The following is a 57671-nucleotide window of genomic DNA, read 5'->3' as shown; positions in this document are numbered from 1 at the left end:
TAGACAGGCCAACAATACCTGCTAGCACGATACCAATCGCAAGTACTGCAAATACATTTAGACCAGATACCGCAAGCACAAGGATCGTCAGGTAAGGTAGAACCTTTAGCCACTCGATATTAGTCGTTGCTGGTGCTTCACTTGGTTTACTCAGGAACGCAAACAGAACCAGTGATACGATAGCCGCTGGTAGAGCAATCGAGATGTTCTCTTTAAACTTATCTTTCATCTCACAGCCTTGAGAGCGAGTTGCTGCAATGGTGGTATCCGAGATGATCGAAAGGTTGTCACCAAACATTGCGCCGCTTAACACCGCACCCGCTGCAATTGCGTGATCGATACCTGTTGCGTCCGCTACACCGAGTGCCACTGGAGCAAGGGCTGCGATCGTGCCCATTGATGTGCCCATTGCAGTAGCAATAAACGCAGCAATCAAAAACATGCCCGGCAGAATAAGGCTAGGTGGTAGCAGGGATAGACCAAGGTTAACGGTCGCATCAACACCACCCGTCGCTTTAGCCACCGCAGCAAAAGCCCCAGCCAGCAGATAGATGATGCACATTGCGATGATATCGCCATGCCCAACACCTTGGATAAACTGTTCAATCGCTTTATTGAGCTTCTCTTTACTTAGCAAGATCGCTAGAACGATCGCAGGCAGTGCTGCCACTGGGGCTGGCAGTTGATAGAAAGCAAACTCCACCCCTTGCATGGTTAAATAGCTACCGACACCAATAAATAGTGTCAGAAAGAGCGCAAGAGGTAATAAGGCTTTCGCCGACGGCGTTACAGTCATTACAAAATTCTCAATAAGCTGAAATTGGCGCTAAGGGTACGCATGACCACTAGACGTGTCAACATCTAGACGTCTAAACGGCTTTTGTGTTTTGTAAATTTTGTTCTTTTAACAAATGTAGTTGATGAGATATCAGAGTGGGAAAGACAGATCCTCCCCCTTTTCAAGCGGCCGGCGCTGTTTCTTATACACAAGTCCAAAAGAGTTCGAAAAATAGCTCTCCCCCTTGTTCGATGGGGCTAATTGATCGAAGAAGTTTATAAAAGGGGGAGTGGGAGGGGCACGCCTAGTGGGGGTTGGTAACTCCGAAGCTATGTCCAACGCATTAACTATGCATCATCACAGCAACCCCTCCCAGCCTCCCCTTGGCGGATAATTCATCGAAAATACAAACATTTCCGATCAAGGGGAGGAGAATTCTTTGCCAAGCTGACTTGTGTATAAAAGACAGGAGTAAGAGGGGGGTTAAAAGATCTAACCAGTTATGTATAAGGTCTAAGTAGAGCGAAGCTCCTTATGAGAATATATAAAGACTTATACTTTTCAAAAAGTTGAAAGTCATAGTTTAACCCCCTCCAGCTCCCCCCGGGACGCCGGCCGCTTGAAAAGGGGGAGGGCTAGATCGAGCATCCTGCTTGAACCCTTGAACCCTTGAACCCTTGAACCCTTGAACCCTTGAACCCTTGAACCCGTTTACCGTAAGCGAAGCGCCCGCTTACCGTTCTCCGTATGCCGTAAACACAAAAAAACCCGCTACAAGAGCGGGCTTCATAATCATTTATCTTCTGCGATTAACGAATTAGTTAAACATCGCCGAGATAGATTCTTCGTTGCTAATGCGACGGATCGCTTCAGCTAGCATGCTAGATAGAGTAAGTTGAGTCACTTTACCCGTCGCTTCCATCTCTTTAGACAGTTCGATTGAGTCAGTGATTATTACTTGGTCTAGAACAGAGCTTGCGATGTTTTTCGCAGCGTTGCCAGAGAATACAGCGTGAGTTGCGTAAGCGAATACACGCTTAGCGCCGCGCTCTTTAAGCGCTTCAGCTGCTTTACATAGCGTACCGCCTGTGTCGATCATGTCATCAACGATAACACAGTCGCGACCTTCAACGTCACCGATTAGGTTCATTACTTCTGAAACGTTCGCACGTGGGCGACGCTTATCAACGATAGCAATGTCAGTGTCGTCTAGCGCTTTAGCTGTTGCACGAGCACGTACAACGCCGCCTAGGTCAGGAGATACAACAACAGGATCTTCTAGGCCACGAGCGCGCATGTCTTCAAGAAGAACAGGCGTACCGAAGATGTTGTCTACAGGAACATCGAAGAAGCCCTGGATTTGCTCAGCGTGCAGGTCAATTGTTAGAACGCGGTCTACACCAACGTTAGAAAGGAAGTCTGCAACAACTTTAGCAGTAATTGGCACACGAGCAGAACGTACACGACGGTCTTGGCGAGCGTAACCAAAGTAAGGGATCACAGCAGTAATACGGCCAGCTGAAGCACGGCGCATTGCATCGATCATTACCACCAACTCCATTAGGTTGTCGTTGGTTGGTGCACAAGTAGATTGGATGATGAATACATCGCTACCACGAACGTTTTCGTTGATTTGAACAGCAACTTCGCCATCAGAAAAACGAGAAACAGTTGCATCTCCAAGAGAGATGTAAAGACGATCAGCAATACGTTGGGCTAGTTCAGGTGTTGCGTTACCAGCAAATAGCTTCATATCAGGCACGGTGGAAACTCCGGTTGCGTCCAGTTTTAGGTAGATTGTGAGTAGGCTGTTTGGTATTCAGCCAATCTTTGTTTTAGAGGCGAAAGATTTACGCCTTCAGCGACAAATGCTTGAGTATCATCTGGCAACTGAGAGAGCACAGAATCTGCTTCGTTTTTGCTCGAAAACTCAGCAAAAACGCAAGATCCGGTGCCCGTCAATCTTGACGGCGCATATTGTAGCAGCCATGAAAGTTGCTTATCAACCTCCGGATAGAGGTTACGCACGATTTTTTCGCAATCGTTTTCGTATGGCAGGCTTAAAAGCGTTGTCAGCTCTCGCTTTGGTGTGTTTCTTGTCAATTGAGGGTGAGTGAAAATTTCTTGGGTCGAAATTGCCACATCTGGTCGTACGACAAGAAACCAAGGCATTTTAGGCGTTGCTTCGATGAGTTTTTCGCCAACGCCTTCGGCAAATGCAGCAAAGCCACGGACAAAAACTGGGACGTCTGCGCCGAGCTTAAGTCCGATCTCAGCCAGTTCATCATCACTTAAATGAGTTTGCCATAAAAAGTTAAGCGCCACTAATGTGCTTGCGGCGTTGGATGAGCCACCACCGATGCCACCACCCATAGGGAGAACTTTATCCAGCTCGATATGGGCACCAAGAGGGCAGTTGGTTTTTTGCTGCAATGCTGTTGCTGCTTTCCAAATCAAATTGTCTTCAAGTGGCACACCTTCGATAGCAGGTGACAGGGTGATTTCTCCGCTGTGGTTGGCTTGTATATGCAGCTCATCTCCATAATCAATAAATTGAAATAGCGTTTGCAGGTCGTGATAGCCGTTATCTCGACGCCCTGTAATGTAGAGAAATAAGTTCAGTTTGGCAGGAGAAGGCCAATGAGTCAGTTGCTCAATCATGGGTTGAGTGTCCACTTTGAAATAGATAGTTTGATGGTTTGATCGCCGCTAATCATGGTAATTCGGGCTGGCAGCAGTAGGTCATCCACTTGTTGATAACGCTCGAACTGTAGAGTCCAAGGTTGCCCAGAAACCACCGTATTAAGTTCTGATAGCGTATTAAGTTCAGAGACTTGATAGTCATAGGTGCCCGCAGGGACCCCTTTAACCCACTCGGTAAGCTCTTGCACAGGAATGCTCATCCCAGATAAGCGCTTTATAAGCAGATTGATATCAGGGTGCTCAAAGGTTCTGCCGTCATGCACTTCGACTTTTGCGTGCATGGGGGTGAAATCCATATTCAGTGCAGTTTGGCCAAGAAACGTTGATAAGCGTAAGTCACTTTTGGCTGGGGTTTGTTTCCAATACAGATTCAGGCTTTGGCGCTCGTCGGGGGAGATATAGGCCATTTTCCCTTGAAGAGTGTAACGAGTAATCGCTTGAACTTGAGTTTGATGAAGTTTCCACTCAACCCCATGATCAGGCTCTGGGGGTAACGAGCTACAGCCCGCAAAAATAAACAGGGTAAGTAGGATCGCAATGAGACGAAGTGGCGATCTTTTTTTAATCAATTCGAATAAGGTTTGCACTGCCTGTGCTCCTTTGGGCGAAAATATTGGCGCTACTATAGCATTGAAGTCACACCCTCAGGAAATCTCCCCTTTAAATAGGCGTTGCCATAAAGTAAAATTCTGCGTTCATTTGGAATTTTCAAGCTGAGATACCCCCAATCCATGTCGTTGCTTGCTCTAGGAATCAATCACAATACTGCCTCGGTAGAGTTGCGTGAAAAAGTTGCGTTTTCACCTGATAAAATGTCTCAGGCGTTGCAGCAGCTCTCTCAACACGACAACGTGCACGGCGGGGTGATCGTTTCTACTTGTAACCGCACCGAACTCTATTGCAACGTGCAAGGTGAAGGCAAAGCCGCTTTGATTGATTGGCTAACGCAGTTTCACTCCGTCAATGCCGAAGAGCTGATGGCCAGTCTGTATATCCATGAAGAACAAGCGGCAGTGCGTCATTTGATGCGGGTTGCTTGTGGATTGGACTCTTTGGTACTAGGTGAGCCGCAAATATTGGGGCAAGTAAAACAGAGCTTTGGTGACGCACGTTTGGGCGATGCGGTCGACCCTGCGCTAGAAAAGCTATTTCAAAAATCGTTTTCCGTTGCCAAGCGTGTGCGTACTGAGACGGATATCGGTGGCAGTGCTGTGTCTGTTGCGTATGCCGCTTGCACATTGGCAAAACAGATCTTTGAGTCGATGGAAGAGGTCACGGTGTTGTTAGTCGGGGCGGGCGAAACCATCGAGTTGGTGGCCAAACACTTGGATGGACACGGTTGTAAAGAAATGATCGTGGCTAACCGAACTGTTGAGCGAGCAATGCCGCTTGCCGAGCAATTTGGCGCAAGTATCATCAGCCTGCCAGAAATTCCAGAACATCTGCCAAGAGCAGATATTGTTATCAGTTCTACTGCCAGCCCATTGCCGATTATTGGTAAAGGGATGGTAGAAACAGCCATTAAGGCTCGTAAACACCAGCCGATGTTGCTGGTGGATATCGCCGTTCCAAGGGATGTGGAAGCGCAGGTAGGTGAGCTAAATGACGCCTATCTATACTCTGTGGACGACCTACAATCCATTGTTGAGCAAAATATCGAGCAGCGAAAAGTGGAAGCGATCCAAGCGGAAGCGATTGTCTCTGAAGAGAGCGCTAGTTTTATGACTTGGCTACGTTCATTGCAGGCAGTTGATAGTATTCGCGACTATCGTCACTCTGCTAATGAAGTGCGTGAGGAGCTTTTGTCTCGAAGCTTACAAGCGTTGGAAAGTGGGGCCGATCCAAGCAAAGTATTGGTTGAGCTTAGTAATAAGCTGACCAACAAACTTATCCACGCTCCGACCCGAGCATTGCAAAGTGCAGCGGAACAGGGCGAACCTGCTAAATTGACTATAATACGTCAGAGTCTTGGTCTCGAAGACTCCTAACCAAATAAGAAAATTATGAAACCATCTATCATGACCAAACTTCAGACGCTGGTTGAGCGTTATGAAGAAGTGCAGCATCTTCTGGGCGATCCAGAAATCATTGGCGACCAAAATAAGTTCCGTGCGCTATCAAAAGAGTACTCTCAGCTTGAAGAAGTGACTAAGTGCTTCCAAGCATACGAGCAAGCACAGGAAGATCTTGAAGCTGCACAAGAGATGGCAAAAGAAGATGATCCTGAAATGCGTGAAATGGCGCAAGAAGAGATCAAAGAAGCGAAAGTAAATATCGAAAAACTAGCAGACGAGCTACAAGTTCTGTTGCTACCAAAAGATCCTAATGATGACCGTAACTGTTTCCTAGAGATCCGTGCCGGTGCTGGTGGTGATGAAGCGGGCATCTTCGCAGGTGATCTATTCCGCATGTACAGCAAGTATGCTGAGAAGCGTGGCTGGCGTATCGAAGTAATGAGCTCGAACGAAGCGGAACATGGCGGTTATAAAGAGATGATCGCTAAAGTGTCTGGTGATGGCGCATACGGCGTGCTGAAGTTTGAGTCAGGCGGTCACCGTGTTCAACGTGTGCCTGAAACAGAGTCTCAAGGTCGTGTTCACACCTCGGCATGTACGGTTGCTGTAATGGCAGAGATCCCTGAAGCTGAAATCCCAGAGATCAAAGCGGCAGATCTAAAAATTGATACCTTCCGTGCATCGGGCGCTGGTGGTCAGCACGTTAACACCACGGATTCTGCAATCCGTATTACCCACTTGCCAACAGGCACTGTGGTTGAGTGTCAGGACGAGCGTTCACAGCACAAAAACAAAGCCAAAGCGATGGCAGTGCTAGCGGCACGTATTATTCAAGCAGAAGAAGCAAAACGTGCGGCGGAAGTGTCTGATACTCGTCGTAACCTGTTAGGCTCAGGCGACCGTAGTGACCGTATTCGTACTTACAACTACCCACAAGGTCGTGTTTCTGATCACCGCATCAACCTGACGCTTTACCGTCTAAACGAGGTAATGGAAGGGGATGTGCAGTCACTGATCGACCCTATCGTTGCAGAACACCAAGCAGACCAGCTGGCAGCACTTGCTGACCAGAACTAATTCATGTCTGTTACGATTGAAGCAAAGCTAAAGCTTGCGGCAGCGCAATTGGTACAAAGCGGCAGTGATTCGCCGTCGCTTGATGCCGCTGTGCTGCTTTGTCACGCTTTGGATAAGCCTCGCAGCTATCTTCTGACCTGGCCTGATAAGGTCCTAGAACCTGAACAGTTAGAGAAAATCGATGCTTTGATGGCTCGCCGTCTGACGGGAGAGCCAGTGGCTTATATCTTAGGCGAGCGAGAGTTTTGGTCCTTACCGCTTAAAGTGTCGAAGGCAACACTGATCCCTCGTCCCGATACTGAACGTTTGGTGGAGCTTGCGCTTGAGAAAGTGCCAAGTGAGCCATGCCAGGTGCTGGATCTTGGAACAGGCACGGGGGCTATCGCTTTAGCACTGGCGTCTGAGTTACCAAAGCATACGATTACTGGTGTCGATTTACGCATTGAGGCAGTAGAGCTAGCGACTGAAAATTCACAGCGATTGAGCCTAACCAACAGTCAGTTTAAACAAGGCAGTTGGTTTGAACCGATTGAACAAGGTACAAAGTTTGCATGTATCGTCAGTAACCCTCCTTATATCGAAAAAGATGACCCTCATTTGACTCAAGGGGATGTTCGATTCGAACCTCTTTCTGCCTTAGTAGCAGAAGAGAAAGGGATGGCAGATCTGACCCACATTGCACAAGAGGCAAGGCATCATCTCGTCGATGATGGCTGGCTATTAATGGAGCATGGTTTTGAGCAAGGACTTCCAACTCGTGAGATGATGGAAGCGTTAGGGTATACCCAAGTCGAAACAGCTCAAGATTATGCAGGGAACGATCGAGTAACCTTTGGTTGCTGGAGCGCAAAATAAGAAAGCGGAAGCTATGTACACAGCACTAAAACATATACATCTGATCTCCATCGCCATCAGCGCAATTTTGCTGATTGTTCGTTACAGCTTAATGATGGGTAAGGAGCCTTCTCCGTGGTTACAACACGGTTTACTCAAGCGACTTCCTCACATTGTTGACTCGATTTTGTTATTAACAGGCTTGGGTCTGATTTATCTGACAGGGTTTATTCCGTATACCCCTGAAGGCGCATGGCTGACAGAAAAGCTGACGTGTGTAATGGCTTATTTTGCACTGGCATTTTTCACCTTGAAGCTGGCCAAGAATGGCTTGCTTCGCACCTTTGGATTCCTTGGCGCACTGGGCTGGCTGATTATGGCGGGCAACATGGCGACGACTAAGGTTCCGTCTTTACTGGGGTAACACATGCTGAATTTGTTTGATGAAGACTTTGATAACATGGAGTTGGTTGAAGGGGCGCTAGCGCTTAATGCCGCGATTAATCCTGAGACCCAAACCAGTTGGTCACAAGCTGAGCTTGAACGCCTTTATCAAGAAGCAGAGATGAAACTGGCGCATGAAGGGGATGAGCGACAACGCTTTGAGGCATTCTTGCGTCTATTTTATTACGACTGGCAGTTTGAAGGCGATGCAGATGAGTATTTCTGCTCTGATAACGGCTTTATGGATAAGGTGCTTGAGCGCCGTAAAGGGATCCCGGTGAGCCTAGGTGCTTTGCTGCTCTATTTTGGGCGTAAGCTAGGTTTCCCGATTGAAGGTGTCGCATTCCCGACACAATTCTTGGTTAAAGTGATTTGGTATGGTGAAGCGCCACTGTTTATCAATCCTTTTAACGGTGAGTACGTCAACGAGAAAACCATGACAGCGTGGTTGGTCGGTCATGATGGTCCATTGGCAAAACTTGAGCCTGAACATCTAGCTACCACGGATCACCCAACGATTATTGGTCGTTGGTTAGCCCTGTTAAAAGGTGCATTGTTGCGTGAAGAGCGTTTTACATTGGCACTTAACTGTACCGATCTCGCATTAACTTTCGTACCCGATGATCCGTATGAAGTGCGTGACCGAGGCTTTATCTACCAACAACTTGACTGCCACCAAGTGGCGGCAACAGACTTTCAGTTCTTCATCGATCAGTGTCCAGATGACCCTTCTGCCGAGATGCTAAAGGCCCAGGTTAAAAAGATGAATGAACACCACATTACCATCCACTAAGAGAGATAATCATGGAACAGAAAACGGTTCACGTTGGTGACATTCCAGTAGGCAATGACAAACCGTTCACGCTATTTGCTGGTATGAACGTGCTTGAGTCACGAGATCTAGCCATGCAGATCTGTGAGCATTATGTGAAGGTTACTGACAAGCTGGGTATCCCATACGTATTCAAAGCGTCTTTTGACAAAGCGAACCGCTCTTCGATTAACTCTTACCGTGGCCCAGGTATGGAAGAAGGTCTTAAAATCTTCCAAGAGCTAAAAGATACTTTTGGCGTGAAGATCATCACTGATATTCACACCGAAGCTCAAGCTCAACCGGTGGCTGATGTAGTGGACGTCATTCAGTTGCCAGCTTTCTTGGCTCGTCAGACCGATCTTGTCGAAGCGATGGCAAAAACAGGCTCAGTGATCAACGTTAAGAAACCGCAGTTCATGAGCCCAGGTCAAGTGGGTAACATCGTAGACAAATTCGCAGAGTGCGGTAATGACAACGTGATCCTATGTGAGCGCGGTGCTTGTCACGGTTACGATAACTTAGTGGTGGATATGCTTGGTTTCGGCGTAATGAAAAAAGCATCTAACGGCAGCCCAATCATCTTTGATGTGACGCACGCACTTCAGTGCCGCGATCCACTTGGTGAAGCATCTGGTGGACGTCGTGAGCAAACGGTTGAACTGGCAAAAGCCGGTCTTGCAACGGGTATTGCGGGCCTATTTATTGAGGCGCATCCAAACCCAGACCAAGCTCTATGTGATGGTCCATCGGCTCTTCCATTAGACAAGCTAGAACCTTTCCTAGTGCAAATGAAAGCGCTAGATGATCTGATCAAAGGGTTTGAGGCGATTGATATTCGTTAATCTTTTCGAATAGTGTAATTTGGTAGAAAAGCGGATTCGAGAGGGTTCGCTTTTTTGGTTTTGGGGAAGCGGTAAACGGTAAACGGAAAGCGGTAAACGGTTTAAGGGAGAAAGGGTTGAAGGGATTAAGTCCCCACTCTTTTTGTCAGATACAAAAAAAAGCGGGCTCGAATTGAGCCCGCTTTTATATTCAGATTTCTTTATGGCTTACAACTTGAAGCGTGATACTTCGTTGTATAGTTGGCCTGAAATTTCACGTAGTTCTTCTGCTTGATTGCTTGCAAGCTGTGCTTGTGACGCTAGGTCATCAGAAACATCTTTAACTTCGTTAGTGTTGCGAGTAATTTCCGCAGTCACTAGCGACTGCTCTTCGGCCGCTGCTGCAATCTGGCTTGCCATGTCATTGATCATGTTGGCTGATTGCGTGATACGCTGTAGGCTCTCAGAGGCGGTACGTGCGTCATCAACAGCTTTCTCAGCGTTAGATTGGCTGGTTTGCATAGATTGAACCGCACGGTTCGTGGTGCTTTGTAGCGTCTCGATGTTTTTGTGGATCTCTCCAGTTGCATCATGAGTACGCTGGCTAAGCACACGAACTTCATCGGCAACTACAGCAAACCCGCGACCTTGCTCGCCAGCGCGAGCGGCTTCAATCGCTGCGTTAAGTGCAAGGAGGTTGGTTTGTTCTGCAATGTCTTGGATAGTGCCAAGAATGCCGCTGATCTCATTGGTACGCTGCTCTAGCTCTTGGATAACCGTTGTTGCATCACTAATGTCAGACGCTAGAGACAAAATAGAATCTTGGCTGTTAAGCACTTCACGCTCACCAATGTTCGACACCTCAACCGTTGAAGCCCCTTCTTTAGCTGTGTTCTCTGCATTGTTGGCAATTTCTTGGGTCGCACTCGACATTTCTGTTACTGCCGTAGCAACCATATTGATCTCTTGCATCTGGTGATCAATGCGTTGAGAGTTATTGCTAGCGTGCTCAGCAGTTACATCCGCCTGTGAAGATAGCTGAGTTGAGAAACCATGGATGTTGCTCACTAGCGAGTGCATCTTACCAACAAAGTCATTGAAGCTCTGTGACAACTGACCCACTTCATCTTTGCTATTAACTTCAATACGTTGTGTTAGATCACCATCGCCTTGAGAAATCGCTTCTAGCGCTTGGGTAACTTGAGTTAGGCCGCCTAGTAGGAATGATACTAACCAGAAGATAAAGATAATCATCACCGCAGCAATACCGACAGCAACCATGATGAGTTGTGATAGCAGGGCTCTGTGGTTTGCCTCTTCAGTGTCACGGTCCATCTCGATGGCAAAAATCCAATCAGAGTTCGGCACGGACATGAAGTAAAGCAGTTTTTCTTTACCGTGGCGCATTACATCTTCAATACGGTTTTGGTCAATAGCAGTGCGAATCTTAGTCACCGTCATGCCTGGCTCAACTTCGCTGATGGTTTTCATCAACATGTTGTTGTCAGGGTGAGCAAGCACGGTGCCTTTGTCATTCAACATCATCGCAAAAGCGTTTGTGCCAACATCGTAATCATTGATGGTGCGTTGAAGTGATTTGAGAGTTAGGTCGGCACCCATTACACCAATCACATTGCCGTTTTTGACCACAGGTGTCGAGATGGTGATAAGTGTTTCACCATTTTGAGCACCCGCATAAGGCTGTGAAACATAGGTAGAACGGGTTTGAACCGCCGTGCGGAACCACTCGCGCGAGTTAGCATCGAAACCTGGGTGAGGTTGAGTTTGCCCGCTTGGGTATAGATCACCGCTAAGCTCTGCATAGAAAACTTCATCGAAGTTTCCTGCTTGCTTAAGCATCGGCATAACACTGATGGCTTGTTCTAGACCACTGACCTCAGTCCCTGACTCTAAAACACGCTTGTGGCTATTTAACCAGTAATCTAGCGATTCCGTCGCTGCATTAGAAGTACTGATTGCACGGCTATAAACACCATAGCGGGTTTGATCAAAAAGAGTCGTTGAGGCTTGCCAAGTTAGGGCGGTCGCTAAAACCGAAATACATACCAGTACGCAGACGGTAATTTTGGCTTTTAGAGACCAGTTTTTAAATTGCAGCAACATTTGTTAATCCACGGTAAATTGAGGAAGAAAAGGACGGTGTAAAAATATGTGATATTCGTCAAATTTTCAAGGTAATTGATGATATTTTGGTCATTATTTTGTCAATTATAGGTAAACGTTTGCCTGTGATCTAAATTATATAAATGGCCAGTGTGACTGGTTGCATTACATACAGAAAGTTGTGTTTTAGTGATCTATTCATCATAAATATGAAAACGCAATAGTGGTAAACGCACATTAATTTAAACTTGTTCATGTTTTTAGGTCATACACATCTTCGACCTCCTCCCTAACTGCATACAAAAAAAGGTAAAAACATGATGGAACGCCTTAACCTCAAATTGGCTATTAGCGCTGCATTACTGGCAACAGTAACGGGTTGTGCCTCTCAAGCTCCAAACTGGGAACAAGATAAAACTTATAAGCTGACCGTTTTGCACACGAATGACCATCACGGTCGCTTTTGGCAAAACAAATACGGCGAGTACGGTATGGCCGCTCGTAAGACCCTAATTGATCAGCTACGTGAAGACGTGCGAGCAGATGGTGGTAGTGTACTACTGTTATCGGGTGGTGATATCAACACAGGTGTTCCGGAGTCAGACCTCCAAGATGCTGAGCCAGATTTTAAAGGCATGAAGATGCTTGGTTATGACGCGATGGCGCTAGGTAACCACGAATTTGACAACCCACTAGATGTGCTTGAAAAGCAAATTGCATGGGGTGGCTTCCCAATGCTGTCTGCCAATATTTATGACAAAGCAACGGGCGAGCGCAAATATGACGCCTATCATATCTTCGAAAAGCAAGGCTTGAAGATTGCGGTGATCGGTTTGACGACGGAAGATACCGCAAAAATCGGTAACCCAGAATACATCAGCGAACTGGACTTCCGTGATCCAAAGACAGAAGCAAAAAAACTGATTGCGGAGCTGGAAAAATCTGAAAAACCAGACCTTATTTTTGCTGTAACACACATGGGCCACTACGAAGATGGTAACCGTGGTGTTAATGCACCAGGTGATGTTGCACTCGCGCGTTACCTAGATGAAGGCTCATTAGACATGATTGTCGGTGGTCACTCGCAAGAGCCTGTTTGTATGGAAGGTCCAAACCTAGTTAAGAAAAACTTTAAGCCTTCTGATGAGTGTAAGCCGGATCAACAAAACGGTACTTGGATCGTGCAAGCACACGAGTGGGGCAAATACGTAGGTAAGGCGGATTTCGAATTCAAGAATGGCGAGCTTGAGATGGTAAGCTATGACCTGATCCCTGTGAACTTGAAGAAAAAAGTGAAAGTGAACGGTGAGAAGAAGCGTGTCTTTATTGAAGATGAGATCCCACAAAACCCAGAAGTGCTAGCCTTCCTAAAACCGTTCCAAGAAAAAGGACAGGCAGAACTTGGGGTTAAGATTGCCGAAACTAACGGCAAGCTAGAAGGTGATCGTAACGTCGTTCGCTTTAACCAAACTAACCTAGGTCGTTTGATTGCTACCGCTCATATGCAACGTGCAAAAGCAGATTTTGCCGTAATGAACTCGGGTGGTGTGCGTGATTCTATCGAAGGTGGTGATGTTACTTACAAAGACGTACTGAAAGTTCAGCCTTTTGCCAATATCCTTACTTACAATGATATGACGGGTGCTGAAGTACTTGATTACCTAAATGTTGTTGCAACCAAGCCTGTTGATTCAGGTGCGTACGCACAGTTTGCGGGTATTTCAATGACCGTGGCTGATGGCAAAGTGAGTGATGTAGTTATCGGTGGTGAGCCGCTAGATATGGCGAAGACATATCGTTTCACCGTTCCTAGCTACAACGCTGCTGGTGGTGACGGTTACCCTAAAGTGGTTAATCACCCTGGTCACGTAAACACTGGCTTTGTTGACGCTGAAGTATTGAAAGAGTACTTAGAAGCAAACAGCCCAATTGATGTAAATGCTTATGCGCCGAAAGGTGAGATGGTTTATAAGTAATGGTATCTTAGGGAAAAGGTAAAGGGTAAAGGGTAAAAGGGAAATGGAAGAGCTTCGTTGAGCCATCCTTTCCCTTTAGCGACAGCGTCCTTTTCCCGTTTACCCGACATGAGCCTCGTCTTATGGCGGGGCTTTTCTATGTCTAGAACTCTCAGGAATACCCATGACACCAGCGATTAACCTTGCCAAGAAGAAAAAGATTGCGCATACCATTCACCAATATCAACATGATCCAAAAACCGACAGCTATGGCTTAGAGGCTGTGCATGCTCTGGGGCAAGACCCAAAGTCTGTTTTTAAGACGTTGTTATTCTGTCTGAATGGTGAAGCGAAAAATCTGGCCGTCGCTGTTATCCCGGTAGAGGAGAAGCTGAATCTAAAGCTTGCCGCTAAGGCAGCAGGCGCTAAGAAAGCTGAGATGGCAAATCCTGATATAGCACAAAAGACGACAGGGTACGTTGTTGGGGGTATAAGCCCATTGGGGCAGAAAAAGGCATTGCCGACATTTATTCATCAAAGTGCTAAAGAGTTAACAACCATGTGTGTGAGTGCGGGCAGGAGAGGATTGGAGATCGAACTTGCCCCAGCGGATCTAGCTCTGCTTACTCGTGGAACACTCATCAACCTTTGCGACGTTTAGGCAACCTAAACAAGGTTGTTGATTTCAGGTGTAGCAATGCACCGCTCTATCTACCACCTCATCCTCTAACTAAATCATCGTCATTATAAGAGTAAAAACTCTAATAACCTCAGTGATTTACGAACAGAGCGAAAATGGTTTAACATCTAACTGGTCCGATTTCTTGTTTATAAACATATCACTAGAATGCCGCCGTTTAATTTATATAACGTGCAAACTAAAAGATATTTTCAATGAATAAGAAGCGTCTGTTAAATCAAGCTATCGTTGCTGCGATCGCTCTCTCTTCCACCCATGCAATGGCTGCTGGGTTCCAACTTAATGGTCAATCAGCAACTGGCCTTGGCCGAGCATTCGCTGGCGATGCTGTGATTGCCGACAACGCTTCAGCAATGGCACGCAACCCTGCTGCAATGGCCTTGTTCAAGAAAAGCAGCCTGTCTGTTGGCTTTAATGTGATTGATACGGATGTGCGTATTAAAGAAGGGACCTATTTTGATGGTTGGGGTGGAGAAGAGTCGATATCAAACACCAATGGTATCGGTGGTACTTCATTTGTGCCTAATTTCTTCTTCGTAAACCCTGTAAATGAAAAGTTTGCTTGGGGTGTGGCTGCTTACTCTAATTTTGGCACAGCAACCCAGTTTAAAGATGACTTTGCCGCTGCTACATTTGGTGGAACAACAAGCGTAAAAAGCGCTAATTTAGGCGCTTCTCTTTCTTACCGAATCAATGAGCAGTTTAGTGTAGGTGCTGGTTTAGATCTTATCTATGGTGTAGGCGAGCTAAAACGTGGAGCGCCTTCTGGCTCTGCGCTTTCAGTGGAAGCTGATGGCAGTGCAATTGGTTGGAACATCGGTACTACCTATGAAGTAAATCCAAATCACCGCTTCGGTCTAAGCTACCGAATGAGCCCAGAGCTTGAAGCAAGTGGTAAGGTGTCTACAGCGATTACTGCGGGGTCTGATGACGTACTATATATGCCTCTACCAGATATGGTTGAGTTTTCCGGTTATCACCGCCTAGCGGAAAAGTTTGCAATGCACTACAGCATTCAATGGGTCGGTTGGGCTGAATTTGATAAAATCAAAACTAAAGAGCTTGGTACCTTGAAGCAATACGATTGGAAAGACGCTGGTCACGTTTCTATCGGCGGTACCTACGATCTAAATAGCGATTGGACACTGCGTGCTGGCTATATGTACGACGTAGCTGCTACGGACAAGAAAAAGTCTATCTCAATCCCAGATTCAGATCGTCAATGGTTGTCAGCAGGTGCTGGTTACAGCCTATCTGAGAACTCAGTGATTGATTTTGGCTTCACGTACCTAATCGGCCAAGATGTTAAGCTGAAAGAAGCAAGTGATGTGAGCTTTGCTTATGTAGAAGCGACAACACGAGCTGATGCAATCCTATTCGGTCTTCAGTACAGCCATTCGTTCTAATTAAAACGATAAGCGATCTATTTCCAAGCCCTCCATTGAGAGGGCTTTGTTGTACCTAAGGTATAGTTATGTAGGGCGATACGGCGAGCTCGATCTGCTCTCCCCCTTTTCAAGGGGGAGTTGGTGGGGGTTAAAAGTGACTTAAAGATGTTGAGAGAGTCACTTAAGAGCGTAGCTCCTTGTGGGAGATTTGATTGAAGTAGTAGATACTTAATCAATAGCTGTTGATTCGAGATGTAACCCCCTCTAGCTCCCCCTGGATCGCCAGCCGCTTGAAAAGGGGGAGGACTGGTAATCACTAGTTGTAAGAGTGACAAATCATTGGCACTTATTGGGGAGTAATCTTCCCCCCCAAAAAAATACAGCAAAGTGCCCGTCTTTGACGTGAGGTTTTTTTTTGCATTTGAGGCTATGGAAGTTTTAAAGGTAATTTCCAAACCCCATATAGGCCGCGATTACCATCGGTAGGACAGCCCTTTCCCGTTAGCGAAGCGTCCGTTAGCGCAAGCGTCCCTTTTCCCGAATACGAATAAGCCCCGTCACATGACAGGGCTTATAAAAACAAAAAAGCCCCGTCTTTCGACGAGGCTTAATAATATGGTCGGTGAAGAGGGATTCGAACCCCCGACCCTCTGGTCCCAAACCAGATGCGCTACCAAGCTGCGCTATTCACCGAGATTGTTCTCTTTGCGATTCATCTTTATCGCTGGAACGAGGCGTATGATACGGATTCTCCGTTGATGCGCAAGCATTTTTCCAGAAAAAATCGATAAAACTGATTGAACGTTGAATAAATGCTCGAATGCGTTTGAAATGTGACCAGATACACAAGATTTCATGTTCACTAATTAATCAAAAGGTCAAATTGATCTGGATCAGTACCGGACATCGAACTCAGAAATAAAGTGGATCAGGTCATTTACCACCAAGAGAGGCACTATTATGGACTTCTGGCTTGATCTCCTATTCGGTAACGCTGTTGGATTATCATCAATGATTGTTATTTTTGGTGCTCTAGCACTGATGTTGTTCTTTGGTGGCTTCTTCATCTATCAGGTGGTAAACGACAAATCTCCTCACTAGATCGCTTAGCAATGAAAATTTTGCACCGGGGAAGGTTACCTGCTTTCTCCGGTTTTCTCGTATTTGTTCCTAGATAATTCCTTTCACCCGAGAGTTTTTGATTACTTCTGTTGATAGATTGCTATAATCCACGCTAATCACCACCAACCGACTTGCTGCTATGAATCAAAACGACGATCTTGATTTATTTCAACAGATGATGGGGGATGTGACACCGCTTAAGCAAGATACCGCGGTGCACGAGACTAAGCATGTGGCCACTGATGCGCAAATTGCTCGTCAATTAGCTGCCGTGAGCTTGTCAGAAGACGACCCCGAATATCTATCTTTAGATAACGCCCCTATGGTTAAACCAGATGACATGTTGGAGTTTAAACGCTCTGGTGTGCAAGATGGTGTGTTTAGAAAGCTCAGATTAGGCAAGTATCCCATTCAAGCCAAATTGGACCTTCATCGCCGAACGCTGAAAGAAGCGAGAGATGAAGTGGTTAATTTCCTGCGTCAGTGCCAAAGAATGGATATTCGCACTGTTATCATTGTGCACGGCAAAGGGGAGCGCTCTAATCCTCCTGCGTTGATGAAAAGCTACGTGGCAGCTTGGCTTGAACAGATAACCGAAGTGATGTGTTTTCACAGTGCTCAGCGCCAGCATGGTGGCTTTGGTTCTGTTTATGTCATGCTTAAGAAAAGTGCCGAGAAAAAGCTGGAAAATCGTGAACGCCACCAAAAGCGTATGAGTTAATTTGAGGATCGACAATGCTGTCGGTTCATTTCAACAAGGCCGTTGAGAAACGTTAAAGAGTAATAAAATATGAGTGATGTTAAAGCTGTTCGTCTAAACAAGTTTATCAGTGACACGGGCTTTTGTTCTCGTCGTGAAGCTGACAAGTTGATCGAGCAAGGCCGGGTAACGATAAACGGCAGCCTTCCAGAGATGGGTGTAAAAGTGACAGATACTGACGAGGTGTTGGTTGATGGAAAACCGCTACGTGGCAAAGAAAAACCTATCTATATCGCTTTAAATAAGCCAGTTGGCATTACCTGTACCACAGAGCGCCATGTTGAAGGCAATATTGTCGACTTTGTTGGCCATCGAAAGCGAATTTTCCCGATTGGTCGTTTGGACAAGCCATCCGATGGCTTGATTTTCCTTACCAATGATGGTGACATCGTGAACAAAATCCTTCGTGCTGGCAACTCCCATGAAAAGGAGTATGTGGTACGTGTGGATAAGCCGATTACCGATGAGTTTATTGACAAAATGGCGTCAGGTGTCGAGATCCTAGATACTGTGACTTTGCCTTGTCAGGTGACAAAAGAGACCAAGTTTTCTTTTCGAATCGTGCTAACCCAAGGTCTTAACCGACAGATCCGTCGCATGTGTGAGGCGCTTGGTTACGATGTGTTTAAGCTGCGTCGTGTGCGTATTATGAATATCTCAATTGATGGGATTCAAAACGGTAAGTGGCGTTATTTAACCGATGCTGAAGTGGCGGAAATTCACCGTATGTGTGAAAGCTCGTCAGGCACTCAAGAAGCATCGAGTAAAGATGGTAAAGGCAACACCATTGTCAAAGCGACAGACGCAAAGTTGTTTGACGCTCGCAAACAAAAACGTGCTGAAGAAGATCGATCTACCTCTAAAGGAAGTGGCAATCGTGGTAAATCACGCCATGATTTCAATAGACCAAAGGGTGGTAAGCCTGGAGCTAAGTCATCGAACCGTCGAGGTAAATCTGACTCACAAGGGTCAAGCTCGAATACTGGTGGCTTTAAGATCAGAAAGCCCAGCGGAAAAACACTGGGCTGATCACTCTGATTTAATTGATATCACATTGAGCAAGTGTCGAGGTCGATACTTGCTCAACTTGCCAGCCTCTGTTTTTAAGCAGCAGGGGTAGGTTGTCCTCTCCAATCAAATGCAGGGCACCGACGACGACAAGAAATCTCCCTTGTTCAGGTAACCAGTCACTTTCTAACATGTCTGCCCAGTTCTTATTGCGATCCATAAGCAAAGGGGCGAGCGTGGTTTTGTCGTAATACTCACCTTCAAGCATGCTCAACAGCCGTTTCTTATCTCCAGATTTCCAACTGGCGACTTGGCATTCAAGCTGAGCATCGACCTGTTCCCATTCTTGGATTAACTCTAGCAGCAATGCCGCTCCGTTATTTGGTAGGTCATTTAATACATTGAGCTGAGACTCTGCAGTTTCAAACCCGTAATTTGGCAGGCCAATTTCTTTCGCCTTGGTCTCGTAGTATCGGTCGATACCATCTTCTGCGGAATAGCCTAGTTGAGAGAATTTTGCCATTTGCAAGGTGACTGCACTCAGCCAAGGCGGTGCATTGACCAGTTGGGATGGCAGACCAAACTGCTTAAGTCGTGATTTTAGTTCTCGCTGCTCTTCTATTTCCAACACATCAAGTGCCGAAAATTCGGCTTGAGGAAACTGAGGAGATTGGACGCTGTTAGGGTCGATTTCTGTAATGAGGCCATCGCTCATGTTCAAATAGTCGTTGACGTACTCCGGCATTGGATACATATCCGCACGGCCAACATGAATACTTCCCATTAAAAGTAAATCTCGACCATCTTTTCTTGCTGACCAGTACAAGGGTTCAGCAATGGCGATCGACGTTGTAGACAGTAGAAGCAGGGTAAGAGTGAAATTTTTAAGTGACATGAGGAAGACCTTTGGCAAAGGAGAGATATTAAAGTAGCGTTTTTTATGCTCAGAAGCGAATGGCTTGTGGTTTGGGTATCTCATCTAATGATTGAGTCAATCTGTTGTGCTGATTCTAGTAGTAATGCAAATGTGACTAGAGTCACGTTCTGTAGCTAAAAAAGCCTAAAATTATGGTTTGATGGCAAATACATTACCGTGAAGTGACTCGAAAAAGGCATCTATAAAGTGCCTTGTAATGTGATATGGATCGGTTTTGATAGTTTTCTATATCCTTTTATATCTTTTGTATCTTAATTAACTGATTGTTTTTAATGATTTTATATTTTTTCCTTTCATGTGATGTGAAGGTGATCACCTTCTATAATCAATTTTTTTTCACCGCGAAAAATATCTGCAAATATTCGTCTCAAGCTAGGACGGCGAAATAAAACATTCGAGCTGCAGTGTTCCCCTCATGGGCAAGGTAAGCCCCACACATTGCGGCCTTAGATAAGATAGAAAGGTATTTATAATGAAAAAAGTATTCGCTTTGACTGCACTAGCAGCCGTATGTTCTTCAAGCGCTTTTGCGGGTTCTTCTTACGTGACTGGTAACGTCCAGTTCCACAGTGAGAACAAGAACCCTAACGTGACATCGACTCTAGAAGCTGGTCACACATTCAGCACTGGTACAACGCTTTTGACTGAGTTTGACGGTATTTCTCTAGGCAGCTACGAAGATCCGACTGTAAAATCAACAGAAGGTGTTACTCCTCACATCACACTGGGTGTTGAGCAGAGCTATGCATTCAATGACAACCTATGGGTTGCTGCGGGTTACCACCACCTGATGAACAACGGTGAAACGGTTCAGCATCGTCCACTAGTGAAGATTGGCTATAACTTTGATAACGGTATCGCAATCAGCAACCGTACTCGTTACCACGACATCAAAGAAGGTGATAACAACCAGTGGCGTTTTGATAACCGCATTGGTTATGCACTGCCTGATGCAGACGTAGCGCTTGCGTACAACAACGTTTACGTGATTAACACTGAAGCAAATTCAAAAGACACTATGGATCACGAGCTACGTGCAACTTGGACACGTGAAGGCGTACAACCATACTTTGAGCTGCGTAGCCAAGGCCACGGTGGTGACAACAACGTGAACACTGCATTTGTATTCGGTGCTTCATACGGCTTCTAAGTCAATTTAAATAGTCCTAAGTCCGTTTAAGCCACAGCGTTTGCTGTGGCTTTTTTTGGTTTTCAATCTTCGTAACTTGCAAAGGTGAAAGTCTGCCCTTGCTCGTTAAAGGCGTATACTTTGTAGGGATGTTTTTGGTCACCATATTCCATGCCTGGTGAGCCTAAAGGCATGCCCGGTACTGCAAGTCCTAATGCTTGTTTAGGTGGGTTAGCCAAAAATGCTTTGATGTCTTTGGCTGGGATGTGACCTTCAAAAACATAGCCATCGATTACTGCAGTATGGCAAGAAGCTAGTTGAGGCGTTACCCCAAGTTTTTGCTTGATTGGGCTCATGTTGTCATGGTTTTTCACCGTTACTTCAAAACCAGCATCTTGCATGTGCGTAACCCAATCGTCACAGCAGCCGCACGTGGGAGATTTGTGAGTGATCATAGGTGCTGCAAATGCGGAACTCATGGTTAGCATTCCGAGCGTAAATAGGGTTGATTTCATGATTCACCTTTGTATTTGGTTGGTTGAAACAGTCGCAGTCGATTAGCATTCGATACGACGGTAATAGAAGAAAGTGCCATTGCTGCACCAGCGACAACTGGGCTTAGTAAAAAACCGAAGGCTGGGTACAACACACCTGCTGCAATAGGGATTCCTAAACTGTTGTAGACAAAAGCACCGAGTAAGTTCTGTTTCATGTTTCTTACCGTTGCTTTTGAAAGTTCGATGGCATTTGCCACTGCCAGTGGTGAGCTATTGAGCAGTGTCAGTTGCGCACTTTCAATCGCAACATCAGAGCCACTGCCCATAGCGATACCAACATCGGAACAGGCAAGGGCAGGGGCGTCATTAATACCATCACCTACCATGGCGACTTTGCGACCTTGCGCTTTTAGGTTTTCAATATGTTGCGCTTTTTCCTCTGGCAGTACTTGAGCGAAGACTTGTGAAATGCCCAACTGCTCAGCGACATGGGTGGCGACGACTTGATGGTCACCAGACAGCAGCACAACGTCGATGTTGAACTGACGCAATTGCTCAACCGCCTGCTTTGCTTCGCTTTTGATGGTGTCTGCTATCGCAAATAAGGCTTGAACTTTACCATCGACAGCCACATAAACCGCAGTGGCACCTTGATGGTGGAACTTGCTTTCTTCGGTCGAGAACTCTTGGGTCGTTATGCCATGGTCGCTAAGCAATCTAGCACTACCAATAAGCAGTTTTTCATCATTTAAAAAGGCACTGACGCCTTTACCTTGAACGGCCTTAAACTGTTCTACTTTAGGTTTGTTTTGCTCGCTCTCATGGCAAAAATCTGTCATGGCTTTGGCAAGCGGGTGTTCGGATAAAGCTTGCACCGCGTGCACTTTAGATTTCAGTTCGGGTGAGTGCTGTGGTTCGACAAATATTGCATTGATAACTTTTGGTTTGCCCTCGGTTAGCGTGCCTGTCTTATCAAACACTACAGTATCGATGCTACTTGCCGATTGAAGCACTTCAGCATCACGAATCAAAATGCCCAGTTGCGCTGCTTTACCGACACCTGTAGTGACTGAGAGTGGCGTGGCGAGCCCTAAAGCACAGGGACACGCAATAATTAATACTGTGGTTGCCACCACTAACATGTAGCTTGCTTTAGGCTCTGGCCCCCAAAGCCCCCAAATGATAGCGGCAATGATGGCAATGGCGACTACAACAGGGACAAACACCGAAGAAATCTTATCGGCCAATTTGGCTATTTGAGGTTTGGAGCTTTGTGCTTGGCGAACCATCTTGATGATCCTTGCCAGCACGGTATTTTGCCCAGCGGAGGTTGTTTCAATCACGAGCTGTCCGTCACCATTGATGGTACCTGCTGTCACTTTGTCACCGACTTTTTTGTAGGCAGGGATAGGTTCGCCTGTGAGCATCGCCTCATCAACAAAGCTTTCACCGGAGAGAGTCACACCATCCACTGGGATTTTATCTCCAGGCATGACTTGTACTTTAGTGCCTATGGTAGCTGTGTGCAGCGGGCGTTGCTCAATCTTTCCATCGACCAACACCTTGATGGTTTGTGGTTGCAGGTCAATCAGTGATTGAAGTGACTGGCTAGTTTTAGCTTTGGCTTTGGCTTCAATGTAGTGGCCTAATGAGATAAGGCCGATGATCATCGCACTGGCTTCAAAGTAAACGTGGCGAGAAGCCGCTGGCAGCCAGTGAGGGGCAATAACGACCAGCATAGAGTAAGCCCAAGCCGCGCCTGTCCCCAATGCAACTAAGGTGTCCATGGTCGCTCGGCGGTGCTGTAGCGATTGCCATGCAGAGCTGAAAAAGCCTTTGCCAGCGGTGGATAGCAGCCAAAGCGTGAGCAAACCAACGATGCCCCAAATCCATTGATCATTGGTGTTTCGGATCATCATATTGCCACCTAATACACCCCAAGCCATTAGCGGGGCGCCGATAGCCAATGCGGTGATTGTGCTGCTGCGATGCTTTTTTAGCTCTTGTTGGTATGCCTGCTGCTGCTTTTCTCTGAGCTTCGCTTCATCCTCAACGATTTCTGCTGGGTAACCCGCAGCTTTGCTGGTGGCCAAAAGTTGATCAAATTGAATTTCATCGCTGTGCCAGACCAACGCAGAGTGCTCTGCCAGGTTGACTTGTACCTGCTCAACCCCTGCCACAGAGAGCAGCGCTTTTTCTACCGATGCGACACAACTGGCACAGGTCATCTTCTGAATAAGGAGCTGCTTAGGCTCAGATTGTGGAACAAATTGGGTGGGTGAAGAAGGCATATCATCGCTGGCCGTTTGGGTTGTTTGCTTCGATACTTCATGACACGTTGGCTCATCAGTATGGGCTTGGTAGCCGAGGGCTTCGATAAGGCTTATGAGCGATTGCTGGTCGATGGAACCAAGCAGTGATAACTCAGTCTTGCTGACATCAAATCGAGCGATATCTTGACGTTGTTCGAGGGCATTTCTTACTTTGCTAACGCATTTACCGCAATTGAGCCCACTCAAATGCAGTTGGTGCCAGATACCGGCTTGGTAATCTAGTGCCTCAATTTCAGAGATCACTTGACTGAGCGACGCTACAGTGTTGAGCGTCACTTGTTGCGGGGATATCTGTTCGACACTGGTCTCGGGGAGGGTATCCAGTCGGTTTTTGACTTTATTAGCACATCCCATGCAGTTGAGGCCACGCAGCGGCAAAGTGTATGACGTCATTTGGCAATCCTAATTCTGAGTATTGTCATCAGCATAAAGGTTTCCCTTGGGGTAAGGTCAAGCAAGTTATTGGCAAACACACCTCAGTTGCCATTGTAGATTTATGTTGCGGTGGTAAAATGTCGCCAAAATTTATCCTTATTTTACGTAGCGGGCTCAATCGTTACGTTCGCACTCCAAAGGAATTCAAATGACGGTTAAAACTCGTTTTGCACCAAGCCCTACTGGTTACCTACACGTAGGCGGTGCTCGTACAGCGCTTTACTCTTGGCTATACGCTAAAAACCAAGGCGGTGAATTTGTTCTACGTATCGAAGATACTGACCTTGAACGTAACTCTCAGGAAGCAGTAGATGCGATCCTAGAAGGCATGGCTTGGATGGGTCTGAACTGGGATGAAGGCCCGTTCTACCAGAGCAAGCGTTTTGACCGTTACAACGAGATGATCGAAAAGCTGCTTGAAGAAGGCAAAGCTTACCACTGTTACGCTTCTAAAGAGCTGCTAGACGAGATCCGCGCTGAGCAAGAAGAAAACAAAGAGATGCCTCGTTACGATGCGAACCACCCGAAAATTGTTGCAGCAAACGCAGCAGCAAAAGAAGGTGATGCTTCAGTCGTGCGTTTCCGTAACCCAACGGAAGGTAGTGTAGTATTTGAAGACCAGATCCGTGGCCGCATCGAGATTGGTAACGATCAGCTAGATGACCTTATCATCCGCCGTACTGATGGTGCGCCAACTTACAACTTCGTAGTTGTTGTGGATGACTGGGATATGGGCATTACTCACGTAGTTCGTGGTGAAGATCATATCAACAACACACCGCGCCAGATCAACATTTACGAAGCACTAGGTGCACCAGTACCAACGTTTGCTCACTGTGCAATGATCCTAGGTGATGACGGTGCGAAACTTTCTAAGCGTCACGGCGCTGTATCGGTAATGCAATACCGTGACGAAGGTTACCTACCAAACGCACTAAACAACTACCTAGTACGTCTAGGTTGGTCTCACGGTGACCAAGAGATTTTCTCTCAAGAAGAGATGGTTGAGCTATTCACTCTTGGCGCTATCAGCAAGTCTGCTTCTGCATTCAACACGGACAAGCTTCTTTGGTTGAACAACCACTACATCAAGACGTCAGCACCTGAGTATGTCGCAGAGCACCTACAATGGCACCTAGACAACCAGAAGCTTTCGGTTGAAAATGGCCCTGCAATCACTGAAGTTATCTCGCTAGTTGGCGAGCGTTGCAACACCCTAGTTGAGCTAGCAGAGCAAATTCGTTACTTCTACGAAGACTTCGCTGAGTTTGAAGCGGGTGCTGCGAAGAAGCACCTACGTGGTGTTGCAAAAGGCCCTCTAGAGCTTGCGTTAGCAAAAGTTGAAGCGCTAGAAGAGTGGACGACAGAAAACATCAAAGATGGTGTTATCAAAGCAGTATGTGACGAATTAGAGATCGGCATGGGCAAAATCGGTATGCCGCTACGTGTTGCTGTTACTGGCGGCGGTCAATCGCCTTCAGTCGATGCGGTAATGCAGCTGATTGGTAAAGAGCGCTGTGTTGCTCGTATCAAGATGGCTATTGCATTTATCGAAGCGCGTGAAGCGAACGCATAATTCGATGCCAATGAAAAAACCGCAGATTGTTCTGCGGTTTTTTTATGTCTAGATTTCATGCAGCTCCTAAGTCATAGCTTGCTAATAACCGTACGTGGCAATCTATTTGCTGATTCGCTTCTTGGTGCCAATCATGTTGACTGCAAAGCTCTAACATCAACACAATAAGATGCTCAAGACGCTGCTTAGCCCATTGTCTTAATTCTAATTGGCAACTTAAGTTACAGTAGACTTGTTGCAGCTTACTGTAAGCAAAATTTAGGTATTGATAACCTTTATGGGCGTTTTGCTGGGCAAGATAATGGCGATAAAGGCGTAAACTCGCATCCAACCAACAAGCGATGGCTTTACTCTGGCCATCAGTGATCATGGGGCCCCAGATTTCCTCGGGGGGATCAAGCACTAAATTGACCAGCTTCTCAGCTTGATGATGCTGTTTAGCGAGATACCACGCAGAAACTTCTTGTTGCCAACGTTCTAGTTCACTCATGCGGCAGCGACCCATTTTCGAACATAGTGATTACTGCCCACTTGATCGTAATTCGCTTGAGGTTGGGCGGAAAAAGCGCGTACTTTATCAGCATTCTGTGAGTAGTCCGGTTCGCTATGTACCAATTTACCAAATGGAACGTCCGGGTCAGGAACCGCTGAGATCAGCAATTTTGTGTAAGGATGTTGTGGGTTAGTCAATATCGATTGTGTGTCTCCCCATTCAACAATCTGACCCTGATACATGACGGCGGTCTCCTCGGCGATATAGTGTGCGGTCGCTAAATCGTGAGTGATGTAGAGAAAGCCAATGCCTAAATCTTGTTTCATTCTTTGCATCAAATTCAACACGCCCAAGCGAATTGATACGTCGAGCATAGATGTCGGTTCGTCGGCAAGGATCATTTCTGCCCCGACAGCAAGTGCTCTTGCCAAGTTGATGCGTTGACGTTGGCCACCACTCAGTTCATGAGGGAACTTAGCTAGGGTTTCTACAGGCAGTTCAACAAGATTAAGCAACTCTTCCAAGCGGTTTTTTTCATCAGCGCCTTTTTCTAGTTGCTTATGGATTTTAAGCGGGCGAAGTAAATGGTGCTGGATCGATTGCGTTGGGTTTAGCGAGCCAAACGGGTCTTGGAAAACCATTTGCACTTTACCGCGATATTCCAATACGTCTTTGCGGCGAGTGAGGGTTTGAATGTCTCGGCCTCGGTAGAGGATTTCGCCTTGTGTTGGCGCAAAGACTTTAGTGATGAGTCTTGCGCAGGTACTCTTGCCGCATCCTGATTCACCCACCAGTGCGAGCGTTCTGCCTGCATGAAGATTAAAGCTCACCCCATTGAGCGCCGTAAAACTCTGTTTGCCGCCTAAAGAGTCGACTTGGAAGGTTTTGGTTACATCGTTGAGTTGAATGATAGGTTCCATTATGCCGTCACTCCTTGGTTACTAGATTGAGATTTGTGCTCGTGGATATTGGGGAACGAGCTCCACAGTTTTTGGGTATATGGGTGCTCGGGATGATTGCGAATGGCGTGGGCATTATTCACCTCGACCAGTTGTCCATGACGCATGATGGCAATTCGATCACAGAGCTGGCTCATGAGAGCTAAGTCGTGGGTAATGAAGAGTACTGAAAATCCAAATTCATCACGCAGTTGATAGATTTGCTGCAAGATCTCTCTTTGCACCACAACATCTAAAGCCGTTGTCGGTTCATCCATGATAATGAGCTTTGGATTCAAGGTGAGGGCAATCGCAATCACAAGACGTTGACGCATGCCACCACTGAACTGGTGTGGGTAATCAGAGAGCCGATTTCTTGGGATATTGACCAAATCGAGCAATTTTTGTGCACGGTCAACCGCTTGCTGTTCGCTTAGCCCCTGATGGTGGCGCATAACATCGACAAATTGCTCTTTCACGGTCAGTACTGGGTTAAGCGAGTTCATTGCACTTTGGAATACCATAGCAATTTCACTCCAACGCAGGGTTTGAAGCTCCTCGTCAGGTAGGGCAAGAATGTTGCGCTCTTCTAGCCAAATTTCGCCTCCAGAGATAAATGCAGGAGCCTTATGTAAGCGATTGATAGCAAAAGCTATGGTGCTTTTTCCGCAACCAGATTCACCAGCTAAGCCGAAGATTTCACCTTTGCCAATGTCAAAGCTTACGGACTTTACCGCTTCAAAATCGCCGTTGTCGGTAATGTAATCCACACACAAGTTTCGTACTCGCAAGAGTGGGTTGGAGTGCTGAGCGTCAAGATTAGGGGAGTGGTTGGTAGACATAATCATCTCGTTCAATCATTTGATAATGATTATCAATACCACTTAATTTTAGTAGAAAACAAAGTCGGGCCAGAAAAAGGTGACTTAGACCGTGATTTATAAAGGTTGGGTGATTTTTACTGCGAGTGATGTCACTTTAGAGGTGCCAGCACTGCTCGGTGGAGTTAGGTCGAGCAGCGCTGACGAGGTTATAAGTTGAATGCTTTTAAGTTGGTGCGAGTTTTTTCTGCATTTTGCAGTAGATCCTTACTGTGTTCTGTCATCTGTTGGCTATCGTGGAATAAAAATTCCATCTGGCTATTTAGATGCGATAGTTGATCGATCAAGTTAGTCATGGAGCCAAACTGATGTTCGTTGGTTGCTACCACGTCTAAGTTCGAGGTGTTTGAGTGCTCTACTTTTGAGATGATGTCGTCAATTTGCGCAGACGCAGATTCTATGACAGTAACGCAGGATTCCGCACTATCTAGACCTTGCTTCATAGAGCCAATGAGCTGCTCGGAAAACTTATGTAAATCGACCAAAATCTCTTCCACTTGGTCGGTAGAAGTAGATGTTTTTTCCGCAAGCGATCGTACTTCATCTGCAACGACTGCAAATCCTCGCCCACTTTCTCCTGCTCGGGCAGCCTCTATGGCGGCATTTAGTGCCAGCAAATTGGTCTGCTCAGCAATACTGCGAATGATTTCAAGGATATTGGTAACTTTCCCAGCTTGTGAGTTAAGTGCATCTGCTACTTCAAAGGCTTCTTGGGTTTGCTGGGCGAGGCTGTGGTTTTGCGCCACGGCATCATTTAGGCTCTGTTGTCCCTTGCGAGCAGAATTCACGGCGTGCTCTAAAGAGTCAGAAGCGCCTTCGACTTGACTCTTCACCGAATCTACCGAGGTCTTGAGTTCTTCCCCCATCGCCAGAGATTGGCGAATATCTTCTCTTTGCTGGCGAACCTTAGACTCAAGCTGTTCGATGTTGGTTTCTAAGTTAGTTGAGATGTTGGCAACATCGGTAGAGTTTTGGTTGATGGTGGATAGCGACTTCTCCAAGGTTTCAATAAACTGGTTGATGTAATGGGCCAGTTCACCAAACTCGTTGCGCTTGGTGTAGTCAATCCGCTGAGATAGGTTGCAATCCCCAGAAGCTAGTTGACGGGTGAGAAATTTAAATTGAGTCAGTGGATTAACCAGTGCAACTCGCACAAGAATTACAACCGATGCTAAAGCAAGCAGTAAGATCCCACCACCAACTAAAAATATAGTGGTAAGCAGTTTGGATTCCAGTTGTTTGATTTCTGCATATTGCCATTCAACGATCGCATAGCCGACCAGCTGACGTTTTTTACCCGACAAAAGCGGGGTGACAAAGAGAGCTGTATTGCTGTTGCTCCTCAGCATCTGCGCACTGTCGAGTGACTCTGGAAGTTGGCTCTTCGCTACTGGTGCAACGGATTGATTTGAGCTGCTATAAAGTAAGGTGCCGTCTTTTAGTAGTAGAGAGACATCGCTAAGCGTCGCTTGATTCTCTTCTAGATAGCTTTCCAGTTTTTCTTGTACCGCATCGAGCTTTTTGAATCGTACCGAGGTAGCGACTTGGTCTGCGATCGTGTTCGTGGTTTGGATAAAACCTTTTTGATTGGATGCACGCAGAGCAGACATGCTGCTCTGCCACACAACAAAGGTAATCACTACCATCGCAACGATCACTAATATCGAGGTACTCAGTATTAGCGTTTTGCGAATGCTCATAAGTTTTCCTTGGTCGTAGTTATAGCTCTTCGACGTTAACACCCACGGTAATAGCGCCAATGACATTACCGCTGGCAGGGTCCGTGATGCTATAACTTACTTGCGACTGGAAGGTTTGGGTCGACTCATCTTCCTCCACTTCGCTGATATGAATGGCCTTAGCTCCTTTCATATAGGTCTCTTTCCATTTGGCTTCGTCACCTTGCCAATAGTCAGAAGTGACGGCGCTTTGGCCGACATTGAGTCCTTTGTTATCCATGACAAAAATTTCTGTGTACAAGCCGCCACTCTCTTCTTGGACTTGCGCAAGTGTTGCGGATAGCGAATTGCTAAGCACTTCGTCAATCAGAGGCGAAGAAGAGCCACTTACTTCACTGCGCCACTGTTTATCCAAACTGTCAATTTCTGCTTGGCTGAGTTGGGCATGTTTAGTGTTTTGGGCATTTACTGCATCAATGACAACTTGCATATTGACTAGGGTGTCTATCTTAGACGTAGCCAGCTCACTGAGCTGAGGAGCAAATTCATTTGCAGAGGTGAGAAACGGGATGGTGCAAAGGGAGATGAATAGAGTAGTTCGCATCGTGTTAGCCTCAGGTGACGTTGTTAGTATGTTTTATTTGAATATAGAACAGAGTACGGGAGATGCTAGTTAACTTGCTAAAGATGCCCTTAATAGGTAGTTACTCAATAACGGACGATGAGAAAAGTGCTATAGTGAGCTTATGTCTAAATATATGGTTTCCCTAATAATGTCCTTTATAGCTCGGTGGGCTTTATTGAGCTCAGTGATAGTATTTTCATCGTTGTCGAATGCGATCACCTTAGAAGTTTGGTCCTCTTTTGATGGCTTTTTGCTTGATGATATTGCTAAGCGCTTTGAGCAGAAAACAGGGCATAAGTTGGTTATTCGCCGCGTTGATACAGAAGCCATGCGTTCTGAGACCTTAATGGCAGAACGTTCGGAAGTGTATATGCCAGATATCGTCTGGATACCTTCAGACTTTATTGGCTTGCATCAATACTTAGGGCTGCAGGTATTACCAGACGATTGGTTAGATATAGACCAATTGGAGCCATTGGCGACCCAGCACATCAAGTTGGATGGTAACGTCTACGCCATCCCCATTTCGGTAGGCAACCACCTGATGCTTTTCTACGATAAAACCAAAGTAAAGCAACCTATACAGACTTGGGAGGCCTTTATTCAAGCAAACCAAGATCAGGGGCTGGCCATTTTGATGGATCATGAAACCTTTTATTATCAAGTGGCTTTTTTTGATCTATTTGGCGACCCTAACCCTCTAAAATCTCTAAATTTCACCGAGAAGGAGTTGATAGATACTCTTGGTTTTTATCGTCGATTGCAACTGCAAGGCATGTTTATTGACGGGTGTGATTCCGTATGCGCAAGGAAGAAATTTGCCAAGGGAGAGTTTAGCTATTTGATTGATGGTGACTGGGTATTTAACAACATCGAGCCAGATGAACTTGGTGAACTAGGGGTTGCGCCGTTACCCACGTGGCGTGGAAAAAAGATGACCTCATTGTCTGGGAGTAAGGTGCTCTCTTTTACCAAGAAGAGTTATCAAGATCCGGAAAAAAGAGCAGCAATGAAAGCCTTGGTTGCCTTAATTCAAGACCCTGAAGAGTTACATCGCTTTGCCAAAGATCATGTGTTTATCACAAGTAATCAGACGGTCAATCAAACCATATTCTCGCAGCGTGAAGAGCACTTTTCTCAACTTTATCAGCTATATTTACAGTCTCAGCCAATGAATAACTCACTCAAAATGGCCGTTTTTTGGGAGGCTTTGTTTCGTGGTTATCACCGCTATCAAGAAGGTATGCCTTTAAGAGAAAGCGCACGCTACATTATTCAATTCATGGACAAACACAACAAAAGGGTGCTGAACAATGAAGCCAATTAGCTTTAGAGCTTTCAGTTTACGCAAAACACTTATCTATTTGTTGCTGTTTGTCGCTCTGGTACCTGCGTTGTTAATCAGTCAATACTTCATCAAACGGCAAGCCAGCATGATGCAAGCCCATGAAGACCTTGCGAAAGGTACAACGGTCTCTAGTATCAAGGATACCGTCACAACGGAAATCGATAATCTTGCGAACCTACTCGACTGGTTCTCTCGAGACCAAGTCATGATACGCGGTGCGGATAATATCCTTTACTCTTCGGTGGTGTGGCAGCGGCTCCATGCGATGACACAAATTAGTGAGATAGTCAGTGCCATTTTTGTTTTAAATAGAGAAGGTGAGGTGATGTATGCCCATAAGGGTAGTGCTTACCACTTTGAAAACAGCGATTTGTACCAAAAAATGCAGGAGGCAAAACCTGCGTTGCGTCGAGGAAAAGTATTCCATACAAGATTTACCGAGCCAGGTTTAACTTCAACGGATGAAGATCGTGGTGTAGCGCTGTTTAGCCCTTTGCTCGCCTACACGTTGCTTGAGCACGAAGAGTATGAACCACAGGGAACCTTGGTGGTGTTAATTGGCAATGAATCATCCGTTTCATTGTTACAGCCGCATTTATACCCAGGGGAACACGTTGCTTTGACCTATGGTGAGTTAAACGTAGATGAAGCTGCGCTGGTACAAGATGTTCCTAAAACCGAATTCGTGTTTGAACACCCTTCGCTTTATTCCCCTGCGGAGTTAAGCCTGTATTACTTCTTTTCTGACACACTGCGCCACCAACAAGCTGAAGAAACGTTTAACGACGCCATCCAGTTCTTAGCCGCTTTACTGTTTTTAGTAGTCGTGATTGTCTTGGTTCTAAATGGTTGGGTATCTCAGCAGTTTAATACCATCTCAAAAGTTGTCACTGAGTTTACCAATAACAGTAAATCAGCCATTACCGATAGTGATTTTCGCAGCAGTGAATTTTTAAATGTCTATCAGCTACTATTTAAAATGCGTAGTCAAATTGGGCTTCAGTTAGATGAGCTGGAGAATAAGAACCAGCAAATTGCCGCGACCAACAGTCAGCTGGAGGATTTTAATCAACGTCTAGAAAGTGAAGTTGAACAGAAAACTGCGCAGCTGCAAGCTTCTCTAAAACGAGAAGAAAACTATCAGCAAAAGTTGGTTAGGCTCATTAATGGGTTGTCTGAGCTTAACGATGTAGGCTATCACGGCGTATCTAAAGTCGTGACCCGACATTTACAGAAGTTACTTCCTGAACTTGGAGGCGAATTCAGCTTCACAGTCCCCGAGAAAAAATGCAAAACGGTAATCTACAACAATATGGTTGAGCCGCTAGCTTATATCGGCTGGCAACGTGCGCCAGAAACACAAGAGCAAAAACTGTTGTGCCAATTATTTACTCAACAGCTTGGATACTGGCTAGAACTAATGCTCATTACTCGCCGTGATCCTATGCTTGATGCAGGCAATCGACAGGCATTCGATGAAGATATCGAATATCTAAAATCTCAGCTAAGAAATGGTCAGATAGAGACGTTTGCGTTGTTCGTAATTGATATCAATGGCTTGAAAACTATCAATGATCAATACGGGCATGACTTAGGCGACGAGCTGATTTTTACCTGTGAGGCACTGCTCAATCAGCATATTAATCAAAATCAAATGCTATATCGCATCGGTGGTGATGAGTTTGTAATTTTGGGAAGCGATATGAATCAGGCCGATTGCAAAGTGTTAGAAGAGCGTTTAGAGCGAGCGCAAGCAGGCAAAACTATGTCAGATATGGAAGGCAACTTGCATCCGGTTCATTTTTCGATGGGGTTCGCTTCGACGGATAACTGTCAGCCTAACTTACTGTTTAAAGAAGCTGACATGAAGATGTACATCAATAAAAAATACTATTATTCAAATAGCGCAAAGTGAGTAATGGCTGATTGAGAAAGTTGGCGCTCCCGACAGGATTCGAACCTGTGACCTGCCCCTTAGGAGGGGGCCGCGCTATCCAGCTGTGCCACGGGAGCATAACGCTATTATAAGCAAAAAAGTCAAACCAAAACAATGAGCTGTCATGCGAATAGCTATTTAGGCTAATTATCGAAACAAGGGGTATAGGGTGAAGCGAAAACTAGGCTCAATGTTAGTGATGTTGCTGATCGGAAACACCGCTTTAGCGCAAAATATCATATTGGCAACACACGACCTTGCTCCGTATGGCAGTTATCCACCGGGCAGTGATATCCGCAGAGTTGCCGACGACCGATTCAAAGGCATTGCCGTTGATAGGCTGAGATGTGCAATGGAAGGTCTAAACCAAAACCTACAGGTGCTGGTTGTGCCTTGGCGTCGAGCCCAACATCTGGCTGAGTCCCATCAAGTGGACGGTTTTTTTGCTGGTTCCCAAAATGACTACCGAGATAGTTATGCGGTTATGTCTGAGCAGATCGCAGATCAAAACTGGCAATGGTATTGGATGAAATCACCAACACGAGATAGTGCGGCTAGTATCGACAAATCAAATCTTGGGCGTATCGGTGCCTTTCAAGGTTCGAATATGGCCAAGTGGTTGGAAGCCAATCAATACCCAATTTTTAGTCGCCCCAAAACTACAGAACAGCTATTGTTGCAGCTAAAAATTGGCCGAGTTGATACTGTCATTGCCAACAACCTTGTGGTGGATGCTTTACTCGAAGAATATGGTTGGAAAGATTTGGTTGCCACCAAAATTGCTAAAGAGAAACCTCTGGGTGTCTATTTTACAAAACACTTTCTTAACCAGCGACCTAAAGCTTGGCTTGATGAATTTAATCAATCTCTATCTAAGTGTATTAAGTAATAAATCGATAAGGCCACCCAATGAGTGGCCTTATGCTTGGTTATCTATTCTTCTTCATCAAACTGTTTATGCATGACATCGCCAATTTGAATACTCTGAGCCAGCTCTGGTTGATCAACTATTAAGTCCGCTTCTAAGTCGTAGACTCGATCGACAGTCAGTGTGATACGGCTTTGTGAGACTCGATTACGAGCAATACCGTTTTGGTCGATAAATGAACCATTGTGCCATAGTTGCAGCTTGTCACCTTTCTTAACACCATGGCGGCGACCCAGATCCATCGTGACAAGGTTCTGGCGGACCGCAACCACAGACGGCACCGTGATTTTACAAGAGAGTTCTGACTCCAAATCTATCATCACGTTTCGGCTGACTCGCAGCATCATCTCACCATAAGTTGAAGACCAAAAACGAGCACCTTTCGTATCTACCTGACTGGTTTTAGGGAAGGGCCACAAGGCCACTTCACGATAGGTCTTGGTAAACACTTCATTGCCGGTTTGCCCATCAAACACTAAGACTTCCATAGCGAACTGACGATTGATTTGATCGTCTTGAAGCAATCGGCTTTCAATTGTTGCGGTAAGGTCATGAATGTGGCCACTAATCAGGTATTGTGCGCCGTTGTCCTGAGCAATCATCTTAACGATGTCTGCTCGATTCTTATCTAGGTTGTAGGGTGTCACACCAACTGACGTGAAGCTCTGGGATTCTTGTTCGAACTGACGGTTAAGCACTTGACCGTAGTCTTCACCGAGATTGTACACTGCGCCCATAACAGCATGTTGCGGCTCAACTAAGTCAATTTTACCTACCAATATAGTCTTCTTGTATTGGTCAATATGGCAACCTCTTGCCGTTGGATAGATATCCAAACGTACCTTAAGGCGCATCTTGCCACCGCTGTCATCTTCTTCTTCTACACGGATATAGCGCACTTCGTGGTTAGTAAATTGGTACTCTTCACGAGATTCCTCTATATAAGGCTGCAGAAAGCTTATGGTTCCAATGTCAGCACCAGTAAAACTCATTGCTTTATAAATAGCGTCTTCTAACGCATTCATGCGTGCTGTAGATTTTGACGTTGATATAGTGGCAACGCCTTCGACTTCGTACCACGCTGCTTTGGCTGCAAAGCTAAAAAGTGCTGTGCAAACAAGAGTTATGGTAGTTGTCCAAAATTTTTTCATTATCGAAATCTCAGTTGGGTATGCTTTTTGCTTAATGTTTGAGTAGTGATTTTTGGTGTTGGTTTTCTCAGTTGCAAGTGAAGAAAAGCAAGTATTGTTCCAACCTAATGACGGAATGATGACACCAGACTTCTGTTACTTGCCACCTAGGTGGTGAGACAGTATATCGGAGATGAAGAGAATGAAGAAATGGCTTGTTTTAGTGTCAACGATGTTTTTGGCATCGTGCGCTTTTTCGCCAATCTACAATGGTAAAGATACGTATTCTGGCAGTCGATTTATGCTAATGGATACGCCACGTCATACGATGGATTTCTTTGTAGAAAGTTTAGCGGAAGAGCTGATCATGTCGAACACCAGCGTGTCGGCAAGAACACCTATTGCAGTGACCTCATTTGTCGACCTGCAAAATATGGATACCACCAACTGGCTGGGTAATTCAGTCTCAGAAGGTTTTATTCATCAGTTTCAGCGCCGCGGTTTTAAAGTGGTCGATTTTAAAACCACTGGCTCAATTCGAGTGACGCAATCGGGTGACTTTGCGTTCAGTCGTGATTGGAAGGAGTTAGCGCAGGAACAAGACGTGAAATATGTGTTGACGGGCACTATGTTACGTCAGGAGGGCGGTGTGCTTATTAACGCTCGTGTTGTTGGTATGAAAAGTCGAGTTGTGGTAGCAACGGCGCAAGGCTTCCTACCAGAGGATAGAATTGGTCGTGACTTAGATACGCTTAACAGTGTTAGAACCCAAGATGGTGTGCTGATCCGTACCGATCACACAATGACCAGCCCAGATTCTATTATTCTGCGTCCGTAACCAGAGAGTTAGGTGAGAGAAATGAAAAAAGTATTAATGTTACTGGTTGCAATGGTGATGGCGGGTTGCCAGCCATTGGGCGGTGAAGAAATGTTTATGACTGCTGTTGGTTATGCCAGCATCAGTGAACAGAAAGGTCGAAATGACCAGGAAAAGCAAGTTAAGGCGATGCGTGCTTCTAAGATAGATGCTTATCGAGAGCTTGCGGAACAGGTATACGGCTTACGTGTGAGTGCCCGTTCTGATCTTGAAGATTCACGTTTGGGAACTGAGTGGACAAGCGGTGCCGTTGACGGTGTTATCCGTGGTGCGCAGGTTGTGCGTACATACGCTGTTGGTGATAGCTACGTAACTGAACTGCGTCTTGATATCCAAAAAATGGATGAGCTCAAGAACTACGGTGATGTTCAGCAGGTGCCAGTGAAGAAACAAGCTACCCTGTTCTAATAGTTAATTGCACTAACGGCAAACACCTTCATCTCCAACGAAAAGAGCGGCAACCATGGTTGCCGCTCTTTATATATTCGTTGGCTAGATAATCCTAACACCACTTTAAGCTTTGATGTTCGTACCCAAAGTGGAGAAAGTATTAGTTTGGCCTTCAGCCGTGTAGGTCATGCCAATCTTACCTCGACTTTGCTGCATCATGTTGTGTAGCTTGTTAAAGCTCAATTGGGCACGCTGCAACGCTTCGCCATTCACTTCATTAAGCTGCTGGCAGTCATGAACAACAGATTGGATGGTCTTTACTTGTTTGCTCAGTTGGGTTTCTAGCTTGAGGCGCTCAACTTCCGCATGTTCGGCAATGCGCTGATCAGTTTGTTGTAGTTGGAGGATAAACTCGAGTTTCTGTTTGGCGAGAACTTCAATATCTTTAGCGACACGCTTCGCTATCGCAACTTTTTCTTTTTCAAGTAAATCAGAAAGCGATTGAGCGTTTTGGAGTTGATAGTCTAATAAACTTTCGAGTGATGCCATATGAATCGATTCAATGAAAATAGCTGGACCGCTATATTACAGTCCAGCTAGGTCTTCTTCATGCTTCATCATACTTTCGGCCAGTTTCTCTGGGTCTACTGTGTAGGACCCATTTGCTATAGCTTCTTTAATCGCTGCAACTTTTGCAGAGTCGAAGCTCGGCTCACTGACCATGTTCTGATGAAGTTGACCAATCGCTTTCCCCTCTTGGCTAAGCGAGACTGCGTCTTTGCCGCCTTTTGGTTCGGCGACAGATTCAGAACGCGATTGCGTACTGCTTTCTGTACGAGCATTCGCACGGTTTGTCGTGACGGTTTGCCCGGATCTGAGTTGATCAATGCCTGCCATAGTTAGTGCCTTATTCGCAAAAAGATTGAGAACCTGTACAAATGATATCGACGTAGCTGCCGAAAACTTTACGATTATTTTAAAAAATAATTGAATTTGTTTTGCTATCGGTGACTTATCACACTAAAAGTGCACAGTAACCTCTGCCATTCCTGTTACTATAGCATCAATTATTCGATTTGATTTGTTATTTTTGACTTTAACGTGATCCCCGGTAGCACCATCAGATAGGGCAGTTCCTTTCGTAGTTATCGACATTTCACCTTTAACGGCTTTAATGATCACGATTTCATTTCGACAAACGACGCAGATATCGTTCTGTTCAATGACATCACCGTTTCGAACGTTGCGCTTTAGCTTGGCTCCAATCACTTGATCTAGTTGTTGGAAGCCAAAGCGGCGATAAGCACGCTGCTCAACAAATGATATACTAATATCATTTGAACCGATGATGTTGCCGCGAGCCAAAGGTGTGATGGCCGTAACCAACGGTCTAAGCAATGATACACGCACTGGTACGTATACTCGCCAGTCATCTTGAGGACAAGTGACAAGAACAGTGATGTTACTTGAAGAGCCAGAATGCGCTGAAGATGATGTTTCGAGCGGCTCATCACAGTCGCTGGCTTTGACTCGGCGATCGATGGCGGCAGCCGTAGCGGTCATTTTGTCATTTGGACCGAGCGGATAGTTTTCGAGTACATGTTGCTCAGCCGCTTGTTTTATCGCATCTATTTGCGACTCAGTCGCAGAGTGAGCGAAAGCGCTAAAGAAAATCAAACAAAAGCCGATAGTTTTTCCAAACTTATCGTAGAAAGCTCTACACTTAGAGATAGATTGCATACTGATAAATGCCTTATAATACGCTACTTTGTATTTATGCCTGATAAAATCAGTGTTGTGTTAATAGTTTACTAAAATGCTTTAGATGGAGACGTGCTTATGACGGGCATTCTTGATTCTGTGAATCAACGCACACAACTCGTCGGTCAAAACCGATTGGAGCTTCTGACTTTTCGTCTGATGGGACGCCAACGTTATGGTATTAACGTTTTTAAAGTGAAAGAAGTTCTCCAATGCCCTAAATTAACTTCCATGCCAAATCTTAACCCTTTGGTAAAAGGTGTGGCGCACATCCGTGGTCAAACGGTTTCAGTGATTGACTTAAGTTTAGCCGTTGGTGGCCGTCCGACCACAGACATTGACAAGTGCTTCGTGGTGATTTCGGAGTTTAACCGAACCATTCAAGGCTTTTTGGTCACATCTGTAGAACGTATCATCAACATGCATTGGGAGTCTATTCTTCCACCGCCAGAAGGTGCAGGTAAAGCCAACTACCTGACAGCAGTAACCAACATTGACAACGAACTGGTTGAAATTCTGGACGTTGAGAAAATCCTTGCCGAAATCTCGCCTGTGGATGAAACCATGAGCGATGATTTGAAAGAAGAAATTGCTGAAATTCAGCAAGAGCAGGTGATCCATCCAATTTTGATCGCTGATGACTCAACGGTTGCACGTAAGCAGGTACAACGCGCTGTTGAAGCGATTGGCTTTGAATCTATCTTAGTAAAAGATGGTAAAGAAGCTTACGAGAAGCTAGTGGAGCTTGCGGCCAACGGCCCGATTAAAGATCAAGTGTCTTTGGTTATTTCTGATATCGAAATGCCAGAAATGGATGGTTACACATTAACGGCAGAAATTCGCCGTAATGCGGATCTAAAAGATTTACACGTCATCCTACACACCTCATTAAGTGGTGTATTCAACCAGGCGATGGTCGAGCGTGTGGGTGCCAATGAATTTATCGCAAAATTCAATCCAGATGAACTGGGCAATGCAGTGAAAGCCGCAGTCAATAATTAACTAGAGATCTGAATGACAGCAATAACTATAAGCGATCAAGAATATCGCGATTTCAGCCGCTTTTTGGAGTCTCAGTGTGGGATTGTCCTTGGTGATAGCAAGCAATATTTGGTAAGAAGCCGACTTAGCCCTTTAGTCAGCAAGTTTAAGCTTGGCTCTTTATCAGACCTTCTTAGGGATGTAGTAACCGGAAGAAACCGGGAACTGCGTGTTGCCGCTGTAGATGCCATGACTACTAACGAAACACTGTGGTTCCGTGATAATTATCCGTTCTCGGTGTTGTCAGACAAACTTTTGCCTGAGGTTGCGGCAAACAAACGCCCAATTAAAATCTGGTCGGCAGCAAGTTCTTCGGGCCAAGAGCCTTACTCAATTGCTATGACCATTTTGGAAACGCAGAGCCGCAAGCCAGGTATGCTGCCTAATGTTTCTATCACGGCAACAGACATTTCCTCAAGTATGCTGGATATGTGTCGTGCTGGTGTTTACGACAATCTAGCACTTGGACGCGGGTTATCCCCAGAGCGTCGTCGCACCTTCTTTGAAGATGCAGGCGATAACAAAATGAAGGTAAAAGACAACGTTAAGCGCATGGTCAACTTCCGACCACAAAACTTGATGGACTCCTACGCTTTGCTTGGTAAGTTCGACATTATTTTCTGTCGAAACGTGCTTATCTACTTTGCCCCTGAGATGAAATCGAAAGTGCTTAATCAGATGGCTAATTCACTTAATCCTGGTGGCTATTTGTTACTAGGTGCCTCAGAGTCTCTTACGGGCCTAACAGATCGTTTTGAGATGGTTCGCTGTAACCCAGGTATCATCTACAAGCTAAAATAGCAATCTGCTCAACACTCTCTCAAAGCCGGCTTCTTGCCGGCTTTGCTGTATCGAAACTATACTAACCCTATTAGTGACTCCCAATTCACTCGTAAACCACCACTGACATCCCGTGTTTTTATGAGTTGGCTTGGTTTTTGCTAATTACCTTGTGCGGATATCTTGGCTTTCTAGGCGGCAATGTAATTGTTGGCACGTAGATTGCATAGTTATCATCAGTTAAGTCATTTTTATTGGTAGAGGCAAGCGATGGCGATCTCGTTCGATAAAGCTCTGGGAGTACACCAACACACAGTTGGCCTGCGTGAACGCAATGCAGAGGTCATCTCGACCAACATTGCGCAAGCAAACACACCTGGCTTTAAGGCGAAAGGCATGGACTTCGACAAGGCGCTGCAAGCGGCAAAGTCGGGGGCAAGCTTTGGTCTTACTCGCACCGATGGTCGGCACATTAATGCCACTACTAATATTGCCGGCGATACTCTGTATCGCATCCCAACACAGCCGGATACCGGAGATGGGAACACGGTCGATGTCGATTTGGAACGTAGTTTGTTCATGCAAAACCAAATTCGTCATCAGGCGTCATTAGATTTCTTAGGCAGTAAGTTTAAGAACATGACCAAAGCACTAAAAGGGGAGTAATTTAGATGAGCTTGTTTAATGTATTCAACGTGACGGGATCTGCAATGACGGCAGAATCTGTCCGTCTAAATACCACCTCTAGTAACTTGGCTAATGCAAACAGCATCGCAAGCTCAGCAGACGAAACATACAAGGCGCGTCATGCCGTGTTTGGTGCTGAGTTGAGTAAAGCCAAGTACAACCGTGACCACAATGTTCCTGTAAAAGTGATGGGTGTGATTGAAAGCAATAAACCGCTTGAGTCTGAGTATAACCCTGAACATCCATTGGCTAACGACGAAGGTTATATCTTCAAGTCTAACGTTAATGTGATGGAAGAAATGGCAAACATGATTTCTGCTTCTCGCTCGTACCAAACGAACGTGCAATTAGCAGACGCAAGTAAACAAATGCTGCTGCGTACGCTGCAGATGGGTCAATAAGGATAGGAGGTTAACGTCATGGCCGGAATAGACAACCTTGGTCAGAGCGGCTTGTCCTATGTTGATCAGCTTAAAGCCCTGCAAGAGAAGAACAAGCCTGAAGAGAAAGTAACGGGTCAAAATGACCTTAAACAGGAAGATTTCCTGTCGCTACTGACTAAACAGCTTGCTCAGCAGGACCCATTTAAGCCGGTCAGCAATGACCAGATGATTGCGCAAATGGCTTCATTTGCGACCGTCGATGGCATCGGAAAAATGAACAATCAGTTCGAAAGTCTTAACTCATCCATGACTTCGAACCAAGCCCTGCAAGCATCTTCGCTAGTAGGTCGCGATGTTCTTGTTCCTGGTGCTGCAGGCACAAAACCTGCTGATGGTGGTATGTCCGCGATGGTCAAACTACCACAAGCACTGGATAACCTGTTCGTCCGTATCACGAATGAACAGGGTCAGTTGGTTCGCACATTAGATGTGGGTGCTAAACCTGCTGGCGACTCCAAGGTGACGTGGGACGGATTAGATGAAAACGGTAACGCATTGCCAGCTGGTAAATATTCTGTAAAAGCGAATGGTTTACTAGACGGGGAGCAACGTGAGTTCGAGACGTCGACTTATGCGAACGTGAACAGCGTACTTCTTGGTAATGGTGATGGTAATGTACTGCTCAATCTGGCTGGCTTTGAATCGCCAGTTCGACTAGCTGAAGTACTTGAAGTTGGTAAGGCGTAAGGCAACGCCGGCTAGATAGGAGAATTTTGGGATGTCATATATTGCACTTAGTGGACTAGCGTCTGCTCAATTAGATCTAAACACAACCAGTAACAACATTGCGAACGCCAACACTTTCGGCTTTAAAGAATCGCGTGCAGAATTCGGTGATGTATATTCTAACTCACTGTTTACTAATGCGAAAACAGCGGTAGGTGGCGGTGCTCAGGCAAGTAAAGTTGCTCAGCAATTCCATGAAGGTTCAAGTATTTATACTAACAACCCGATGGATCTACGTATTTCAGGTACCGGATTTTTTGCGGTAGCGAAAGACCGTTTGCAACCGCAACAAAACGAAATGACTCGCAATGGTGCTTTCCACCTAAACAAAGATAACTACATGGTGACTTCTAACGAAGAGTACCTACTGGGTTATCGTGTGAACCCGGAAAATGGTGAAGTAGCGTCTTATGAGCCTGAACCGCTAAATGTTCCGGCAGAATATGGCCGACCAAAGCCGACTGAAAATGTAGAGATGGCCGTGAACCTTCCAGCGGATGGTGAGCTGAAAGATCCACTTCAGTTTGATATTACTGACCCAACAACATACAACCGCTCGACGTCGTCGACAGTGTATGACTCGATGGGCCAGTCTTACAAAATGACTACCTACTACATGAAAGATGCCACTCAGCCAAACACTTGGCACACTTACTACACCATGACAGATAGTGGCGGCGAAAAACCGCTAAGTATCCAAGGTGGTGATGTAACGACGCCAACTGGTCACGTAGGCCATACGATTCGTTTTAATAACGATGGTACGCTTGATAGCATTAACAATGGCAACGACGTGCAAACGGTATCTCTGGCTGGTCCTGACAACCCGTTTCCTCTGGACCTGAACGGTGCCGATGCTGGTCAGCAACTGTTGATGAATCAGCAAGGCGCAACCCAGTTTGCCGCTCCATTTGAATTGGTACGATTCAATGAAGATGGTGCAACCACAGGCTTCTTGACTAAAGTTGACTTTGACGAGTACGGCACAGTCATGGGCACCTACTCAAATGGTGAAGCGGTAAGTCTTGGCCGTGTGGCATTGGTGCGCGTTGCCAATGAGCAAGGTCTAGATAAAAAGGGTGGTACTCAGTGGGATGCAACTCAGCTTTCTGGTAAGAAAACTTGGGGTGAGTCTAACAAAGGCTCTTACGGTTCTATCACCAGCGGTACCCTTGAGCAGTCGAACATCGATATGACTCAAGAGCTTGTTGACTTGATTTCAGCTCAGCGTAACTTCCAAGCGAACTCTCGTTCTCTTGAAGTTCACAACGGCTTGCAACAAAACATCCTGCAAATCCGATAATCTAATCATCTGGCATTGCCGCCTCTTACTTTGGGCGGCAATGTATTTTCCATTCATATCTTCTTTTCCTTATATTTCAATATCATAACGTCAATTGTTTTTATTGGCACGCTCCTTGCTTTTATCTGTTTGTACACGATTTTAGGAGCACATTATGGATCGTTCACTGTTTCTTGCCATGAGCGGCGCTAAGCAAAATATGCAAGCGATGCAACTTAGGGCAAACAACCTAGCTAACGTAAGCACCACAGGCTTTAGAGCCGACCTCGCACAAGCTCGTTCTATGCAAGCTTATGGTGAAGGTTTGCCAACACGTGTTTTCAGCATGACTGAAAGACCGGGGCAAAGCTTTGCCCAAGGCAGTGTGATTACCACTGGCCGTGACCTCGATGTCACGATTGAAGGCCAAGGTTGGATTTCAGTGATGGATAAAACCGGTAAGGAAGGCCTTACCCGTAACGGTAATTTGCACATTGACCAGACTGGGCTTCTAACCAACAGCTCGGGTCATTTAGTGCTTGGCGAAACGGGTGCGCCGATTACCTTGCCGATCCCACTTAGCAAAATTGAAGTTGGGCGTGATGGCACGATCTCCGTGATCCCGCAAGGTGCTCCTGCGGATGCATTGGAAGTGATTGACCGTATCAAGCTAACTAGCACCGATAATCGTGCTTTATACAAAGACACCAATGGCCTGTTTCGTGCCAAAGATCCTAACTTGGCTTATGAAGCCGATGCGGCAATCAAAATCATGACAGGTGCTGTGGAAGGCAGTAACGTCAACGCCGTTGGTGAGATGACCAGCATGATCGATCTGCAACGTCAGTTCGAAATGCAAGTGAAATTAATGAGTACAGCAGAAGATATGGACAAGGCGTCCGACTCACTGCTGCGTTCCGCTTAACCAAATTTAGAGGACTAAACTATGCATCCGGCATTATGGGTAAGTAAAACTGGTTTAGATGCGCAGCAGACGAATATCTCAACCATTTCAAATAACCTGGCGAACGCCTCGACTGTGGGCTACAAAAAGAGCCGTGCGGTGTTTGAAGACTTGTTCTATCAAAACATTAACCAGCCAGGTGGTCAGTCATCGCAAAATACCGAATTGCCATCAGGCTTGATGCTTGGTGCAGGTTCTAAAGTGGTTGCGACTCAAAAAGTGCATACAAATGGTAATGCACAAACCACGAGTAACAGTTTAGATATGATGATCGAAGGTGATGGTTTCTTCCAAGTGTTGATGCCTGATGGAAACATCGGCTACAGCCGAAATGGTCAGTTCACGCTCGATTCTGAAGGGGCGATTGTGACTTCGGGTGCAGGCTATCGAGTGCAGCCAGAAATCGTTATCCCAGAAGATGCGATCTCTATTACGGTTGGCAATGACGGTGAAGTGTCCGTGCGTATTCGTGGTCAGCAAGAGAACCAAGTGGTCGGTCAGATCACAACCGTTGATTTCGTTAACCCAGGCGGTCTTGAGCCGATTGGGCAGAACCTTTACATGCCGACTGGGGCAAGTGGTGACCCTCAAGAAGGGGTTCCGGGCTTAGATGGCCTTGGTTCCATCCGCCAGTCGATGCTAGAAACTTCGAACGTTAACGTGACGGAAGAGCTGGTGAATATGATTGAAGCTCAGCGCGTTTATGAAATGAACTCTAAAGTGATCTCATCTGTCGATAAGATGATGAGCTTCGTTAATCAGCAGCTGTAATCGGAGAATAGTCATGTTTCGTATTATCTGTGTTTCATTGATTGCGTTGTTGGCAGGTTGTGCAGCTCAACCTGAGTTAACTAATCCCGAAGCTGGCACTACGGTTGTTGATGCTATCGAAGGGGATGTAAGTAGCTCCGGCACGGGGGTTACTGATCTATTGCGTGGACGCACAGATCCTGTAGCAGGTGATCCGGCATGGTCACCTATCCACCCAAAGAAGAAGCCAGAACATTACGCAGCGGCAAGCGGCTCGCTGTTTAACATCGATTTTGCGCAGAACCTATATGATGATAGTAAGCCACATGGCGTGGGTGACATCGTGACCGTGATGCTTGAAGAGAGTACTAAAGCGGCGAAAAGTGCGGATGCAGATTTGAACAAGTCCAACGATTCGAGCATGGACCCGCTTGTGGTCGGTGGGCAAGAGCTTGCCATTAACGATTACAACTTCTCGTATGAACTGAAAAATGACAACAAGTTTAAGGGCAACGCATCAGCGAACCAAAGCAACAGCATCAGTGGCTCTATCACAGTTGAGGTTATCGAAGTTCTCGCCAACGGAAACTTGATTATCCGTGGTGAAAAATGGTTAACGCTAAACACCGGGGATGAGTACATCCGCCTAAGCGGCACAATTCGTCCGGATGACATTACTTTTGACAACACCATTGCCTCTACACGTATCTCAAACGCTCGAATTAAATATTCTGGCACGGGAAATCAACAAGATATGCAAGAGCCTGGATTCTTGGCACGATTCTTTAATGTATCTTTGTAATTGAAGATTTAGCCGGAGTTTTGACACCATGAACAAGTGGGTAACGTTAATCATTAGCGCATTATTGCTCAGCATCAGTAGCGCTCACGCTGCACGAGTGAAAGATATTTCGCAAGTTGCTGGCGTACGTAGTAACCAATTGGTCGGCTATGGCTTAGTGACAGGTTTGCCGGGTACAGGTGAGTCAACACCTTTCACCGATCAAAGCTTTAATGCCATGCTACAAAACTTCGGCATTCAATTGCCACCGGGCACTAAACCTAAAACCAAGAACGTGGCGGCGGTTATCGTTACCGCAGAACTGCCAGCTTTCTCAAAGCAAGGTCAGGCTGTTGACGTAACAGTCTCTTCTATCGGCAGCGCAAAGAGCATTCGTGGTGGTACTTTGCTGCAAACCTTCCTTAAAGGTTTAGATGGTGAAGTTTATGCGGTTGCTCAAGGCAACCTGGTTGTGAGTGGATTTAGCGCAACCGGTGCAGATGGTTCAAAAATTGTAGGTAACAACCCAACCGTAGGTCTTATTTCTGGCGGTGGTATGGTTGAGCGAGAAGTACCAACACCATTTAGCCGTGGCGACTACATCACTTTTAACCTGCTAGAGTCAGACTTCACAACGGCTCAACGAATGGCGGATGCTATCAATAACTTCCTTGGGCCTCAAATGGCGCAAGCGGTTGATGCAGCCTCGGTGAAAGTGCGTGCACCACGTGACGTGAGCCAACGAGTAGCCTTCCTGTCTGCGGTTGAAAATGTTGAATTTAACCCAGCTGATGGCGCAGCTAAAATTATCGTTAACTCTCGCACTGGGACCATTGTGGTCGGCAAGCATGTGCGACTTAAGCCAGCGGCAGTCACTCATGGTGGCATGACAGTAGCGATTAAAGAAAACCTCAATGTTAGCCAACCAAACGCCTTTGCTGGTGGACAGACTGCAGTTGTGCCAGATTCAAACATCGAGGTCTCTGAAGGCTCAGGAAAAATGTTCAAATTTGAGCCGGGCTTAACTTTGGATGACTTGGTAAGAGCGGTTAACGAAGTTGGTGCGGCACCATCCGATTTGATGGCTATCCTTCAAGCACTCAAACAAGCGGGTGCGATTGAAGGCCAGTTGATCGTTATCTAAGGGGAAAGACAATGGTTAATAACCCTAACGATATCGGATTTATTCACGACATCAGTAGCTTAGATAAACTGAGAAAAGATGCGGTAAGCGGTGACAAAGATGAAAAGGCGGCGTTGACGGCGGCGGCAAGGCAGTTTGAGTCTATCTTTACCACCATGCTTTTTAAGTCGATGCGCGATGCGAACTCGCATTTCGAATCAGACATGATGAAAAGCCAGAATCAGGACTTTTATCGCCAGATGCTTGATGAGCAAATGTCGAGTGAGCTAAGTTCTTCAGGTTCTCTTGGCCTGGCTGACATGATTGTTGCTCAGCTTTCTGCAGGTGCTGGGGAAGACCAATCTGAACTCGCTTCACGTTCAGCAACCCTAGATACGATTAATCGTGTTCCAGTGAATAAGCCAATCGCTCGAACTGAGCGAGTAGATGTTAATGAACCCTCTCGCTTTGAATCTCCACAGCATTTTGTTGAGTCGCTTAAACCGTACGCAGACAAAGCAGCGAAAGCACTGGGTGTGGACTCTTCGGTACTACTTGCTCAAGCTGCTCTTGAAACTGGCTGGGGTAAGAAAACGGTTCAAAATGCTGCGGCAAACAGTAATAACTTATTTAACATCAAAGCTGACCGACGCTGGCAAGGCGATCGCATTTCTACTCAAACGTTAGAGTATTATGGTAATACGCCAGTGAACGAAAAAGCGGCCTTCCGCTCTTACGGCTCTTACCAAGAAAGCTTTGATGATTACGTACGTTTCCTAAATGAAAACCCACGTTACCAAACAGCGCTCCAACATAATGGTAATACCGAAGAATTTATCCGAGGCATCCACAAGGCCGGTTACGCAACTGACCCAACCTATGCCGATAAGATTCTAAGGGTTAAGGCGCAAGTTGATGATATGGTAAAATAAATGTAAACCGAAGTAGCCACTACTTCGGTTTTGTTTATTATCAACCCTTCAACCCTTCAACCCTTCAACCCTTCAACCCTTCAACCCTTTCCCGTTAGCACCGCGTCCGATAACCGTTTACCAAACTCTGGCACACATATTGCTTTAACTACAATAACGGCAACATTAACCCTGCCGTTTTGTTTGTAAGTTACTCTTTTTTGGGGGCGATATGTCATCGGATCTACTTAATGTAGGTACACAAAGTGTCTTGACAGCGCAGCGGCAACTAAATACCACTGGTCACAACATTTCAAATGTGAACACCGAGGGTTATAGCCGTCAATCTGTGCTGCAAGGGACAAATGCCCCAAAACAATTTGGTGGCCAGACCTATGGCATGGGCGTACATGTGGAAAATGTTCGCCGCTCCTGGGATCAGTTTGCCGTCAAAGAGCTCAATTTAACAACTACAGAGCTATACAACAAAAAAGACAAAGAGCTGAGTTTAGACAACTTAACCAACATGCTCTCGTCGGTGGCCTCACGCAAAATTCCAGAAAATATCAACGAATGGTTCGATACGCTTAAGACCCTGTCGGACTCGCCTAATGATGTTGGTGCGAGGAAGGTGTTGCTTGAGAAATCTCAATTGATCACCCAAAACCTCAACCATTTCCATGAAGTGGTGCGCAAAGAAAAAGACAACATCAATCAGAAGCTCCATCACGCCGTAGAACGTATGAACTCCATAGCGGTTGAGCTGCGCGATATTAACCGTCTGATGATGCGTACCCCAGGCCCGCATAATGACTTGATGGATAAACAAGAAATGCTGGTGAATGAGCTTTCTCAATTTACCAAAGTGACCGTTACCACTCGAAGCAATAATGAAGGGTTCAATATACATATCGGCAATGGCGATACTTTAGTTTCGGGTACTGAAGCCAGTGAACTAAGACTGGTAAAAGGGTCCCCCGATCCACAACAGTTGCAACTAGCAATGGTGGAAGGTAAAGGACTTAAAGCACTGAGTAACCGAGATATAAACGGCCAGCTTGGCTCGTTCTTTGAAACTCGAGATGAGATTTTGCCATCAGTAATGAGCGAGCTGGGGCGCATTGCCGTGTCCATGTCGATTCGTGTCAATGAGCTACAGTCCCAAGGTCTAGATCTATACGGTAACGTCGGTCAGAAAATGTTTACCGATCTTAATGACCCGGACATCGCCAGCTCACGAATCGTGGCTAAAACTGGGTCGAAAATCGACATGTCAGTAGAAATTGATGACTTATCCCAGCTTAAAGGGGGTGAGTACTCGGTGAGATACGATGGCTCGTCTTACATCATAACTAAGCCAGGCGGTGAAACTCAGACGGTATCCAAAAGCGTATTTAATAATGGCTTTATGATTGATGGCTTGAGAATTGACGTTAAAGAACCACCAGAAGAAGGTGAGCGTTTCTTAATCCGACCAACAGAAAATTCAGCGGCTGAAATTAAAGTTGTGATGACTGACCCAACCACGATTGCGGCTCAAAGCTATCAAAGCTCATACACTAATGTAACGGGTTCTGCGGAATTTAATGTCTTGAAGGCAGGTAATCTGAAAGAGTTCCAAGTCGTGATTTCTCCGGCAGGCGATCAGTTTGCGGTACTCAACATGGATGGCCAAGTTGTGAAACAGCCAGCCGCTTATCCGCCAACTGGGACTGTGGTTGTCGATGGCACTGAGTTTGAACTTGGAGCGGGTGCAAAAGCGAACGATAAGTTTGCGGCAAACCTTGTCCCTTCAGAAGGTGATAACGGCAACTTGCTAAAAATGCAGAACATCCTCACGGATAAAACCTTAGATGATGGCAACACTACCATGTTGGGTGTGTATCAAAATCTAAATACAGAAGTTGGCCTTCAGTCTGCGACGGCGATCCGAAAAGCCGACATTGCTACGATAGAAAATGAAGCGGCTAAGGAACGAATCTCATCAATATCTGGGGTTAACCTTGATGAAGAAGCGGCCAACATGATGAAGTTCCAACAAGCTTATATGGCATCGTCACGCATCATGCAGACGGCGAACGATACCTTTAACACCATTTTACAACTGAGATAGAGGAGGGGACTAAATGATTACCAATCGAATCTCTAGTTTTCACCACTATCAGTCAGTGCAAAACGATCTGAGACGTCAAGAGAACAAAATTCATCACAACCAGGCTCAGCTTGCGTCAGGTAAAAAGTTGCAAACGGCGGCGGATAACCCGCTAGCGGCGCACTATGTTCAGAGTATCAGACAGCAAACAGAAGAAACCGATCAGTTCTTGAACTCGATTGTGTTGATTCGAAATCGTCTCGAGCACCAAGAAGTGATGATCAATAGTGCTGAATCGCATACCGACAAAGCGAAACGCTCGGTAATGGAGATGATCAATGGTGCGTTGTCTGCCGAAGATCGTGCAGCAAACGCTCGTGTACTTGAAGAGATGTCGACCAACTTGCTTCACTTGGTAAATGCCCAAGATGAGTCAGGTAACTATGTATTTGCTGGAACTAAGCCCAAAAATCAGCCGTTTTTTAAAGATCACAACAATGATGTGACTTACGTCGGTGATACCTATCAGCGAATGATGAAGATTTCCAATGGGTTGGAAATTCCAGTCAACGATCCTGGCAATAAAGTTTTTATGGAAATTAGAAACCCAATGGGGGACTACGATCCAAGTTATAACTTACAAGAAGCTTCTGAATTGCTAGTTGAGCGCGCAACCAATACCGATCTCAACGACAACTCAACCTATCGAGTTACTTTTGTAGAGATGCCAGATGGCTCAAGAGGCTACCAATTAGAGAAAGATGGCAGTGTCGTTGACGCAGATGTATATAACCCTGCCACTGGTATTCAATATGGTCAGCAAAGCTTCCAGTTCAAAGGGCGCATAACTGCTGGAGATCAGATCTCTTTTGAGCCTAAGCGTACCTTTGACATGTTTGATAGCTTAAACAAAGCGATTGAGTATTCAAAAGCGTCGGTGGCAGATTCTTCAGCAACAGCTGAGTTACACCAAGTGGTTGCCGAGCTACACAATGCTTTTGTCCACTTGAACAAAGTCAGAACTGACCTCGGTGCGAGGATGGGCACGCTCGATATCCAAGAGCAGCAGCATGAAGATTTCAAGATTTCAATGGCGAAATCAAAAAGTAATTTTGAAGATCTCGATTACGCAGAAGCGGTGATTGAGTTCAACGAAAACTCTATGGCGCTTCAAGCTTCGCAGCAAGCTTTTGGCAAAGTAAAAGATTTAACTCTATTTAACTACATCTAATACCGACAAAACGCCTTATGTGCTATGCCATAAGTGCTTGTCAAAATAGAGGAATGAGTTTGCCGTTTTAAAATGGCAGTAGAGTCGCCGAGAAATCGGCAAGGTGTTAACCGAATAAACTGGTAGGGATAGTAGTTTGATTCTTACTAATATTTAGTCCCAATGCTCAGCTAACTTGCTGTAAAAGTGGACAAAAATTAATCTTTGAAGTTTTTGAGTTCGGTTTTGTAAAAAGTTGGCATACATATTGAATGATGTCTAATAGAAATAACTTTGGTGCGATTGAAAGCGGCAAAGCTTTCGATAGTAACAACGGTCAGTGCTTTTCAATCAGAGTATTGCTGACCGCTTCGCAAGCACTGCGAACTCAATAGGAGAGCAAACAATGGCTGTAACTGTAAGCACAAACGTTTCCGCAATGACGGCACAACGTTACTTAAACAAATCGACGGATGAGCTGAATACATCGATGGAACGCTTGTCTTCAGGTCACCGAATCAATAGCGCAAAAGACGATGCTGCAGGTCTTCAGATCTCCAACCGTCTAACGGCTCAGTCCCGTGGCTTGGATGTAGCAATGCGAAATGCCAATGATGGTATCTCGATTGCTCAAACAGCAGAAGGTGCGATGAACGAAGCGACGAACGTACTTCAACGTCTTCGTGACCTGGCCATCCAATCTGCTAACGGTGCTAACTCAGACGCTGACCGCCGCGCAATCAATGAAGAAGCGGTTGCGCTTCAAGATGAGATCAACCGTATCGCTGAGACAACCTCTTTTGGTGGTCGTCGACTGTTGAACGGCTCATTTGGTGACGCAGCATTCCAGATCGGTGCTAACTCTGGTGAAGCTATGGTAATGGCATTAACCAGTATCCGTGCTGACGAACCTCGCATGGGAGGTACTACCTTCCAAGCCGTTAATGCTAAAGACAAAGACTGGGGTGTTCAGGCGGGTTCAAATCAGCTGACTTTAGACTTTACTACTAAAGATGGCGAAGTCATTAGCCTTGATATTCAAGCTAAGGTGGGCGACGACATTGAAGAACTTGCGACTTACATTAATGGTCAGTCAGATCGCATTAACGCATCCGTGACTGAGGATGGCCGCCTGCAAGTGTTTATGGCAGAACCTCACCTAGAGGGTGACCTAACCATTGGTGGTTCTTTGGCGACAGATCTGGACTTGAGCAATGCATCTGCACAATACACCACTGTTCAAGATGTTGATTTGACCACAGTGGGTGGTTCACAGAATGCTATCAGTGTTGTCGACTCAGCTCTGAAATACATCGATAGCCAACGAGCTGACTTAGGTGCAAAACAAAACCGCCTAAGCCACAGTATTAATAACTTGGCTAACGTACAGGAAAACGTAGACGCTTCAAACAGTCGTATCAAAGATACCGACTGGGCGAAAGAGACTACAGCGATGACTAAATCGCAGATTTTGCAACAGGCAGGTACGTCAATACTTGCCCAAGCAAAACAGTTGCCAAACTCGGCAATGCAGTTACTAGGGTAATTCAACGACATAGTTTTACTTTTAGTTCTGTACTTCATGGGTTGGACAGACGTGGACAACCCAATGTCGTAGCCTTGCAAGGCAGCAGCCAATGGCACTAAAAACAATCGGCTCTCTCATCTCTCACCTGTCGAATGTTTTAAACGGTACCAAAGGCAACTTGGCCAGTCGGTGATTGTGTTCATTTCTCTGATCTCCGCATGACTTCGATTGGTAACAAGCCCCAGTTCTCTCAAAGGAAAAGGGGCTTTTTTCTTCCTGCTCGCCGCCAAAACAAAAACTCTCCAATCTAATCTGTGAAAATCTGATTTCAATTGTGTTTAAGTTGTTGTAATTAAATGATTATTTACCCGGTGGTGCTGCAGGTGGTTGCATCTAACTTATTGATCTAAAGATTCTCAAGAAATAGCAGTTTGACGTTTGAGAGTGGTTGAAAGCGGTCTGTTGTGGCGGCTGTCGCCATATTGTCGCCACTTTATGGCGATCAGTTCTCTAGTGGGTTTAGGCTTACAGCTTGGACTAGATGTTCTGGGGAAAAGTGAGCGTAGACCATCGTTTGTTCTATCTTCTTGTGGCCCAAGATTTGTTGAAGGGTCAAGATGTCGCCACCGCCCATCATGAAATAGGTGGCAAAAGTGTGCCTTAAAACGTGGGTCGCTTGTCCTTTTGGAACGTATTCTGGTAGTGCCTTTTTGACGTAGGCATGGACAGAGGCTGTAGTGGTCACTTGAAGCACAAGAAGCTTTTAAAAAAATTCCTAATCGAAACGATCAATAGGAGCCCAGGCCATATTCCATTAAGTAACGTCCAAATTTGGTTTCAGGATGAAGCTATATTTGGGCAACGGAATACAACGACAAAAATATGGGCGGAGAAAGGTAATCGTCCCCTAGCTGCTCAGCAGCAACAGTTTGAATCAGCATATTTATTTGGTGCTGTATGTGTGGATACTGGAGAGACAGAAGCAATAGTTTCACCGCTGAGCAATATGGAAGCGATGCAGAAACACTTAGCGTTAATTTCATCAGCAACACCACCAGGTAAGCACTCAGTAGTCATCATGGATCAAGCTAGTTGGCATCAAAGCTATCTTGCTGATCAGTTCGAGAATCTAACCATAATTCATATTCCTCCATACTCACCCGAGCTGAACCCAATTGAACAAGTGTGGAGTTGGCTCCGACAACATGAGATCGCCAACCGTTGTTTTGATAGCTACGATGACACCGTAAGTAAGCTTTGTAATGCTTGGAATCGGTTTTGTGAGGATAAAAATAGAGTCATTTCACTTTGCTTTAGGGACTGGGTGAATTTGACTCATTAATTAGTGCGATTGGTATTAGTCATGACCACTTCCAGATGGTTTTAGAATGAAAGCGTAACAAAAAAGGAGGCATTAGCCTCCTTTAGTAACTTTTCTAATTGATTACCCGAGAATAATCTCATTCTTAGAGATTACAGCAAGCACATTTTCATAGTCCATATCATCGCCCCATAAGTCGGCTTTGTTGTTACGGACTAGGCTGTGATCGGTGATCTGCTGTAAGTCACACTCGATGCGGTGGTAGCGGTACACGTACTCACCATATTGAAGTGCATAGCCAAGCTGTCGAACCCAGAAGTCACGACCTTCACGAGTTTGGCAGCTATCACTTGCGACAACGTGGTATTGCTCTAGCAGGTAAGAGCGGAAGATTTCTTCAGCAACGCCAGAGGTAACACGGCGGTGTTCGATCACGTTGGTGCGCCAAAGCATCACTTGAGTGACAGGTTTAGCGTTAAGAACTACGTCTTCCCAAACACGGCACTTGATGTAGTAAACGATCTCTTCGGTAGAATCACATACGAGAGCAATGTAGAAGTCATCACCATCCAACTCGGTACGGATTAGGCGATAAGTCGGAGGAAATGGGATTTTAACTTGCGATGCAATGTCCTGAACTTCTGTCTTGCAGAATTCAGCATACTTCTGACTGTTTTCTTCGAAGTCATCCAACCAACCGAAATCGTGTTCGATTTTCATTTGGTCATTGTAATTGCGTGGCATATAGTCAACTCTCTCCTGACAATAAAACACATTTGCGATAATGCATTTGTGTACCTAAATATTAGCAAACTTATACCAACAAAGTCACCTCTATAAGCTCAAAAACTACCCGATACCGCACGACAACGCCCCATATCGCCGCAAATCGCTCATATATTCCCTAATGTACTGGCAAAATCCAGTATCGGGATTAGTCCCCCGTTTAGTTTTCTTCAGGCGTATAGACGCCAGCTTTCTGCTGGTTTTTTTATGTGCGGTGCCAGCACACCTAAACATAGCCACATTGTCTACTCATTAGACATAATGGCCAAAAATTATGGTGGGCTGAATGAGGCAGCTTCGGCTGGCCGTCTCCTGAAGAGCGGTAGGACTAACCTTGTTCAGTTCACCACCCACTGATTAGTCCCTCTGGAGTGGTGATTATAAAAATCATTCTTCATGAGGTCATCATGCCTACAACTTCCCTTACTCTGACCGTATCTGATCTCGTTTTTAATCAAGGCGAAGAAATTCGTACCGATTCATTAAAAGTCGCAGAAGCGTTTAATAAGCAACACAAAGATGTGATTCGTAAGCTCAATGGGCTTGATTGCTCACAGGAATTCATTGAGCGCAATTTTACGCTCAATGATTACACGGATAGAATTGGGCGAAAGTTACCAAAGTTTGAAATGACAAAAGACGGCTTCATATTCTTAGTCATGGGCTTCACTGGAAAGAAAGCCGCCAAAATCAAAGAAACCTACATCAACGCCTTCAACCAGATGGCAAAATTCACTATGCCACTACACCATGATGAAAATAAGCCCATTGTAAGATTTTGTTTTTATGGGGTTATTTTTTATTGAATGTAAAAGGTTTTTTTCTTATCAGCAGTATACTCATTTTTTGGTGATGCTTTTAAAAGCTAACTCTTAACAGTGCGAAGCATCTAAGGTGCAGATTAACTCTTCCACATGCATTCGATAGTTTTCTTCTATTAAAGAAACATCGCTGATACGTGATTTAGCCTCATCTATAAATAATGCAGCACCGGATGAACCGTTATCGTAGGCTTTATCTATCCAAAAAAATGAAAGTTCATTGCTTATCGGTAAGTTACAGCTCTCATCACCTAGGCATGTACCTAAGTATAGTTGCGCAGATGCGAGCCCGGACTCAGCTGACTTGGTGAGCAGCTCAAATCCCTGAAGATTATCACTTACTTCATCATTATTGAGGTAGATAAAACCTAGCAGTTCTGCTGAGTGTGCATCATTTAAAGCGACTGACCATTGTAACCACTCAATTGCGTCCTTTTCCTTTTTCTTTGAAAGCAATATGTTAGCGTATCTATATTGTGCGATGGGGTTATTGTTTTCAGCGAGTGAGGCTAATTTGTCTAGAGCCTTTAGTTGGATCTCTGGGTGAGAAGATTCGAGTGGTAATGCCATAACTTCTTGCCCATGGTCTTGTGATGGGAGGCTGTTATCGGTACAACCTAGGACAAGCAACGTCATAGCGTATGGTAGAAAAAGCTTTATCTCGTTTATTGTTTTCGCTCGCACTTTAGAAATAATATGGCATATCCATACCTTTCCACAAAAGCGTTTTAACCCCTTAGTGCTTAATATAGATATTTTCACTACTTAATCTCCTTAGAACGAATTGATTTATTATTCTACAAATATGCTCAGTGGTGCATATATTAGAATTGGAGATATTGTTTAGTTTGGGAACTGAGTCCTAATTAAGTCGTATATATGAAAAACTTTGCAGGCTTTAATACTTGACCTAGTTAGCATAGAAATGTGCTTATGTTATGTAGAGCGTATTAAGTCTGAAAGTGATCTGGCTGCAAGCGTGACATTCTGTACATGTAGTGAATAGATATTTTGGGTAGAAGAATTGATGGCAATAAAAAAGGTTCATTGCGGTTTTCCGGGGAAGGCCGCCTTTATCTTCATAAAGAAGTAATCTGTGTCTCGGTACCCATAGCCCATTCTCTTGATAAGTTTGATCTTGTTATTAATCCCTTCCAAGGTGCATGTGTTTAGTTGATATGAGGCCGAAGACACTATCCCGTGAAGGTACGGTTTAAGCTTTCTAGCGAAAGCGATGAGTGGTTTTATGCCACTTTCATGGACTTGTTGCCACCATATCTCCCACAGACTGTTGGCTTGATCTTCTGAGTCGCAGTACCAGAGCTCCTTAAGTTGAGCACCAAGCAAGTGGGTCACCATTAAGTCATGGTTCACCGCAAGTATCTCATCCAGGTAGCTTTGTTGCTTAGTATTTAAATTCTCTCTATTTTTCAATAGCACCCACCGTGAGCGCTTGATCCAACGCCGTGCATTTTTGTCACCCTTCAGCTGGTTGGCTTGATCGACTCGAACTCTATCCATCACCTCTCGACCAAACTTAGCAACCACATGAAACAGATCGTAGACAATACGTGCTTTAGGACAATGGGCTTGTACCTCTAGGTCAAAAGCGGTGTTCATATCCATTGCCACAACTTCGATATTTTGAGCATGTTCCCCAAGTGCTTTAAAGAAAGGGCGTATGTCTTTACGGCTTCTACCTAGGCCAATCCAAAGCACTTGGTGCGTTTGTGCGTCTGCGATGACAGTTGCGTAGCGATGGCCCTTAAATATCGCAAATTCATCCATAACCAATTGACGCAAACGTCCCCAAGGAACCTCTGGTACGACACGCTTCAGACGTTGCTTATCTATTTCTTTGATGGTGTGCCAATGCACCCCAGTAAGCTCTGAAATGTGCTTGATGGGAAGCAATGGCAATAAATTCTCAATGTAATCAATCAGCCGATTAGTTAGGCGAGAATATGGCTTAACCCAAGAGATCGATTC

General features: G+C 45.5%; 54 protein-coding genes, 2 tRNA genes and 2 pseudogenes (2 of these 58 cut by a window edge). 35 read left to right on the top strand and 23 right to left on the bottom strand.

Going from position 1 to position 57671, the window contains the following annotated elements; all coding sequences use genetic code 11:
- The 4 genes from J4N39_RS11110 to lolB form a co-directional block, all read right to left on the bottom strand.
- Nucleotides 1-796, bottom strand: the 5' portion of a protein-coding gene (locus tag J4N39_RS11110; protein ID WP_252019224.1) for a Na+/H+ antiporter NhaC family protein. Its footprint begins 524 nt before the window's first position; only the first 796 of its 1320 coding nucleotides appear in the window; the start codon lies at nucleotides 794-796; the stop codon falls past the left edge of the window.
- A 799-nt stretch (nucleotides 797-1595) separates the two neighbouring features.
- On the bottom strand, nucleotides 1596-2540 hold the full coding sequence (locus J4N39_RS11105; protein ID WP_252019222.1) for a ribose-phosphate pyrophosphokinase: 945 nt from the start codon (nucleotides 2538-2540) through the stop codon (nucleotides 1596-1598).
- A gap of 26 nt (nucleotides 2541-2566) precedes the next feature.
- Nucleotides 2567-3439 carry a 4-(cytidine 5'-diphospho)-2-C-methyl-D-erythritol kinase gene (ispE, locus tag J4N39_RS11100; protein WP_252019220.1) on the bottom strand — a complete coding sequence of 291 codons (873 nt, stop codon included), beginning with the start codon at nucleotides 3437-3439 and terminating at the stop codon, nucleotides 2567-2569.
- Nucleotides 3436-4068, bottom strand: a complete 633-nt coding sequence (gene lolB, locus J4N39_RS11095; protein WP_252019217.1) for a lipoprotein insertase outer membrane protein LolB — start codon at nucleotides 4066-4068, stop codon at nucleotides 3436-3438. Before lolB ends, ispE begins: the two co-directional genes overlap by 4 nt.
- 144 nt (nucleotides 4069-4212) lie before the next feature.
- Between lolB and hemA the strand changes: the two genes are divergently transcribed.
- From hemA to kdsA, 6 genes are read left to right on the top strand one after another with little or no spacing between them, the layout of a single operon-like run.
- Nucleotides 4213-5469 carry a glutamyl-tRNA reductase gene (hemA, locus tag J4N39_RS11090; RefSeq protein ID WP_252019215.1) on the top strand — a complete coding sequence of 419 codons (1257 nt, stop codon included), beginning with the start codon at nucleotides 4213-4215 and terminating at the stop codon, nucleotides 5467-5469.
- A 15-nt stretch (nucleotides 5470-5484) separates the two neighbouring features.
- The gene (gene prfA / locus J4N39_RS11085; RefSeq protein ID WP_252019212.1) at nucleotides 5485-6573 is read left to right on the top strand and encodes a peptide chain release factor 1; all 1089 of its coding nucleotides are present in this window, start codon (nucleotides 5485-5487) and stop codon (nucleotides 6571-6573) included.
- A 3-nt stretch (nucleotides 6574-6576) separates the two neighbouring features.
- Entirely contained in the window at nucleotides 6577-7428 is an 852-nt protein-coding gene (prmC, locus tag J4N39_RS11080) for a peptide chain release factor N(5)-glutamine methyltransferase (protein ID WP_252019210.1), read from the top strand.
- A 13-nt stretch (nucleotides 7429-7441) separates the two neighbouring features.
- On the top strand, nucleotides 7442-7831 hold the full coding sequence (locus J4N39_RS11075) for a SirB2 family protein (protein ID WP_252019208.1): 390 nt from the start codon (nucleotides 7442-7444) through the stop codon (nucleotides 7829-7831).
- A 3-nt stretch (nucleotides 7832-7834) separates the two neighbouring features.
- Nucleotides 7835-8644, top strand: a complete 810-nt coding sequence (locus J4N39_RS11070) for a SirB1 family protein (RefSeq protein WP_252019205.1) — start codon at nucleotides 7835-7837, stop codon at nucleotides 8642-8644.
- A gap of 11 nt (nucleotides 8645-8655) precedes the next feature.
- Entirely contained in the window at nucleotides 8656-9507 is an 852-nt protein-coding gene (gene kdsA, locus J4N39_RS11065) for a 3-deoxy-8-phosphooctulonate synthase (RefSeq protein WP_252019203.1), read from the top strand.
- A 207-nt stretch (nucleotides 9508-9714) separates the two neighbouring features.
- Here the strand turns inward: kdsA and J4N39_RS11060 are convergent, their stop codons facing one another.
- On the bottom strand, nucleotides 9715-11610 hold the full coding sequence (locus J4N39_RS11060) for a methyl-accepting chemotaxis protein (protein ID WP_252019201.1): 1896 nt from the start codon (nucleotides 11608-11610) through the stop codon (nucleotides 9715-9717).
- Between the two features lie 317 nt (nucleotides 11611-11927).
- Between J4N39_RS11060 and ushA the strand changes: the two genes are divergently transcribed.
- The 3 genes from ushA to J4N39_RS11045 all read left to right on the top strand — a co-directional run bounded on the left by ushA (nucleotide 11928) and on the right by J4N39_RS11045 (nucleotide 15671).
- Nucleotides 11928-13586 (top strand): bifunctional UDP-sugar hydrolase/5'-nucleotidase UshA, encoded by a 1659-nt coding sequence (gene ushA / locus J4N39_RS11055; RefSeq protein WP_252019199.1) that lies wholly within the window; start codon nucleotides 11928-11930, stop codon nucleotides 13584-13586.
- 163 nt (nucleotides 13587-13749) lie between these two features.
- The gene (gene ybaK / locus J4N39_RS11050; protein WP_252019197.1) at nucleotides 13750-14226 is read left to right on the top strand and encodes a Cys-tRNA(Pro) deacylase; all 477 of its coding nucleotides are present in this window, start codon (nucleotides 13750-13752) and stop codon (nucleotides 14224-14226) included.
- A 233-nt stretch (nucleotides 14227-14459) separates the two neighbouring features.
- On the top strand, nucleotides 14460-15671 hold the full coding sequence (locus tag J4N39_RS11045) for an outer membrane protein transport protein (protein WP_252019195.1): 1212 nt from the start codon (nucleotides 14460-14462) through the stop codon (nucleotides 15669-15671).
- Nucleotides 15672-16269: 598 nt separating this feature from the next.
- Here the strand turns inward: J4N39_RS11045 and J4N39_RS11040 are convergent.
- Nucleotides 16270-16346, bottom strand: a tRNA-Pro gene (locus J4N39_RS11040).
- 267 nt (nucleotides 16347-16613) lie between these two features.
- On the opposite strand from J4N39_RS11040, the gene J4N39_RS11035 reads away from it, so the two are divergent.
- The 3 genes from J4N39_RS11035 (at nucleotide 16614) to rluF (ending at nucleotide 18564) form a co-directional block, all read left to right on the top strand.
- Nucleotides 16614-16754: a DUF3149 domain-containing protein gene (locus tag J4N39_RS11035; protein WP_252019193.1), complete on the top strand. Its 141-nt coding sequence runs from the start codon at nucleotides 16614-16616 to the stop codon at nucleotides 16752-16754.
- 160 nt (nucleotides 16755-16914) lie between these two features.
- A complete protein-coding gene (gene smrA, locus J4N39_RS11030) occupies nucleotides 16915-17496 on the top strand; it encodes a DNA endonuclease SmrA (protein ID WP_252019191.1) in 582 nt (193 codons plus the stop codon).
- Nucleotides 17497-17565: 69 nt separating this feature from the next.
- On the top strand, nucleotides 17566-18564 hold the full coding sequence (rluF, locus tag J4N39_RS11025; protein ID WP_252019188.1) for a 23S rRNA pseudouridine(2604) synthase RluF: 999 nt from the start codon (nucleotides 17566-17568) through the stop codon (nucleotides 18562-18564).
- A 10-nt stretch (nucleotides 18565-18574) separates the two neighbouring features.
- Here the strand turns inward: rluF and J4N39_RS11020 are convergent, their stop codons facing one another.
- Entirely contained in the window at nucleotides 18575-19438 is an 864-nt protein-coding gene (locus J4N39_RS11020) for a TraB/GumN family protein (RefSeq protein WP_252019186.1), read from the bottom strand.
- A 514-nt stretch (nucleotides 19439-19952) separates the two neighbouring features.
- On the opposite strand from J4N39_RS11020, the gene J4N39_RS11015 reads away from it, so the two are divergent.
- Nucleotides 19953-20630, top strand: coding sequence for an oligogalacturonate-specific porin KdgM family protein (locus tag J4N39_RS11015; RefSeq protein ID WP_252019184.1), 678 nt, complete (start codon nucleotides 19953-19955; stop codon nucleotides 20628-20630).
- Nucleotides 20631-20692: 62 nt separating this feature from the next.
- Here J4N39_RS11015 and J4N39_RS11010 read toward each other — a convergent pair whose 3' ends face one another.
- Both J4N39_RS11010 and J4N39_RS11005 read right to left on the bottom strand, forming a co-directional pair.
- Complete coding sequence (locus J4N39_RS11010) at nucleotides 20693-21124, bottom strand: DUF411 domain-containing protein (RefSeq protein ID WP_252019182.1); 432 nt, start codon at nucleotides 21122-21124, stop codon at nucleotides 20693-20695.
- Nucleotides 21121-23832, bottom strand: coding sequence for a cation transporter (locus tag J4N39_RS11005; protein WP_252019180.1), 2712 nt, complete (start codon nucleotides 23830-23832; stop codon nucleotides 21121-21123). The genes J4N39_RS11010 and J4N39_RS11005 overlap by 4 nt, the downstream gene beginning before the upstream one ends.
- A 190-nt stretch (nucleotides 23833-24022) precedes the next feature.
- On the opposite strand from J4N39_RS11005, the gene gltX reads away from it, so the two are divergent.
- Nucleotides 24023-25450, top strand: a complete 1428-nt coding sequence (gene gltX / locus J4N39_RS11000; protein ID WP_252019178.1) for a glutamate--tRNA ligase — start codon at nucleotides 24023-24025, stop codon at nucleotides 25448-25450.
- 55 nt (nucleotides 25451-25505) lie between these two features.
- Here the strand turns inward: gltX and J4N39_RS10995 are convergent, their stop codons facing one another.
- The 5 genes from J4N39_RS10995 to J4N39_RS10975 all read right to left on the bottom strand — a co-directional run bounded on the left by J4N39_RS10995 (nucleotide 25506) and on the right by J4N39_RS10975 (nucleotide 30045).
- Nucleotides 25506-25940 carry a transcriptional regulator gene (locus tag J4N39_RS10995; protein ID WP_252019176.1) on the bottom strand — a complete coding sequence of 145 codons (435 nt, stop codon included), beginning with the start codon at nucleotides 25938-25940 and terminating at the stop codon, nucleotides 25506-25508.
- Nucleotides 25937-26866, bottom strand: a complete 930-nt coding sequence (locus J4N39_RS10990) for an ATP-binding cassette domain-containing protein (RefSeq protein ID WP_252023707.1) — start codon at nucleotides 26864-26866, stop codon at nucleotides 25937-25939. Before J4N39_RS10990 ends, J4N39_RS10995 begins: the two co-directional genes overlap by 4 nt.
- Nucleotides 26863-27723, bottom strand: a complete 861-nt coding sequence (locus J4N39_RS10985; RefSeq protein WP_252019174.1) for an ABC transporter ATP-binding protein — start codon at nucleotides 27721-27723, stop codon at nucleotides 26863-26865. The genes J4N39_RS10990 and J4N39_RS10985 overlap by 4 nt, the downstream gene beginning before the upstream one ends.
- 188 nt (nucleotides 27724-27911) lie before the next feature.
- Nucleotides 27912-29462, bottom strand: coding sequence for a methyl-accepting chemotaxis protein (locus J4N39_RS10980; protein WP_252019172.1), 1551 nt, complete (start codon nucleotides 29460-29462; stop codon nucleotides 27912-27914).
- Between the two features lie 19 nt (nucleotides 29463-29481).
- Nucleotides 29482-30045 (bottom strand): hypothetical protein, encoded by a 564-nt coding sequence (locus J4N39_RS10975; protein ID WP_252019170.1) that lies wholly within the window; start codon nucleotides 30043-30045, stop codon nucleotides 29482-29484.
- Between the two features lie 205 nt (nucleotides 30046-30250).
- Here J4N39_RS10975 and J4N39_RS10970 point away from each other — a divergent pair, with 205 nt between their 5' ends.
- Both J4N39_RS10970 and J4N39_RS10965 read left to right on the top strand, forming a co-directional pair.
- Nucleotides 30251-31393 carry a sugar ABC transporter substrate-binding protein gene (locus J4N39_RS10970; RefSeq protein ID WP_252019167.1) on the top strand — a complete coding sequence of 381 codons (1143 nt, stop codon included), beginning with the start codon at nucleotides 30251-30253 and terminating at the stop codon, nucleotides 31391-31393.
- Nucleotides 31380-33329, top strand: coding sequence for a GGDEF domain-containing protein (locus J4N39_RS10965; RefSeq protein ID WP_252019165.1), 1950 nt, complete (start codon nucleotides 31380-31382; stop codon nucleotides 33327-33329). The genes J4N39_RS10970 and J4N39_RS10965 overlap by 14 nt, the downstream gene beginning before the upstream one ends.
- A 21-nt stretch (nucleotides 33330-33350) precedes the next feature.
- Here J4N39_RS10965 and J4N39_RS10960 read toward each other — a convergent pair.
- A tRNA-Arg gene (locus J4N39_RS10960) sits at nucleotides 33351-33427 on the bottom strand.
- A 92-nt stretch (nucleotides 33428-33519) separates the two neighbouring features.
- Here J4N39_RS10960 and J4N39_RS10955 point away from each other — a divergent pair.
- A complete protein-coding gene (locus tag J4N39_RS10955; RefSeq protein ID WP_252019151.1) occupies nucleotides 33520-34239 on the top strand; it encodes a substrate-binding periplasmic protein in 720 nt (239 codons plus the stop codon).
- 44 nt (nucleotides 34240-34283) lie between these two features.
- On the opposite strand, the gene J4N39_RS10950 is transcribed toward J4N39_RS10955, so the two are convergent.
- Nucleotides 34284-35429 carry a flagellar assembly protein FlgT gene (locus J4N39_RS10950; RefSeq protein ID WP_252019149.1) on the bottom strand — a complete coding sequence of 382 codons (1146 nt, stop codon included), beginning with the start codon at nucleotides 35427-35429 and terminating at the stop codon, nucleotides 34284-34286.
- Nucleotides 35430-35610: 181 nt separating this feature from the next.
- On the opposite strand from J4N39_RS10950, the gene J4N39_RS10945 reads away from it, so the two are divergent.
- The gene (locus J4N39_RS10945; RefSeq protein WP_252019146.1) at nucleotides 35611-36246 is read left to right on the top strand and encodes a FlgO family outer membrane protein; all 636 of its coding nucleotides are present in this window, start codon (nucleotides 35611-35613) and stop codon (nucleotides 36244-36246) included.
- Between the two features lie 21 nt (nucleotides 36247-36267).
- Nucleotides 36268-36693: an LPP20 family lipoprotein gene (locus J4N39_RS10940; protein ID WP_252019144.1), complete on the top strand. Its 426-nt coding sequence runs from the start codon at nucleotides 36268-36270 to the stop codon at nucleotides 36691-36693.
- Between the two features lie 105 nt (nucleotides 36694-36798).
- Here J4N39_RS10940 and J4N39_RS10935 read toward each other — a convergent pair whose 3' ends face one another.
- The 3 genes from J4N39_RS10935 to flgA all read right to left on the bottom strand — a co-directional run bounded on the left by J4N39_RS10935 (nucleotide 36799) and on the right by flgA (nucleotide 38415).
- On the bottom strand, nucleotides 36799-37224 hold the full coding sequence (locus tag J4N39_RS10935) for a flagella synthesis protein FlgN (protein WP_252019142.1): 426 nt from the start codon (nucleotides 37222-37224) through the stop codon (nucleotides 36799-36801).
- Between the two features lie 36 nt (nucleotides 37225-37260).
- A complete protein-coding gene (gene flgM, locus J4N39_RS10930; protein WP_252019139.1) occupies nucleotides 37261-37572 on the bottom strand; it encodes a flagellar biosynthesis anti-sigma factor FlgM in 312 nt (103 codons plus the stop codon).
- Nucleotides 37573-37695: 123 nt separating this feature from the next.
- Nucleotides 37696-38415, bottom strand: coding sequence for a flagellar basal body P-ring formation chaperone FlgA (gene flgA / locus J4N39_RS10925; protein WP_252019137.1), 720 nt, complete (start codon nucleotides 38413-38415; stop codon nucleotides 37696-37698).
- 99 nt (nucleotides 38416-38514) lie between these two features.
- Here flgA and J4N39_RS10920 point away from each other — a divergent pair, with 99 nt between their 5' ends.
- The 14 genes from J4N39_RS10920 (at nucleotide 38515) to J4N39_RS10855 (ending at nucleotide 52772) form a co-directional block, all read left to right on the top strand.
- Nucleotides 38515-39438 carry a chemotaxis protein CheV gene (locus J4N39_RS10920; RefSeq protein ID WP_252019135.1) on the top strand — a complete coding sequence of 308 codons (924 nt, stop codon included), beginning with the start codon at nucleotides 38515-38517 and terminating at the stop codon, nucleotides 39436-39438.
- 12 nt (nucleotides 39439-39450) lie between these two features.
- Nucleotides 39451-40278 (top strand): protein-glutamate O-methyltransferase, encoded by an 828-nt coding sequence (locus J4N39_RS10915; RefSeq protein ID WP_252019133.1) that lies wholly within the window; start codon nucleotides 39451-39453, stop codon nucleotides 40276-40278.
- Nucleotides 40279-40527: 249 nt separating this feature from the next.
- The gene (gene flgB / locus J4N39_RS10910) at nucleotides 40528-40923 is read left to right on the top strand and encodes a flagellar basal body rod protein FlgB (RefSeq protein ID WP_252019131.1); all 396 of its coding nucleotides are present in this window, start codon (nucleotides 40528-40530) and stop codon (nucleotides 40921-40923) included.
- Nucleotides 40924-40928: 5 nt separating this feature from the next.
- Nucleotides 40929-41345, top strand: a complete 417-nt coding sequence (gene flgC, locus J4N39_RS10905; RefSeq protein ID WP_252019129.1) for a flagellar basal body rod protein FlgC — start codon at nucleotides 40929-40931, stop codon at nucleotides 41343-41345.
- Nucleotides 41346-41363: 18 nt separating this feature from the next.
- Nucleotides 41364-42074 carry a flagellar hook assembly protein FlgD gene (flgD, locus tag J4N39_RS10900; protein ID WP_252019127.1) on the top strand — a complete coding sequence of 237 codons (711 nt, stop codon included), beginning with the start codon at nucleotides 41364-41366 and terminating at the stop codon, nucleotides 42072-42074.
- Between the two features lie 31 nt (nucleotides 42075-42105).
- The gene (flgE, locus tag J4N39_RS10895; RefSeq protein WP_252019125.1) at nucleotides 42106-43416 is read left to right on the top strand and encodes a flagellar hook protein FlgE; all 1311 of its coding nucleotides are present in this window, start codon (nucleotides 42106-42108) and stop codon (nucleotides 43414-43416) included.
- A gap of 154 nt (nucleotides 43417-43570) precedes the next feature.
- A complete protein-coding gene (locus J4N39_RS10890; RefSeq protein ID WP_252019123.1) occupies nucleotides 43571-44320 on the top strand; it encodes a flagellar basal body rod protein FlgF in 750 nt (249 codons plus the stop codon).
- Between the two features lie 21 nt (nucleotides 44321-44341).
- Nucleotides 44342-45130 carry a flagellar basal-body rod protein FlgG gene (gene flgG / locus J4N39_RS10885; protein ID WP_252019121.1) on the top strand — a complete coding sequence of 263 codons (789 nt, stop codon included), beginning with the start codon at nucleotides 44342-44344 and terminating at the stop codon, nucleotides 45128-45130.
- 13 nt (nucleotides 45131-45143) lie between these two features.
- The gene (gene flgH / locus J4N39_RS10880) at nucleotides 45144-45911 is read left to right on the top strand and encodes a flagellar basal body L-ring protein FlgH (protein ID WP_252019119.1); all 768 of its coding nucleotides are present in this window, start codon (nucleotides 45144-45146) and stop codon (nucleotides 45909-45911) included.
- 28 nt (nucleotides 45912-45939) lie between these two features.
- Nucleotides 45940-47034 (top strand): flagellar basal body P-ring protein FlgI, encoded by a 1095-nt coding sequence (locus J4N39_RS10875; protein WP_252019117.1) that lies wholly within the window; start codon nucleotides 45940-45942, stop codon nucleotides 47032-47034.
- Between the two features lie 11 nt (nucleotides 47035-47045).
- The gene (gene flgJ, locus J4N39_RS10870; protein ID WP_252019115.1) at nucleotides 47046-47945 is read left to right on the top strand and encodes a flagellar assembly peptidoglycan hydrolase FlgJ; all 900 of its coding nucleotides are present in this window, start codon (nucleotides 47046-47048) and stop codon (nucleotides 47943-47945) included.
- A gap of 211 nt (nucleotides 47946-48156) precedes the next feature.
- Nucleotides 48157-50037 (top strand): flagellar hook-associated protein FlgK, encoded by a 1881-nt coding sequence (gene flgK / locus J4N39_RS10865; protein ID WP_252019113.1) that lies wholly within the window; start codon nucleotides 48157-48159, stop codon nucleotides 50035-50037.
- Nucleotides 50038-50053: 16 nt separating this feature from the next.
- On the top strand, nucleotides 50054-51247 hold the full coding sequence (gene flgL / locus J4N39_RS10860; protein WP_252023705.1) for a flagellar hook-associated protein FlgL: 1194 nt from the start codon (nucleotides 50054-50056) through the stop codon (nucleotides 51245-51247).
- A gap of 385 nt (nucleotides 51248-51632) precedes the next feature.
- Nucleotides 51633-52772 carry a flagellin gene (locus tag J4N39_RS10855; protein ID WP_252019111.1) on the top strand — a complete coding sequence of 380 codons (1140 nt, stop codon included), beginning with the start codon at nucleotides 51633-51635 and terminating at the stop codon, nucleotides 52770-52772.
- A gap of 484 nt (nucleotides 52773-53256) precedes the next feature.
- Here the strand turns inward: J4N39_RS10855 and J4N39_RS10850 are convergent.
- Nucleotides 53257-53472 (bottom strand): annotated as a pseudogene (locus J4N39_RS10850) (tyrosine-type recombinase/integrase); the annotation flags it as partial.
- Nucleotides 53473-53508: 36 nt separating this feature from the next.
- On the opposite strand from J4N39_RS10850, the pseudogene J4N39_RS10845 reads away from it, so the two are divergent.
- A pseudogene (locus J4N39_RS10845) lies at nucleotides 53509-54096 on the top strand (IS630 family transposase); the annotation flags it as partial.
- A 102-nt stretch (nucleotides 54097-54198) separates the two neighbouring features.
- Here the strand turns inward: J4N39_RS10845 and J4N39_RS10840 are convergent.
- Nucleotides 54199-54819, bottom strand: coding sequence for a hypothetical protein (locus J4N39_RS10840; RefSeq protein WP_252019109.1), 621 nt, complete (start codon nucleotides 54817-54819; stop codon nucleotides 54199-54201).
- Nucleotides 54820-55235: 416 nt separating this feature from the next.
- On the opposite strand from J4N39_RS10840, the gene J4N39_RS10835 reads away from it, so the two are divergent.
- Nucleotides 55236-55667 carry a Rha family transcriptional regulator gene (locus tag J4N39_RS10835; protein WP_252019107.1) on the top strand — a complete coding sequence of 144 codons (432 nt, stop codon included), beginning with the start codon at nucleotides 55236-55238 and terminating at the stop codon, nucleotides 55665-55667.
- Nucleotides 55668-55733: 66 nt separating this feature from the next.
- Here J4N39_RS10835 and J4N39_RS10830 read toward each other — a convergent pair whose 3' ends face one another.
- Nucleotides 55734-56444 (bottom strand): tetratricopeptide repeat protein, encoded by a 711-nt coding sequence (locus J4N39_RS10830; RefSeq protein WP_252019104.1) that lies wholly within the window; start codon nucleotides 56442-56444, stop codon nucleotides 55734-55736.
- 282 nt (nucleotides 56445-56726) lie between these two features.
- Nucleotides 56727-57671: the 3' portion of an ISL3 family transposase gene (locus tag J4N39_RS10825; protein ID WP_252019102.1), read on the bottom strand. 249 nt of this gene lie beyond the right edge of the window; the window shows 945 of its 1194 coding nt (coding positions 250-1194); its start codon lies off the right edge, out of view — the gene reads right to left on this strand; its stop codon occupies nucleotides 56727-56729.

The sequence above is a fragment of the Vibrio sp. SCSIO 43136 genome (assembly GCF_023716565.1).
Taxonomy (GTDB): domain Bacteria; phylum Pseudomonadota; class Gammaproteobacteria; order Enterobacterales; family Vibrionaceae; genus Vibrio.
The sequence above is the reverse complement of the archived record's forward strand: the minus strand, read 5'-3'. Positions and strand labels throughout refer to the sequence as shown.

Coding starts and splice junctions, on each gene's coding strand:
- ispE (WP_252019220.1), bottom strand. CDS start 3,439: ATGATTGAGCAACTGACTCATTGGCCTTCTCCTGCCAAACTGAACTTA.
- hemA (WP_252019215.1), top strand. CDS start 4,213: ATGTCGTTGCTTGCTCTAGGAATCAATCACAATACTGCCTCGGTAGAG.
- prfA (WP_252019212.1), top strand. CDS start 5,485: ATGAAACCATCTATCATGACCAAACTTCAGACGCTGGTTGAGCGTTAT.
- prmC (WP_252019210.1), top strand. CDS start 6,577: ATGTCTGTTACGATTGAAGCAAAGCTAAAGCTTGCGGCAGCGCAATTG.
- J4N39_RS11075 (WP_252019208.1), top strand. CDS start 7,442: ATGTACACAGCACTAAAACATATACATCTGATCTCCATCGCCATCAGC.
- J4N39_RS11070 (WP_252019205.1), top strand. CDS start 7,835: ATGCTGAATTTGTTTGATGAAGACTTTGATAACATGGAGTTGGTTGAA.
- kdsA (WP_252019203.1), top strand. CDS start 8,656: ATGGAACAGAAAACGGTTCACGTTGGTGACATTCCAGTAGGCAATGAC.
- J4N39_RS11060 (WP_252019201.1), bottom strand. CDS start 11,610: ATGTTGCTGCAATTTAAAAACTGGTCTCTAAAAGCCAAAATTACCGTC.
- ushA (WP_252019199.1), top strand. CDS start 11,928: ATGATGGAACGCCTTAACCTCAAATTGGCTATTAGCGCTGCATTACTG.
- ybaK (WP_252019197.1), top strand. CDS start 13,750: ATGACACCAGCGATTAACCTTGCCAAGAAGAAAAAGATTGCGCATACC.
- J4N39_RS11045 (WP_252019195.1), top strand. CDS start 14,460: ATGAATAAGAAGCGTCTGTTAAATCAAGCTATCGTTGCTGCGATCGCT.
- J4N39_RS11035 (WP_252019193.1), top strand. CDS start 16,614: ATGGACTTCTGGCTTGATCTCCTATTCGGTAACGCTGTTGGATTATCA.
- smrA (WP_252019191.1), top strand. CDS start 16,915: ATGAATCAAAACGACGATCTTGATTTATTTCAACAGATGATGGGGGAT.
- rluF (WP_252019188.1), top strand. CDS start 17,566: ATGAGTGATGTTAAAGCTGTTCGTCTAAACAAGTTTATCAGTGACACG.
- J4N39_RS11020 (WP_252019186.1), bottom strand. CDS start 19,438: ATGTCACTTAAAAATTTCACTCTTACCCTGCTTCTACTGTCTACAACG.
- J4N39_RS11015 (WP_252019184.1), top strand. CDS start 19,953: ATGAAAAAAGTATTCGCTTTGACTGCACTAGCAGCCGTATGTTCTTCA.
- J4N39_RS11010 (WP_252019182.1), bottom strand. CDS start 21,124: ATGAAATCAACCCTATTTACGCTCGGAATGCTAACCATGAGTTCCGCA.
- J4N39_RS11005 (WP_252019180.1), bottom strand. CDS start 23,832: ATGACGTCATACACTTTGCCGCTGCGTGGCCTCAACTGCATGGGATGT.
- gltX (WP_252019178.1), top strand. CDS start 24,023: ATGACGGTTAAAACTCGTTTTGCACCAAGCCCTACTGGTTACCTACAC.
- J4N39_RS10995 (WP_252019176.1), bottom strand. CDS start 25,940: ATGAGTGAACTAGAACGTTGGCAACAAGAAGTTTCTGCGTGGTATCTC.
- J4N39_RS10985 (WP_252019174.1), bottom strand. CDS start 27,723: ATGTCTACCAACCACTCCCCTAATCTTGACGCTCAGCACTCCAACCCA.
- J4N39_RS10980 (WP_252019172.1), bottom strand. CDS start 29,462: ATGAGCATTCGCAAAACGCTAATACTGAGTACCTCGATATTAGTGATC.
- J4N39_RS10975 (WP_252019170.1), bottom strand. CDS start 30,045: ATGCGAACTACTCTATTCATCTCCCTTTGCACCATCCCGTTTCTCACC.
- J4N39_RS10965 (WP_252019165.1), top strand. CDS start 31,380: ATGAAGCCAATTAGCTTTAGAGCTTTCAGTTTACGCAAAACACTTATC.
- J4N39_RS10950 (WP_252019149.1), bottom strand. CDS start 35,429: ATGAAAAAATTTTGGACAACTACCATAACTCTTGTTTGCACAGCACTT.
- J4N39_RS10945 (WP_252019146.1), top strand. CDS start 35,611: ATGAAGAAATGGCTTGTTTTAGTGTCAACGATGTTTTTGGCATCGTGC.
- J4N39_RS10940 (WP_252019144.1), top strand. CDS start 36,268: ATGAAAAAAGTATTAATGTTACTGGTTGCAATGGTGATGGCGGGTTGC.
- J4N39_RS10935 (WP_252019142.1), bottom strand. CDS start 37,224: ATGGCATCACTCGAAAGTTTATTAGACTATCAACTCCAAAACGCTCAA.
- flgM (WP_252019139.1), bottom strand. CDS start 37,572: ATGGCAGGCATTGATCAACTCAGATCCGGGCAAACCGTCACGACAAAC.
- flgA (WP_252019137.1), bottom strand. CDS start 38,415: ATGCAATCTATCTCTAAGTGTAGAGCTTTCTACGATAAGTTTGGAAAA.
- J4N39_RS10920 (WP_252019135.1), top strand. CDS start 38,515: ATGACGGGCATTCTTGATTCTGTGAATCAACGCACACAACTCGTCGGT.
- J4N39_RS10915 (WP_252019133.1), top strand. CDS start 39,451: ATGACAGCAATAACTATAAGCGATCAAGAATATCGCGATTTCAGCCGC.
- flgB (WP_252019131.1), top strand. CDS start 40,528: ATGGCGATCTCGTTCGATAAAGCTCTGGGAGTACACCAACACACAGTT.
- flgC (WP_252019129.1), top strand. CDS start 40,929: ATGAGCTTGTTTAATGTATTCAACGTGACGGGATCTGCAATGACGGCA.
- flgD (WP_252019127.1), top strand. CDS start 41,364: ATGGCCGGAATAGACAACCTTGGTCAGAGCGGCTTGTCCTATGTTGAT.
- flgE (WP_252019125.1), top strand. CDS start 42,106: ATGTCATATATTGCACTTAGTGGACTAGCGTCTGCTCAATTAGATCTA.
- J4N39_RS10890 (WP_252019123.1), top strand. CDS start 43,571: ATGGATCGTTCACTGTTTCTTGCCATGAGCGGCGCTAAGCAAAATATG.
- flgG (WP_252019121.1), top strand. CDS start 44,342: ATGCATCCGGCATTATGGGTAAGTAAAACTGGTTTAGATGCGCAGCAG.
- flgH (WP_252019119.1), top strand. CDS start 45,144: ATGTTTCGTATTATCTGTGTTTCATTGATTGCGTTGTTGGCAGGTTGT.
- J4N39_RS10875 (WP_252019117.1), top strand. CDS start 45,940: ATGAACAAGTGGGTAACGTTAATCATTAGCGCATTATTGCTCAGCATC.
- flgJ (WP_252019115.1), top strand. CDS start 47,046: ATGGTTAATAACCCTAACGATATCGGATTTATTCACGACATCAGTAGC.
- flgK (WP_252019113.1), top strand. CDS start 48,157: ATGTCATCGGATCTACTTAATGTAGGTACACAAAGTGTCTTGACAGCG.
- J4N39_RS10855 (WP_252019111.1), top strand. CDS start 51,633: ATGGCTGTAACTGTAAGCACAAACGTTTCCGCAATGACGGCACAACGT.
- J4N39_RS10840 (WP_252019109.1), bottom strand. CDS start 54,819: ATGCCACGCAATTACAATGACCAAATGAAAATCGAACACGATTTCGGT.